We start from the raw sequence: 56129 nt of genomic DNA, 5'->3' as shown, positions 1-56129 counted from the left end.
ATCATAACAGCCCGTTAAGACTTTGGAGAATAAAACCGTTTGAATTGGTTGCGCGAACTGGGAGTTATACGCGCCCATATTGGCCACGGAGTGGACCTTATAGGCCACTAGCTTGTGATCCGCATCAAAGCCCATCTCCACATGGCTCACCAAATCACGCCCAGCATTGTCGCTGAGCATCGCTTCCGTCCGCTCCGACATCCAGCGCACAGGTTGCCCGAGTTTACGTGCAGCCATGCCACAAATTGCGTATTCGGGATACATCATCGCTTTCATGCCAAACCCGCCGCCCGTGTCCGGATTGGTGACGCGCACGTTTTCAGGATCCAGCCCCATATGTTTGGCGATTTGCCCTTTGGGGGCCCAAACCCCCTGCCCGTTGATCGCGACATGGACCCGACCGTCGTCCCATTCCGCATAGCATCCACGCGGTTCCATCGAATTAACGATGACGCGATTGTCTTCGATCTCGCAGGTGACTTTATGCGCTGCATTGGCGAAAGCCTCTGTAAATGCATCCTCATTGCCAAGGCCCCAGTCAAACGCGCGATTGTCAGGCGCTTCAGCATGAATCGGGTCGCCCCCTGTGCCAAGTTCAAGATGTACTGGCAAATCATCGATATCCAACTCAACAAGCTCAGCGGCGTCTTTGGCCTGTTGTAGAGTTTCCGCAAAGATCATCGCGATCGGCTCGCCCACAAATCGCACGCGACCCTGCGCTAACAAAGGCCGTTCAGGCGCGGCAGAGCTTTCGCCATCGCGGTTTTTGAGCAAACTGGCCGCCATCGGCAGCACATTGCCATCAGCGAGCAAATCATCCGCAGTTAGAACCAGATGAACCCCGTCTGCCTCGCGTGCATCATCGACGTTGAGCTCGGCGATATCGCCATGCGCCGCAGACGAGCGCAGCACATAGCCAAAGAGCGCATTTTCAGGTGTAATATCATCGACATAGCGCCCTTCTCCGGTGAGAAAGCGAATATCCTCAGTGCGTTTCACTGCCTGACTTTTACCGAACTTTTCCATTTTGTGCTCCCTGCGTTGCGCACCGCTGTGAACATTAACCCTAAGCCAAGTGCAACAGATGTCCAGATTGGCTTTTCCTTTGGCCGCGCTTTGTTTATCAGAGCGCAAACACCCAATTGCATGCAAGGACGCCGATCTCATGGCTATGGAAAAGAATTTCGACGCGAGCACCGCTGAAACCCGTCTTTATGACGCTTGGGAAAAGGCAGGCTGCTTTAAAGCTGGTGCCAACGCCAAGCCAGAGGCGTCAACCTTTTGCATCATGATCCCGCCCCCCAATGTCACGGGTGTCCTGCACATCGGTCACGCCTTTAACAACACGCTTCAGGACATCATGATCCGTTGGAAGCGCATGCAAGGTTTTGATACTTTATGGCAGCCGGGCACAGATCACGCGGGCATCGCCACACAAATGGTGGTGGAGCGCAAGCTAGCAGAAACTGGGCAGCCAAGCCGTGTTGAACTAGGGCGCGATGCCTTCCTAGAAAAAGTCTGGGAGTGGAAAGGCGAAAGTGGCGGCACGATTATCAACCAGCTCAAACGTCTTGGTGCGTCTTGCGATTGGCAGCGCGAAGCCTTCACCATGTCTGGCGCACCTAACGCCCCTGCTGACGTCGCGGGCGGCAATTTCCACGATGCAGTGATCAAAGTCTTTGTTGAGATGTACAACAAAGGTCTGATCTATCGCGGCAAGCGTTTGGTGAACTGGGATCCACATTTCGAGACTGCGATTTCCGACCTTGAGGTGGAGAACATCGAATTTGCGGGTCACATGTGGCACTTTAAGTACCCTCTTGCAGGCGGTGCGACATATGAGTTTATTGAGAAAAATGAAGACGGTGAAGTAACGCTTCGTGAAACGCGCGACTACATTTCCATCGCGACCACGCGTCCTGAGACGATGCTTGGCGATGGCGCGGTTGCGGTGCATCCAAGTGATGAGCGTTACGCGCCGATTGTTGGGATGTTGTGTGAAATTCCCGTTGGACCGAAAGAGCATCGCCGTTTGATCCCGATCATCACGGATGAATATCCCGATAAGGACTTCGGCTCTGGCGCGGTGAAGATCACTGGCGCGCATGATTTCAACGACTACCAAGTCGCCAAGCGCGGCGGCATTCCGATGTATAACCTGATGGATACTCGTGCGGCGATGCGTTCTGACGGCAAGCCATATGCGGAAGAAGCGGCTGTGGCCCAAGCGATTGCCAATGGCGAACAAGAGTTCGACGAGGCGATGATCGCGGCGATGAACCTTGTGCCCGATGAATATCGCGGTATGGATCGCTTTGAAGCGCGCAAAAAAGTGGTTGCGGATATTTCGGCTGAAGGTCTGGCCGTGATGGTGGATCAGACTTCTACGGATGAGGACGGCAATGAGGTTGTGACCTCCGTGCCTTTCGTTGAGGCAAAACCGATCATGCAGCCGTTTGGCGATCGTTCTAAAGTGGTGATCGAACCTATGCTGACCGATCAGTGGTTCGTTGAAACTTCCAAGATTGTTGAGCCCGCTTTGGAGGCTGTGCGTTCTGGCGCAACGAAGATCATGCCGGAGAGTGACAAGAAGGTGTATTTCCACTGGCTTGAGAACATTGAGCCGTGGTGCATCTCGCGTCAGCTTTGGTGGGGACATCAGGTTCCTGTTTGGTTTGACGGCGATGACAATCAGTATTGCGCAGCGAACGAGGCAGAGGCGCAAGCCCTCGCAGGCGACGGCGTCGAGCTACGCCGAGACCCTGATGTTCTGGACACATGGTTCTCGTCCGGCCTCTGGCCCATCGGTACGCTTGGCTGGCCCGAGCAGACGGAAGAGCTGAGCAAATACTTCCCGACCTCGACCCTGATCACAGGTCAAGACATCCTGTTCTTCTGGGTCGCGCGCATGATGATGATGCAGCTCGCGGTCGTGGATGAAGTGCCGTTTGACACAGTCTACCTCCACGGCCTCGTGCGCGATGCCAAAGGCAAGAAGATGTCCAAATCCACCGGCAACGTAGTGGACCCGCTTGAAATCATCGACGAATACGGCGCGGATGCGCTGCGCTTTACCAATGCGTCGATGGCGTCTTTGGGCGGTGTGTTGAAACTCGACACAAAACGCATCGAAGGCTATCGCAACTTCGTGACCAAACTCTGGAACGCGGCCACTTACGGTGATTTCAAAGGCACGTTCGACGTGCCCCATTCCGATGCGATCCCAGAAACAAACTTGCCGCTTAACAAGTGGATCAAAGGCGAAGTCGCCAAAACCCGCGAGACTGTTGATGATGCTTTGGCGGCCTACCGCTTCAACGATGCGGCCAATGCGCTTTATGCCTTCACGTGGAACACATTCTGCTCACAATATCTCGAGTTCACCAAACCCGTTATGGACGACGGCACGACAGAGGAAGCGGCAGAAACGAAGGCAACATATGCATGGGCGCTGGATCAAATCTTGATCATGCTCCATCCGATCATGCCTTTCGTGACCGAAGAAATCTGGGGCCAGAAAGCGCGCCCAACAATGTTGGTGCACGCACCTTGGCCGAGCTACACGGCAGCCGATCTCGTTGATCCCCAAGCAGATGCAGACCTGAGCTGGACAGTCGCGATGATCGAAGCGATCCGCTCCGCACGCGCGCAGATGAATGTCCCCGCTGGTGCATTTATTCCGTTGGTTGTCAAAGACATGGACGACGCTGCCAAGGCTGCCTGGGCGCAGAATGAGGCGTTGATTATGCGGTTTGCGCGGATTGAAAGCATCGCGCATGTTGAAGACCTGCCAAAAGGCACGGTTGCTTTGGCGATCTCTGGCGGCACATTTGGTCTGCCTTTGGAAGGCGTCATTGATGTTGCGGCTGAAAAGGCCCGCCTTGAGAAGACGCTTGGAAAACTCGCCAAGGAACTTGGCGGTTTGCGCGGACGTTTGAACAATCCAAAATTCGCAGAAAGTGCGCCTGCGGAAGTTCTCGAAGAAACCAAGCAAAACCTAAGTCTACGCGAAGCCGAAGAGGCCAAGCTAAAGGATGCTTATGCGCGTTTGGAAGAAATCGGCTAAATGAAGCAGCGTGCCCCAAGCCTTTTTGCAAAAAGGCTTGGGAAGTGCTTTCGCAAAAGCACTTACTTGTACACAGGCATGCGCTTTTGCATGTTCGACATCACCGCTTCCATTTGATGCGGTGTCCCAACCAACGATGATTGCGCGCGCGACTCTTCTAAGAGCGTGTCTTGCGCGTTATTCTCGTAAGCGTAGCTCACCAATGCTTTGCCCGCGCGCACGGCCGATGGACTTTTAAGCGCAATAAGGTTTGCCAACTCAAGTGCGCGCTGCACGGGATCCTGATTAATCTCTGTGACAAGGCCATAGCCTTGCGCATCCGCGCCTGAAAATTCTTCACCGGTGTAGGTTAATCGACGTAGCACATCTGCACGCATCAAAGCAGGCCAAAGCACCATACCGCCCATGTCTGGCACCAATCCCCATTTCATTTCCAAAATAGACATACGGGTGTCAGGCGCAGCGATCCGAATATCAGCACCAGACGCAATCTGCAAACCAGCCCCGAAACATACACCTTGAAGGGCTGCGATGACGGGCATCTCAAGCTGCTTCCAAATCAGTGAGACGTGTTGATAATCGTTCGAAGGACCATAGGTGCGCGGCATCATGATTTCAGCTGGATCACCACTGGCGAGTACACCAAAGCTTGCAACGTCCAGACCTGCGCAAAATGCATTGCCCTGCCCAGACAACACCACAGCACGCACGTCTGCGCGACCCCGCAAAGCCTCGCCAGCCTCAATAACACCTTCCAGCATCGCAGGATCAACAGCGTTCATTTTCTCTGGACGCGAAAGCTCTACGTGAGCGACATGATCTTCTATGGTTGTTGTAACGCGCGGCATGGTTGGCTCCCTAATGTCTCGGAGCACGCTAGCCGCAAGCGCACCTCAAAGAAAAGCAGAACGTGAGGGCACATGGTGAATGACGCGCCTATGGCACGACCCGCTCGACAGCGCGCATCATTCCAAGCGATTTATCATAGACCAACGTCAATATCCGGCGTCCACTGGTCTTTGCTGCAATTTGCGGTGCGCTACGCACAGCGCCTGCCGCGACCGCGCTGGCGATAAAGCCTCTGCGTGTCAGTTTCATAATGCGCCCCTCTAGTTGCGAGTGATTCTCATGTGGGGGCGCGATGCACTATTTTCAACCTTGTCACCTTTACCTTCTCGTTTTACGCAGTCTGATATGAGCTATCCCAGATACACCGCCCTAGCGCAGACTTTGCCTGCTTCTGTCCCTTTCGTTGGCCCCGAAGCGCAAGAGCGCGCACGCGGTGGCGTCTTTGATGCAAGACTTGGCGCAAACGAAAACGGCTTTGGCCCCGCCCCACTGGTTTTGGAAACGATGAAAGCAAATGCCGACCAAGCTTGGATGTATGGCGAACCCGAAAGCTATGACTTGCGCTGCGCCATTGCCGGCCATCATGGGATTGAATTAAGCAATATAGTCGTTGGCGAAGGCATTGACGGTTTGCTCGGCTATTTGGTGCGCTTGCTAGTGAGTGATGGGGATCACGTTGTGACCTCTGATGGCGCGTATCCAACGTTCAATTACCACGTGGCCGGTTTTGGCGGCACATTAAACAAAGTGCCCTACAAAGATGATCATGAAGATCCGGATGTCTTGCTCGCCAAAGCGCACGAAGTAGGCGCGAAACTGATATACCTGTCTAACCCCGACAATCCGATGGGAACGTGGCACAAGGGCGATGTGATCGAAGAGATGGTCACCAAACTTCCTGAAGGCTGTGTGTTGCTTCTTGATGAAGCCTACATCGATCTCGCCCCGGCTGAGGCCATCCCAAAACTGGATATCGAGCATCCCGGTGTCATCCGAATGCGCACCTTTTCCAAAGGCTACGGGCTTGCGGGCATGCGCGTTGGGTATGCATTGGGTGCGAGTGAGCTGATCCGCGCGTTCGAGAAGATTCGCAACCATTTTGGAATGAACCGTTTGGCACAAATTGCAGCATTGGCTGCACTCAAAGATCAAGCAGGGTTGCACACTATTCAAACACAAGTAGACGCATCAAAGCAAAGGCTTGGCCAAATTGCGGCTGACAATTCGCTGCACTGCATTCCTTCAGCAACCAATTTTGTTGCGATAGACTGTGGTTCAGATGGTGATTTTGCGCGCGCCGTATTGGCCAGCATGATCGCGCAAGGTGTCTTTGTGCGCATGCCGTTCGTCGCGCCCCAAGATCGCTGCATCAGAATAAGTTGTGGACCAGAGGCTGAAATGGGCTTGGTCGCAAAAGCGCTTCCAATCGCGCTGAACACTGCGCGTCTTTGATCGCACCGTAAAAAGTTACCTGACATTATAGATTTCTGCGGTATCGTTATTGATAAAGCGATCCGCAGAAAGGAAAATCTCGTGCGCCACTATCCGCAAGAAGTTGAGAATTACACCAACACCTGCCTGGTGATGGGATTTGTGAACTTACTTTGGATTATGATCGCCATTTGGGCTTGGAAGGGCTTCATCGCCGCACTTTTGCTAAGCGCGTCAGTCTATCAAGCAATCAAATGGCTCGATCTTCGCCTCGCACGGACACGACGCTAAGCCAGCGCCTTGGCTGCTGCATCCAGCGCACCTGCACCGTAAGGAATATCAAGCGCATCAAAGCCCGCCTGCATCGTGGCCAAACCGCCCAACACCATATGCGCGTTCACATGACCCATATGGCCTATGCGGAAAAAACCATCCCCCAATGGGTCGCCGTCTTCTGACATGCCAAGCCCGATGCCAAGCGTGAGCCCAGCTTGATGTTCAGTCCAACGGCGCAAATCTTTGCCATGTGGCGCGCCAAGACGTAACGCCGTGACAGCATGCGAGCGATGCGCACGATCCGCAACATTCAGCGTAAGCGAACCATTCTGCCCCCAAGCTTCGCATGCAGACCAAATGGCTGTGGCCAGTTTTTCGTGTCTGAGCCAAACGGCCTCCATCCCCTCATCGTGGATCAGATCAAGCGCTGCACGCAAACCATAGAGCAAATGAGTGGGTGCCGTGCCGCCAAAATATTCAAAGAACTGCGTTGGATTAGCCCGTGGCACCCAGTTCCAATAACGGCTAACACGCGGCATCGCATCGCGGACTGCCGCGGCTTTATCGTTGAAAAACACAAAGCCTAAACCCGGTGTGACCATCAGCCCCTTTTGGCTCGCCGTTACCATCACATCAACGCCCCAAGCGTCCATCTCAAAGCGATCACACCCCAAGGACGCAATGCAATCCGCCATCAAAAGTGCGGGGTGCCCTGCCGCATCAATCGCTGCGCGTACAGACGCAATGTCATTTTTGATTGATGTGGACGTGTCCACATGGACCGCGAGTACAGCTTTGATCTTGTGGTCCTTATCAGCACGCAGCCGCGCTTCGATCTGCTCCGCATCCATTGGGGTTTTCACACCAAAATCCAGCAGTTCAACATTCGCGCCAAGCCCTTCGGCCATTTCGCCCCACCCAACACAAAAGCGCCCGGTTGATGGGACAAGAACGAGATCATCGGGCGCAATCACATTGCTCAGCGCAGCCTCCCAAGCGGCATGACCATTGCCCATGTAGATCGCGACATGGTGCTGCGTACGCGCGACGCGGAGCAAATCAGGAATGATCCCGGCTGTCATCTTCACTAACTCACCCTCGTAAATATTGGGCGACGCGCGGTGCATAGCACGCAAGACAACGTCAGGCACGACGGACGGGCCAGGAATAGCAAGATAGGGACGGCCGTGCGCAAGGGACATACATTTGCTCCAAAGTAGGTTGCGCGTGACACTAGCCCCACGTCCCCTGCCGTCAACCAAGTGCTCGACGCTCAAACCTTGCAGGCACAGCGCGCTAAGGCTACATGCGCAAAGATATCAAAGGCACGAGGCGGCGTGATGCTTAAAAAACTTGCGAAAACACTGGACGAAAAAGAACGCCAGTGGCGCTATTCCTTCGGGCGCAATATCACCGACCCAATAGAGCGGCGCAAATCCGTTTGGCATTACAACATGTTTGATCACGCCTTCTTGCGCGCGGTCTGGACAAATTTCTATCATGTCTCCAAGGATGTTTGGCGCTCCAATCAACCGACACACAAACGCTTCTTGAAGTACCGCGATATGGGTATTCGCTCTGTGATCAACCTGCGCGGTGTTGATCTGCAATGTCATTACCTCTTCGAGAAAGAAAGCTGTGATATGCTTGGCATCGAGCTTTATAGCACGGTCCTCTGGGCGCGCTCTGCCGCCAATCGCGAAAATATCGTGGCAGTGATCGACCTGATGCGCACCGTGCCAAAGCCAATGATGTTTCACTGCAAATCCGGTGCTGACCGTGCCGGCTTTTGTGCTGCGATGTATCAGATGATTTTCGACGATGTTCCCGTGCAAAAAGCGCGTGAGCAGCTTTCTTTGAAGTTTATCCACCTGAAGTGGGGCAAAACTGGGGTTCAAGACTACATTCTAGATGTCTTTGAAGCGCGCCAAGCAAAAAGCGATATCGACTTTGAGACGTGGATCCGCACAGAATATGACAACGACGTGATCCAAAACGGCTTTGACAGCAAGACGCCACCCGCAGAGATTGCCTGACATGTCAGAGCCCGACACAACACCACATCAAACCAGCCGGACACTTCTGAGCTGGCTATGGCGCAGCTATTTGAGCCGCCATTGGGTCATGTTGCTTGTCGCAACCTTCTTCATGGCTCTTGAAGGCTCGATGCTTGGCTTTTTAAGCTGGATGATGAAGCCCATGTTCGACTTGGTCTTCCTTGCAGGAGATCAATCAGCGCTTTGGTGGGTTGGTCTTGTTATTCTTGGCATCTTCTTGGTGCGCGCCGGAGCATCGGTTATACAGAAAGTCATCCTCACACGCATTTCGCAGCAATCCGAAGCAGACATGCGCGGCGATCTTCTCAGCCATTTGATGCGCCTTGATGTTAGCTTTCACCAAGTAAATGCCCCCGGCACGTTGATGCAACGTGTGATCGGCGATGTTTCCGCTGTTAGCCATGTTTGGAACGCGATTATCACAGGGGCTGGTCGTGATCTTGTCGCTGTTGTTGTGCTCTTTGGCGTTGCAATGAGCGTTGATTGGCGCTGGACAGCCGTGGCGCTGGTCGGTGTGCCTTTGCTCGTGCTTCCATCTCTCGTCGCACAGCGCTTTGTGCGTCGCAACAGCCGCACCGCCCATCAGGTCGCCGCGCGCCAGTCAGGGCGTCTTGATGAGGTTTTCCACGGCATTGTTCCCGTAAAGCTCAACCGCCTTGAAGAGTATCAAACCCGCCATTACGGTCAGCTCAATCGCGAGCGTGTTGAAATTGAAGTAAAAACCTCACTCGGAACAGCCTCTATCCCCGGCTTGATTGATGCAATGTCAGGCGTCGGCTTTCTCGGCGTCCTTATTTATGGTGGTGGTGAGATCATTTCGGGTGAAAAGACCGTTGGCGAATTCATGGCCTTCTTTACGGCCCTCGGCTTTGCTTTCGAACCATTACGCCGCCTCGGTACGATTACAGGTGTGTGGGAGGCCGCCGCTGCTGGTATTGAGCGTGTGATGGAACTGCTCGCGTTAGAGCCGGTTCACAAAACGCCGCCCAATCCTGTTGCGCCGCCCACTGGCACACCTGAGATCACCTTAGATGATGTTCATCTAAGTTACGGCGACACACCGGTTTTGCGGGGCACAAGCTTTCACGTCCCGGCAGGTAAAACCACTGCGCTCGTTGGCTCTTCTGGCGCGGGGAAATCCACAATATTCAATGTGCTAACGCGTTTGACAGACCCCCAGAATGGGAGCGCTAAAATTGGGCACATCCCAGTCACGCATATGGCACTCAACGACTTGCGTGATCTCTTTTCCGTGGTGTCCCAAGACGCGCTATTGTTTGATGAAACCCTGCGCGAAAACATCTTGCTTGGGCGAACAGACGTGTCTGATGCGCAGCTTGATGACGTGCTTGAGGCTGCCCATGTCTCAGACTTCCTCGCTCAGCTTCCAAACGGCCTCGACACGGCTGTTGGCCCACGCGGGTCTGCTCTGTCAGGTGGCCAACGCCAACGCGTTGCGATTGCGCGAGCTCTCTTGCGCGATACGCCGATTTTGCTGCTTGATGAAGCCACGTCCGCGCTTGACGCCCAATCAGAGGCGGTTGTGCAAGCCGCTCTTGAGCGCCTATCGATAGGGCGCACCACGCTTGTTATCGCGCACCGCCTATCCACCATTCGAGGCGCAGATCAGATCATTGTGATGGATGCAGGCAAAGTTGTTGAAAGCGGCACGCATGATGAATTGGTGGCTCTGAACAAGGTCTATGCGTCTTTGCACCGGCTCCAATCAGAGCACTAAGGCCTATGCTTCATTTTTCCAAATAAACTCATCCGAACGCGCAACCCGCGCTAAGGCTTGCGGTAAGTGCGCACCAACCCGTCAACGGGCACGCCCGCAAAATACTGTATCAAAGTCCACAGATTACGCGTGCCACGACCTACCCAACCTGAACGCTCATATTTTTCTGCACTGGTCACTGCAACACCATCAAGCGCTGTTAAGCGCCCTTTGAGTGCACGCGCCATTGCAACATCTTCCATCAATGCGATATTCGCAAAGCCGCCGACGTTGTCATAAAGCTCGCGTGAAATGAACAAGCCTTGATCACCATAGGGCAAGCCAAACACCCTCGAACGCAGATTTGCCCATTCTGCAACAACACGCGCGGCCAAACCACGGCTTGCAAATTTTAGACGAAAATACCCAGCCTCTTGGCGCTGTAAATGCGCGCGAACCGCATCGCTCCACCCCGCCTCTAACTGGGTATCGGCGTGCAGAACCAAAAGCCAGACGCCACGTGCTTCGGCGCAGCCGCGGCGCAATTGCCCCCCGCGTGAGGCTTCACCAGACACCCATTCCGCCCCGATGCCTAGCGCAATTTCTTTTGTATCGTCGCTTGAGCCACCATCGCTGATGATCAGCTCGCGAATGAGCCCGGCCTCCACGCCCTCCACCAAGGCAGCGGCGCAGCCTGCCAAATGCGCTTGCGCATTCAATGTTGGAATCACGACCGAAATTGGCGCGCGCATGGTTCTGCCTCTTCTCACTTCGGCCAGATCCGCCTATATCACCCTAAACCCAAGGGAGGCCGAAATGTCCAACACTCACAAACGCCGTTTGCTGCGCCTGTCCGGCGCTGATGCGAGTGATTTTCTACAAGGCCTGATCACAAATGACATTCAGAAAGTCAATCAAGGGCTTGTCTATACTGCGATCCTTTCGCCACAGGGGAAATACCTTGCGGACTTTTTCGTGTTCAAAGAGGGCGCTGATCTGATCCTAGATACACATGAAGATCAGACCGAAATGCTCGCCAAACGTCTCTCTATGTATAAGCTACGTGCGGATGTCGTGATCGAAAATGACCCGCGCACTGTGTCACGTGGCCTTGGTACCCTCGAGGATGGGGCTTTCCTCGATCCGCGCAGCGACGCCCTTGGTTGGCGCGCTTATGATGGACGTGCGGGCGATGCCACGGTTGATTGGGCTGCGTTGAATGTTGAACATATGATCCCACAGACAGGGATCGAACTTAGCTCTGACAGCTACATCTTAGAAATGGGATTTGAGCAGCTAAACGGCGTCGACTTCAAGAAAGGCTGTTATGTTGGGCAAGAAGTGACTGCGCGCATGAAGCACAAGACAGAGCTTAAAAAAGGGCTTGCGCGGGTCCAGATCGAAGGCTCTGCGCCTATCGGCACGGACATCACGACAGCGGATGGCAAAACAGCGGGTACTTTGTTTACTCAAAGTTCAACACAAGCACTTGCCTATCTGCGTTTTGATCGCGCAACAGGCCCTTTAAATGCAAAAGACGCGCAGATTACCTACGCGCCTTAAGTGTCATATCAAACTCACGGGTGAGCTTTGACGCTCTGCCCTAAAAACGCAAACTTATGCGCGTTCGGAGTATTCCATCGTATCCGTGTTCACGACGATGCTTTCGTCCTGACCGACAAACGGTGGAACCATGACTTTGACGCCATTTTCCAAGATCGCAGGCTTGAAACTATTCGCGGCTGTTTGGCCTTTGACAACAGGCTCTGTCTCAACAATCTTGCAGGTCACCTTTTGCGGGATCGTTGCGTGCAACGCCTCAGCTTCATGGAATTCCACTACGATTGTCATACCATCTTGCAAGAACGGACGACGGTCTCCTAGCAACTCTGCGGGCAATTCAATTTGCTCGTAGGTTTCGGTATCCATGAACACAAGCATACCATCACTTTCATACAAAAACTGCTGGTCTTTCTGTTCTAGGCGCACGCGCTCGACCTTGTCGGCGCTGCGAAAGCGTTCGTTCAATTTAGAGCCATTGCGCAGATTTCGCATTTCGACCTGTGCAAATGCGCCACCTTTTCCGGGTTTCACATGATCCACCTTCACCGCAGCCCAAAGGCCCGCGTTGTGTTCAAGGACGTTTCCAGGGCGAATCTCGTTTCCGTTAATCTTGGGCATATGTGTCAAAACCATGTCAAAAGGTTGATGAAGTCTTCGGGCTTCCTATATCTAGCCTAAGGCACCGGTGCAAGAACGCTATATGTCGTGCTGCAACTGCAGCAAGCCATGTGATTTTTGCATAAGTGCTATGCAATATGAGGGTATCCGAATCGGAGAGGATGAGTCATAAGAGCCTCTACGCCGGAAACACAAGAGCAAGAATAAGGATCGAAATATGCGAGATTTCGTAGACGGTACTGCATACAATTCCGAGCAAGGCAATCGCGCCCGCAAGCTGTTTGCAGCGGTCGTTCTAGCAGCTCTCGATGATGCAATCGCCGACGATAAGAAATACGGAAATGGTCCTGAGCAAATCGCTCGCTGGGCGCGCTCACGCGATGGTCGTGAAGTGCTGTCGTGCGCAGGGATTGACCCAAATGAGCGTGTTGTTACAGGCTTGATGGATTTCGTTTCCAAGGGTGTCCGTACATCCGTTGCTTTGTCGCGCGAAGAGTCAGAGCGCCGCAATGCTGCACAGCAGGCAGAAGCCGCTTAGCAGATTTTATAAAGCTAAATTGTTAACGCCTCCGATCTGCTCTCGGGGGCGTTTTTTTGTTCTAGAAGAACAAAAGCCAGCTTCGGATCACCAGAAATTCCATGGCGAACAAGACCAACGCCGCAAGACGCATAGGCCAATGCCTGAATTTGCGAAACAAGACGACCACGCAACAAAGCACCAACAGCCCTTCCAGCGGTGCGACCCATGCCGCATGATGCGCGCTGTCCCAATAACTGAGCGGGCTTTCAAAAATCCAATCGCTCGCAGGCCAGAAATGCGGACGCCCATCATCATGATGCAGGGGGAAATCTAGCGCAATGTGCAGCAGCCCCGCCCCTGCCACCACAATGCGAAGGCCAACACCAATCCCCAAAGCAAAAACGAATTATCAATTGCGAAAACCGTTTGCCATGCCTCTGAGAAATACATCTGTCCAAACACGATGTCGGGTGGAATTTGCAAGATTGTCAGCGAAACACCGGCCATAACGTAAAGCGACAGGTCTGGCAAAAGAGCACCCGCCGCAGCCGCGGCCGTCACTTTACGCTGTTTGGCGTTGGAAAACGCCGCCAAACCCAAAATCAGATGTGCTGGAGTGTTCATCGCTCTTTCTCTCATGCAAGCCGCGCACTATGTCTGACGTGACACAAGAGGGCTGTCCATGACCAAAGCGATAATGATTCAAGGTGCGGGCTCTAACGTGGGCAAATCCATGCTTGTTGCAGGAATTGCACGCGCATTTAGCAATCGCGGCCTATCGGTTGCGCCGTTCAAGCCGCAAAACATGTCCAACAATGCTGCCGTCACCGTGGATGGTGGCGAGATTGGACGCGCTCAAGCGTTACAAGCTTTGGCGTCTCGCAAGGACAGTCACACTGACATGAACCCCGTTTTACTAAAGCCTGAGAGCGAAACAGGCGCACAAATTGTGGTACAAGGTCAGCGCTGGGACACACTCCGCGCGCGCGACTACGGCAAGATCAAGCACAAGCTGATGCCACGTGTTCTTGAAAGTTTTCAAAGGCTTGCACGTGATGTTGATTTGGTTGTTGTAGAAGGCGCCGGTAGCCCGGCAGAAGTTAACCTTCGCGCGGGTGATATTGCCAACATGGGCTTTGCAGAAGCTGCGGGTGTGCCTGTGATTTTGACTGGCGACATCGATCGCGGCGGCGTTATCGCACAAGTTGTTGGCACCAAGACGATCCTGCCGAAAGATGATGCCGATCTCATTCGCGGCTTTTGTATCAACAAGTTTCGCGGTGATGTGCGCCTTTTTGATGAAGGACTAACCGCAATCATAGACCATACTGACTGGCCTTCGCTTGGTGTCATCCCTTGGTTCACAGACGCGTGGCGCTTGCCTGCTGAGGATGTCATGGATATCCGCTCGCACAGCGGAGGCGCGTATAAAGTCGCGGTGCCCCGTTTAAGTCGGATCATGAATTTTGACGATCTCGATCCACTCTCTGCCGAGCCGAACGTGAGTGTCGAAATCATTGAACAAGGGCGTCCCCTGCCCGGTGATGCAGATCTGATTTTGATCCCCGGTTCGAAAGCAACGATTGCAGATCTGGCTTATTTCCGGGCGCAAGGTTGGGACATTGATCTACAAGCGCATGTGCGGCGCGGCGGTAAGGTGCTGGGAATTTGCGGTGGTTATCAGATGCTTGGCAAAAGCATCAGCGATCCTGAGGGGATCGAAGGGGCACCACAAACAGTCGAAGGGCTTGGGTTTTTGGATGTTGAGACCGTTATGATCCCAAAGAAGACCCTTGCACGGACCAAAGCGCGCTACTTAGAAACTGGTGCAGAACTAGAAGGGTATGAAATCCACTTAGGTGTGACCACAGGCGCTGATTGCGAACGTCCATGGCTTGAGGTCGGTGGCCGCAACGAAGGTGCCTCTAGCGCCGATAAACGCGTGCGCGGAACCTATTTGCACGGTTTGTTCACGTCAGACGCGTTCCGAGCAGATTTTCTTGAGGGCGGCGCAGTCAGCGAAATGAACTACGGTGCAACGGTAGAGCAAACTCTAGACGCACTCGCTGCGCACCTAGAAGAGCATATGGACCTTGATCTTTTGTGGGAACTTGCCGAGCCCGTCTAGTCCCTAGTCGAGCTCATTCGCGGCCAAAGCACGATAGATTTCGCGGCGCACCAGTTTGCGCACATTCCGCGTTATACGTTCACCCAGCGGGCCTTGTAGCTCTTGGCGCACAATCTCGGCGACCATGTCGCGAAGCATGTCTTCATCAAGCTCACTCGCTATGTTCCCCGAAGCAAGAAGCGTTTCAGAGGCATCCTCAGCAATCTCCGTCTCTGCAGCACTTACAGCTTCAGCGTGCGCGCGTTCAAACGCTGCGGCACCGTCATGAAAAGCAGCAGTTTGCGAAGGGCTGCTTGGATCTGACAAAGTACCAGTTTGCAAACCGCCACCGCGTTGCTCTTGGCTATCTTCCCATGGAAGCGCGTTGCCGGGACGCCCTGCATTCGCGCCATCACCAGTGCCATCAGGTTCAAAATCCGTATCAGACCGTGAAATTAAAGCTTCAAGAGCAGCGATTTTGTCTTCAATCGTCACAGGCTCTTCAAGGGGTTCTTCGACGGGCGCACTTATTTCGTCTAGATGCGCTTCACCAGCTACCACCTCTTCTGACGCTTGCTCTGATGCCTGCTCATTTTCGACCGCCTCGTCGTTCTGATGATCCTGAGGAAGGTCAGGATCCGTCTCTGGATCTGACGGTCGCGCGTCGTGTTCTTCTATGTTCTCGACAAGCTCGGGTGCGACCGATGATTCTTCAATCACATCATGATCCGAAGAATTGTCTTCAAAATCCACTGCTTGATCGTCTGGGCTAAGAATCAAGGTAGGCGATTCACTTTGCTCATCGGGCGTTTGATCTACTGCCACTTCGTCGTTTGAAGGAGTGTTTTCATCCTCATCAGGCTCAATCCGCAACGCAGGTGTAAGGACCAAAGCAGGTGGCGCAACTTTAGGGGCTGGTGCAAGGCTCTTTGCATCAGACTCTTCACTTTCTGCTTCTAATTCAACAGCTTGCGGAGGAACATCAGAAGAAAAACCATCCTCACGTTCAGACTTCTCACTCGCGCGTGCTTCGTCAGAAACAAGTCGACGAATTGAGGACAATACATCCTCGATTTCGATATTAGTTACCGGGTCTGACATAATTATTCCATTCTCGCCTCACGCGCAGGTTAACGCTCTGCGCGGATTCTCACAACAGATAGAAGCAATTAGCAGGAGTTTTACATCCAGCTATGGCAAATAAACGCTGAAGCGTTCGGGGCCTTACTTTTTACCAAGCGAACGCATCACACGGTCCAGCTTGTCACCTTGCTTGCTGCGTGCAGGTGCGTCTTTGACCAAATTATAATACGCAGTTGGATCATATTGCTGAACAGGCAGGTTCAGATGTTTGGCGGTCAACAAACCCATCGACGCGAGCGCTGAATAGGCAGAGATAAATTGGTCCGTCTGTACCCCAATCAAAGCAGAGCGCGCGTTGAGCAGTTCTTGCTCCGCATTCAGCACATCAAGCGTTGTACGCGAACCAACATTCGCTTCTTCGCGCACACCTCTAAAGGCCACTGTTGCTGCTCTGATCTGGCGTTCGCTTGCCTCAATCGATGCCGCAGCAACACGCAATTGCGCAAAGGCATTTCCGACGCCCTGCTCAAGTTGATGCTTTGTTATATGCAACCCAGAACGGGCAGCGTCACGGCGCGCCATTGCTTGACGGATCAACGCCGGCAACCTGCCCCCTTGGTAAATAGGGACCGTCGCTTCAAGCGAGACAGAGCCGCTGTTGGTCTTGGTCTTGGCCGACAAACTGCGTGAGGTATTCACGCCACCGCGCAGTCTCAGATTGCCACGCGAAGCCGCTTCTGCGCGCATCACATTCAGATCTGCCGCTGAAACATCATGTTTGACGGCCTGCATGTCTGGATGGTTGCGAACAGCAATTGCTTTCGCTTCTTCGACGGAATTGGCCGTTTTGGGCAAGTTGCGTGGCGCACGCAGATTTCCTGGCTTGCGCCCAACTGCTACGCGATACTCTTCCTGCGCTGAAATCAGACCGCCTTCAGCCGCTGCCAGCGCTGAACGCGCAGCGGCCAAACGGGCCTCTGCGAGTGCAACATCCGTGCGTGTAATTTCACCCACTTCAAAGCGATCGCGCGCAGCGCGCAGTTCTTGCGTGATCAAACGCACGTTACTCTGGCGCAAAACCACCGTTTCTGTCGTGCGGCGCACGTTCATATAGGCTTGAATTGCGCGTAAGAGCACGTTTTGCTCAAGCGATAGCAAGCGAGCGCGCGTCGCAAGAACATTTTCTTTTGCAGCTTCGATAGCGATCTTGGATTGACCACCATCGTAGATCAGCAGCTCCATCGCGATCCCAATGGTTGCAGATGTATTGCCTGTATCGCTGAGCGTCCCCAACGAAGAGCTTGTGGTGCGCGAGAAATTGCGCCCAAGCGAGCCTGTGAAATTCACAATCGGGCGCAGTGACGCCATAGCAATGGCGACGTCTTCATCTGCCGCACGTAAAAGTGCGCGGTTTTGTTCAAGAAGGCCAGAGTGATTAAACGCGCCCACCAAAGCATCCGATAGCGTTTCCGCTTGCGCCGCTTGAGCCAACATTAGGGTCATCCCCAAAGCCGCGCCCCAACGTTTAGTCTTTGCTTTCAGGTCGAACATCGTGCCCCCAGAAACTCTCTCGCACCATTTTCTTTGATACGTCTGTCTTAATACGCACGACAGAGCAGCTTCCGTCGCACGTTTGTCGATTGCGCCTAAAGCGCGAATTCAGTTGCCTTTTCAAAGCCGGGCAGAACAGGTGCGCTTGCATTAAAGGCAAGTCGCCAGTTGAGCTGGCCATCAAGCTTGCGGCCAATACGCACTTCACCCAAAGCACCGGTCATGAAAAGTGCAGCCATGCGACCGCCTTCTTTGAGCTGGTCTGTGATACTGGCTGGCACGCTTTCTACGCCACCTTGCAACACAATAACATCATATGGGCCGTGCTCTGGCGCGCCATCTTGCAAGGCCCCCGCTTGCACAACCACATTGTCAGCCCCTGCATCACTAAGCGCTGTCTGCGCGTCATTTGCCATGTCTTCATCGTTTTCAACAGCAACAACAGCTTGTGCAATATGCGCCATTACAGCAGCAGAATAGCCATACCCAGAGGCAATCTCGAGTACGAGTTCATCGTTTTGAAGATCTAATGCATCGAGCATTTTAGCCAAAGTGCGCGGCTCTAGCACAACTCGATTTGCGCCAAGCACGATGTTGCCATCCACATAGGCTGCTTCGCGACGCTCGCGTGGCACGAAATTCTCGCGCGGCACATTGAGCATCGCATCGATGATTGGAAATTTGGTGACATCAGAGGGTCGGACCTGTGTATCCACCATCATAATACGCCGGGCTGCAAAATCAGACATTGGCTAAACTCGCTCGTTCAGAATCCTTTAGACTTTAGTGCCACATAACGTCCCTGCCCACAACGGCCAGATGCGTTTTGAAGCAATGAGAAATACAGCAAATTCCCATCTCTTGGCCCTTGCAGCACTTTGTTAGATCAGCTATTTGCCCGATATCACTGGCTGGCGAGTTGGTAGAGTGGTTATGCAGCGGATTGCAAATCCGCGTACACCGGTTCGATTCCGGTACTCGCCTCCAGTGATCCTCATTGCTTTTATTACCAAGTATTATTAGGTTTCGACCAACTAAAGGGACCTATGCAGGGACCTACGGCGGAACCTACATTATGCAAAGAGACTACCACAAACCAACACTGCGACAAGTTTCAGGCAAGAAAAGCTACTATGTTTTCGTCACGAAACCAGAAGCATTAAGACGAAACCCAAAAGACAAACAGATCCGTAAGTCTACAAGAACAAGTGACCTGCGTATCGCAGAGAAGCTCGTACACAGCATAGCCGAAGAGATTTACCGTGAGTTCGATGCGCAGCTAAATGCTAATCCGTTCATTGCCTTTGTTCGCAAGCACTGGACTGCAAACGACCCATTTGAGGAAGCCCTATCTGGTCCAAACCCTAATGCTACAGATCGGCAGCCAAATGCAGCAGATAGGCGCAAGATTGCAGTATGTGAAAGCCTCTGCTTCCAGGAAGGGACATTCAATGAAACCTTGCAATGCAGTGCTTCCAGTTCCTAAACGAAAAAGAAGCACAAGCTTGGAAGTACTGGATAGAACTAGGAGATAACCCGTTTCCTATGAAGGCTCAGCAAGGGCAGATTGACGCTGATTTAGCTAGAAAAGCCCTTGAACAACAGAAGCAATGGGACAAGGCCTCCCACATAAAATAGCATACGCATCGATAAATCCGGCAATGCTTAAAGCCGATAGCGCGCGACAGCGACACCAAGCGCAATGTAAAAAATCAAGATGATCGCAAACGCATGCGCTTGGGTCATTTTCTGCGCTTGGCCAGTGAAGGCGGGAATAATAATCGCTACGATATATCCCCCAGCGCAAATGATGACTGAAATGCCAAGCCATGTCATAACCACACGCACAACCGGATCGCGCCAGCACTTGATGGTTTGAACAATGACCAATGCGACAAATGCCAAGGTGATCAGCGTTACAGTCACCTGTCGCGACACAGCCAACCCCTCAAGATTGGCAAGGCTCATCAATGCGATCGGCAAGATAACCAATGGCGCAATCCATAGCTGCCAAGGCCGAGCAATTCGGCTAGGGCAAACCAAAAAAAGGTTCACAAGTCCAATGCCCCCGACAAAGCTGCCAATATAGTTGAGCATGGATGCCGTTCTAAATTCACTGACATTCAGGGCTAATTCGCGCGTGCTGTAAAGCGCGGCCGCATGTGTACAAAGCCAAAGGCCTGTGCAGGCCAGCGCGAAAGCGATGCGACCTGCAGGGTCCGCACTGGTTTGCGACACAACCCAAGCAGCCAGCAACAAAGAGATCACACCCACCATGATCTGCACCCAAAACGGCAGTGGTAAATCTGTGAGCGGACGCTTGGGCAAAGGTTGGACCGCAAGCGTTTGCACGTCGTTTCGTTGCGATTGAAAAGTGAGAGAAACTGTTGTTCCGCTAAGGATATCAAAGAGCACTTGTTGACGTTCGTAAAACTGCGCTCGTGCTTCAGGCGTGCTCAGCGTATCCGGTTCTTCAGTCAAATCCAGCGGGTTGAGCGTCATGCGCGCCCGTCCGTCTTGGCCTATGATTTGAACAAGTCGGCCACCTTCGTGCATGGCCGCGCTTGGCCCAGTCGCATCGGTTTGAACCGAAACCCTCATACCATCCTCAGCGGCGCTTAGGTTAAGACCAAGCCAAGGTTGTGAAACTGCAAGAAACGTGACGAAGGCAGCGGACAAAAGCCCGAGCAAAAGCGCAGCGCTGATTTGATAAAATGCCGGGAAGCGAATGCTCATCGTAAAAATCTGTCTTTCTTTCAAAAGGACCGTCAAGCGACATGCGCATGCTCAAAGCAGAACGGTCGCAGCAACAATTGCTTTGCAAAGACTGTGGGGAGGATGCCTCCACTCACGAAAACCAAGATCGTTAAAACACGAGAGCGCCGAAATTTCGCTCTTTTTTATTGCGCAATAACCCGTTCCCCACAGCCTTATCTTTTGAAACTCCTCATTTTTTTGTCACGCGTATTGATGGATCGTAACAACCGAAAGACCAAATTCGCGCGGCTTCGTCTCCCCCCCGTTTAAGGGGGCGCTGTTTTAACGCTTACCGCGGTGCCATACGGATAGCGCCATCAAGACGGATGACTTCGCCATTAAGCATTGGATTATCGAGAATATGACCAACCAGTTTAGCAAACTCATCAGGGGCACCAAGCCTGGACGGGAAAGGCACTTGTGCGCCCAGTGAGTCCTGAACATCTTGTGGCAGGCTTTCCAAAAGCGGCGTCAAAAACAAACCCGGTGCAACAGAGCAAACACGAATACCTTTGTCCGCCAAATCGCGTGCCATAGGCAATGTCATGCCAACAATCCCGCCTTTGGATGCTGAATAAGCAACCTGCCCGACTTGTCCATCATATGCAGCGACAGAAGCCGTGTTGATAATCACGCCACGCGCGCCATCGGGCTCCATTGGATCTTGTGCCGCAATCAAGGCAGCCGCTTGACTGGCGCAATTGAAAGATCCGATCAAATTGATGCGGATGGTTTTATCAAACAGATCGAAGTCATGTGGCGCACCGCGGCTTACGGTTTTCCCAGCGAGCCCAATGCCCGCACAATTCACCATAACGCGCGGCGCACCAAGCTTTGCAACCACATCTGACATGCCCGCCTCTACGCTTTTCGGATCAGACACATCGACCTTGCAAAAGATGCCACCAAGCGCAGCTGCGTGCGCATTGCCTTTGTCTTCGTTGAGGTCAAACAGAGCAACTTTTAAACCTGAAGCCGCCAACTGGCTGGCCGTTGCTGCGCCTAACCCTGATGCACCACCTGTAACGATGGCCACTTGGCCTACCCACTGTGTCATGTGAAAGATCCCTTTTGTGATTTTGTGTAATCTTCTTAGGCGAAACGGTAAGAATGCAATCACAAATGTAAATGACGCTGCGCACGATCGTACGGATTACGGTTACGCTGACCTGCTAAGGCAAGAAATCTACACCCGCAGCTTTGCCGTTATTGGTGAATACATTGTGTACATTTTTCGCGCACAAACCGTGTATTTCCGCACATTGCGCAAGATTATGCGACGCACTACCTGCTTTGACAGGAACGTAACAATCTTAGGGACCCAAGCTATGAAATATCTATCTCTCGGACTACGCGCACTTCTCACACTTGCATTCGTTGGCGCAGGTGGCGCGAAAGTTGCTGGCGTTGAAATGATGGTTGCAACTTATGACGCCATCGGCGTTGGCCAATGGTTTCGCTATCTGACCGGTATCATTGAAGTTGGTGCTGCCGCGTTGCTTTGGCTACCAGGCCGTCAGGCGTTTGCCTCTGCACTGCTGGGTGCGACGATGGTCGGCGCTGTTCTTGCACATGTCTTGATCCTTGGACCTTCAGCAGTTCCAGCGGTCGTTCTTGGCCTTATCTGTGCTGCGGTTTTGTATCTGCACCGCGATCAGATCAACGCAACTTTGGGGCGCGCCGCTTAAACGGCCAACATCCCATTAGAAAGGATCAACAATGGAAATCGGCGTCGACAGTTTTGCAGCCTTCTTGCCAGAAACAGAAAATCAGGCCTTTGTGCCTGCATCCCAGCGGATGGCGGACCTTCTGGCAGAGGTAGAAACAGCGGATCGCGTAGGGCTTGATGCCTTCGGGATCGGTGAACACCACCGCGCCGAATTCCTTGACTCTGCGCCTGCGATTATTCTTGCCGCCGCAGCAGCGCGTACCAAAAACATTCGTTTGAATTCTGCTGTCACAGTTTTGAGCGCAGCTGATCCTGTGCGTGTCTTTCAGGATTTTGCGACGATTGATCTCATCTCAAACGGGCGCGCTGAAATTGTCGCGGGCCGTGGTTCATTCATCGAAGCGTACCCGTTATTCGGGTTCGCGCGCGAAGATTATGACGCTTTGTTTGCTGAAAAACTTGGACTACTCTTGCAGTTGCGTAATGAAACACACGTAACATGGCGCGGCAAATTTCGACCTGCGCTAACAGCGCAAGGTGTCTATCCACGTCCGGTTCAATCCAAGCTGCCTGTTTGGCTTGGCGTCGGTGGCACACCAGAGTCCTTCGTGCACGCGGGTACTTTGGGACTGCCGCTAATGATTGCGATTATTGGTGGAAGCTTTGCACGCTTTCGTCCTTTGGTAGACCTCTATTACGACGCAGGTGCGCGCGCGGGTCACAAGCGCGAAGACCTGAAAATTGCCATTCACGCGATGGGCTTTGTCGGCGAAACCGATTATGAAGCCCGTGATGCGTTTTATCCAGGCTGGGCGCGTGTGATGGATCAGATTGGCGCGGAACGTGGCTTTCCACCAGCCAGCCGCGCACAGTTCAATGCGCTTTGCGGACCAGACGGTGCGTTTCTTGTCGGCAGCCCGCAAACCGTGCGCGACAAGATGATTGCTGCAAATACTGTGATGGGCGGCATTTCTAGAATCACATTCCAAATGAGCACCGCAATGCTAGAGACGGAACGTATGCAAAAATCTATCACTCTGCTTGGAACCGAAGTGGCACCTGCCGTGCGCAGCGCACTTTAAAGGGGCGGCTCAAAACGTGATCTGGCGACAAAGACTTCGCCGATCACTCAGGCTTGCGCGCTACAAAATCTATGAGTGCTGACATTCCAACATGCGCAGAGCCCGAGCGCTGTTCAGCCTCATACTCTTCGCACACAAGAACCTCGCAGCCTGCGAACACTGTATCGAAGCTGGCACTCGTGTACATATTTTCCACATTGGGCGGCCCGCCTGTACCAAGCTCGATCTGTTTGGGCGTATACCCGTGGATCACGATTAAACCACCTGGGCGCGTTGCTCCCAGCATTTTGCTCCAAAGGATGTCGCGCTCCACAGGGCCAACAAATTGGAAGAACAATCCAAGCGTGATATCAAACGCATCTTGCGGCCAATCCCAGGTAAACAGATCAGCGTGGATGAATGTCGGTTCAACGTCGTTCAGCGCTGCTAGTTTTTCAGCCTTCGCAACAGCAGAGGGCGCGAATTCCACACCTGTGACATCCAGCCCTTTCTTGGCCAGATGTACCCCGTTTCGCCCTTCCCCTTCAGCAATCGACAAAACACTCTGACCTGCTTCAAAGATGGCATCATGTTTCAAAAGAAACGGGACAGGTTCCGTTCCGAATAAATACCCGTCTTGGGCAAAACGGTCTTCCCACATGATTTGATCCTTTTTCTGATGAGGGCACTTTGGCAGGCAAAGAGGTTTTGCACGAGACCGTAGCTCCGAAAAAACGGCTTTTCCACTGAGATTAAATCTCAAACGGATCTTAGAAACCACTTTCGCGGGAAAGCTGCGCTAAATAACCAGCGCCTCCGGATCAACGCCCCCTTGAGAAGACATTGCAGCAAACGCGGTTTGCGCAGCGTAGATGTCTCCCCAGTTAAGACCGTTTTGCACGCGGATCCAAAACAGCGGGGGAATAGAAGATGTCTTATTACATGCTTTAGAACGCCTCGCACTCGCTCCAGATACTATGGCCATCGTTCAGTTGCAGCAGCCAAGAAATTGGAACGCCCTTCTCTGTGCCAATTCCATGCACACGCCCCATAATGGCACCGATCAGGATGGCGCGCCCAGCGTTATCGCCACCCGCACGGATGTTTTGCTCCACTGCCTCGCGATAAGAGTCGCTGTGCTTCAATATATAGAACATAACGGGCCCAGCCGTCGGAAGATGACATGCGCGACCAATCTCGCCCGCAAAATCTACCGCGTTGGTTCCGGTGCTCTTCAACGCCAATTTAAGGTCAGCTTTGATCAGCTCATCCGCCGTCTCTGCCGCAGCGTCGAGCGCTGTGTCCAAAGGTTCGTCGCGCATAACGCGCATCAAAACGTCGGCAAAGGCGCTGCTATACGCGGCAGCGACGTCGTTAACATTGGTCACTTGCATCGCGTTGGTGAGAATTTCGCTCAGATTCTCATCATCATGGTACCGAGCCACAATCGCAGGCAAACGCGTGATCGCTGGGTTTTGATCATCGTCAATTCCTGACGGCGATTGCTCTTTAGCAATATTTTCCAAAGCGCCCCGTGTGACGCGATCAATGTATCCTTGGTAAGCGCCACCGGGGCCAAAGAACGCCGCAAACGCCCCCTGATAGGCGGCAACGTCAAAAGCGCCATCATTTGCGTTCATCGATTGGATCGCAAGACGCAGAGTTTCCCCGTATTGGGTCAACATACCAAGGGTGCGCCCGGCATGTGCAAAATACCCCTTAACCCCTTCGTAATTCTTAGGATCAACTGTTGTGAACGCCGAGTTGTTGCTTTGCCGTTTCGCAATTTTTTCAATCTGCTCAGGGTCATAGATCCAATGCATACCCAAGCAGGCAGCATCAGCCACCAAAGCGCCGAGCAATATATCTGTACTTTTCGAATGCAACATATTTTACCTCTGGTAGATCACGGTGTAGGCGTTGATCTTTGCCGCTGACCTATAGAATTACAAGATGGTTTCGCTGAACCCTAAGGGGTCTAGGCCTGTACCAACAGCAGAACGCCCCACCAAGCGCAACAAGAGGCACGCAAAAACAACGCACAAATCGTTGATCCAAAGCCAAGAGCTTTAGTTCTTCATACTAACGAGAGGGATGTAATACTTGCTGGTGCGGTCGGGGGGACTCGAACCCCCACGAGTGTTACCTCACAGCGACCTCAACGCTGCGCGTCTACCAATTCCGCCACGACCGCAAAACCAGCAAGTTCGACGGCGTATAGTGGAGCCTTTTTGCCATGCCAAGAGCAAATCGTTGGGAAATTTACAAAACTCACATGAAAGCGCGCTTGGCATCTAAGCACAGCCTCAAATCGCATGCCGGAATTTGATGCGCCAGAGCACGTATCCAAGACCACCCAGAACCAGCAAAGCGATAAATCCGATCACTTCAACGTTTGGGAACAAGACTTGTGACATCAAACGACCAGGCAATGCCGTAAAGATGAAAGCCCCGACTAATCCGCCCATCGCGCCAAGGATGTGACGTTTATGCGCTTCGATCTTTCCTGCACGCGCTTGGATCACAGCCCCTGTAAGCGAATAAAGCGTGAGCAAAGAAAGCCCGTGAATTGGGCTAAAGGGCCCAATCAGGCGAATGTCCATGATCCCAAAAGAACTGATTGCGGTTAAGCCCATCGCAACAACCCAAATTCGACCAATGACCTTATGAAGCTGATCGCCTTTGCGCCGAAACAACATCACTGGCACCAACCCAAGCGCGATGACCGCACATATAACGTGACACTGAATAATGAAGGGCGCATCTAAAAGAAGAGCAAAATCCATAGTATAAGTCCTTTTCCAACTGAGCAAAATCGCGGTATGAAACCGCCATGGACGCATCGCCTGTACGCGTCATCACCCATTGCGCTCAACTGCGGAGGACATTCGTGAGCAACAGCCCGACGCAACACGCGCTTCGTGAAACGCGACAGATATTTGCCAAGCCAATCGCTCAGATCATCCTTATTGCGGTGATCGTTTTACTTGGCGTGTCAGGGCCGTTTGGCACACTAGAGGCCATTTCATTCGGCCCGCGCCTTGCCTATTGGGCTGTCATCGTGCCTGTGACATTTGCTGTTGGCATGTGCACATCCGCCTTTATCGTTGAGACCTTTCGCGCGCATCACTCGCCATGGCCAACGCGTATCGGCGTCCCAGTAGCGACAGCATTCACGGTCGCAACCTGCGTGACAATCATAAATATGCTCGCCTTTGGAACAACTTTGCTGGTCGCGCAATTGGGCTCTGTTGCGGTGACTGCTGGCGTGATTGCTTTGGTCATCCAAATGGTAAGCGATCAGTCGCAACCAGAAAGCGCTGACGCACCAGCGCCTGCAACTTTGCTACAGCGATTAGACTTGGAAAAACGCGGTGCGCTGATCTCTATGTCAGTCCAAGACCACTATGTAGAGGTTACGTCCAGCGCTGGGACATCACTTCTTCTGATGCGATTGAGTGATGCGATACGAGAGACGGGCGATATCGCTGGCTTACAAGTGCATCGTTCTCATTGGGTCGCGACGGCCCATGTTGTCAAAGCAAAGCGCGATGGGGATAAAGCAATCTTGACGCTCTCTGATGGGCGCACCTTGCCCGCAAGCCGCAGCCGCATAAAAGACTTAAAAGCTGCAGGCATCCTTCCAGTTTAACTCTGGTGTGCTTGGATCGGCCATAGTATTCGGCGCATATGGTAGAGTGGAAAATTTCAAGCGGCTTGACCGCCTATGAAGATGCAGTCGCGTTTATGGAAGCGCGTGCCGCAGATATCGCAAATGGCACTGCAGATGAGTTGATTTGGTTGCTTGAGCATCCCCCCCTTTATACTGCGGGTACATCTGCCAACCCACAAGATTTGACAGACCCTGATCGCTTTGTGGTCCACGCTTCAAAGCGCGGGGGGCAATATACCTATCACGGCCCGGGTCAGAGGGTTGCGTATGTGATGCTTGATGTTGCCAAACGCGGCAGAGATGTACGCGCATTTGTACAAGACCTAGAAGCATGGGTGATCGCGACATTGGCAGAGTTTAATGTCGTTGGTGAAATTCGCGATGGGCGCGTGGGCGTTTGGGTCCAAAGGCCAAACAAGCCACTGCAAGCAAATGGCGAAACCGCTGAGGATAAGATTGCTGCCATTGGCATCAGATTGCGAAAATGGGTCAGCTTTCACGGCATCTCCATCAATGTTGAACCCGACTTGGAACACTTCGACGGGATCGTGCCCTGCGGCATCACCGAGCACGGTGTGACCAGCTTGGTTGATTTGGGTCTGCCCGTCACCATGGATGATCTAGATGTCGCACTCAAACGCAACTTCGAAGAGACCTTCGAAGCTTGAATTTGGAGAGATTCGCGAAAAAAAATGTTTAAGCCGCGATTCTTAACCGAAAATTTGTTATTTGCATGTTTTTGAATGTGTATTGGTCTGAAGTGGTGTGTTTAGGGCTCATTCGCATAAATACGTGCGACAATAATGTTCATCCAAGACGCACTCAGACATTGAATGCGAGACTGAAGCGAACTAAAAACAGATCAGAACTAAAAGCGCTTGAAGGGACATTTACGCGCTTATTTTATACATCAGCAGGAGGCACGCATGGCAGACGCAGCCATTCAAGGCCATGAACACGAAGATCAGCGCGGTTTCTTCACCCGCTGGTTCATGTCTACGAACCACAAAGATATCGGTATTCTATACCTCATAACGTCAGCAATCGTTGGCTTTATTTCCGTAGCTTTCACCGTCTACATGCGCCTTGAGCTCATGGAGCCTGGCGTTCAGTACATGTGCCTCGAGGGTGCACGTATGTTTGCAGATGCTGCAAGCGAGTGTACGCCAAACGGTCACCTTTGGAACGTTTTGATCACTGGTCATGGCATCTTGATGATGTTCTTCGTGGTGATTCCCGCGCTCTTCGGTGGTTTTGGTAACTACTTCATGCCATTGCAAATTGGCGCGCCTGACATGGCGTTCCCGCGCATGAACAACCTTTCTTATTGGATGTACGTTGCTGGTACGACGCTTGCGGTTTGCTCCGTGCTTGCGCCGGGCGGTAACGATCAACTGGGTTCGGGTGTTGGCTGGGTTCTTTATCCACCGCTTTCCGTGAACGAAGGCGGCATGTCGATGGATCTCGCGATCTTCGCGGTCCACGTCTCCGGTGCCAGCTCAATCTTGGGCGCGATTAACATGATTACAACGTTCCTGAACATGCGTGCCCCTGGCATGACATTGTTCAAGGTTCCTTTGTTCTCATGGTCCATCTTCGTGACAAGCTGGTTGATCTTGCTGTCTTTGCCAGTTCTGGCGGGCGCGATCACGATGCTTTTGACAGATCGTAACTTCGGCACGACATTCTTTGACCCAGCCGGTGGCGGTGATCCAATCCTGTATCAGCACATCCTGTGGTTCTTTGGTCACCCAGAAGTTTACATCATCATTCTCCCAGGTTTCGGCATCATCAGCCACGTGATTGCGACATTCTCTCGCAAGCCCGTGTTTGGATATTTGCCAATGGTTTGGGCGATCATCGCGATTGGTGCTTTGGGCTTCGTCGTTTGGGCGCACCACATGTACACAGTCGGTATGTCCTTGACGCAGCAGTCCTATTTCATGCTGGCAACAATGGTCATCGCGGTGCCAACAGGCGTTAAAGTCTTCTCTTGGATCGCAACGATGTGGGGCGGCTCTATCGAGTTCAAGACACCTATGCTTTGGGCGTTTGGCTTCTTGTTCCTCTTCACCGTTGGTGGCGTAACAGGCATCGTTCTGTCTCAAGCCGCAGTGGACCGTGCATATCACGACACGTACTATGTGGTTGCACACTTCCACTATGTGATGAGCCTTGGTGCGGTCTTTGCGATCTTTGCGGGTATCTACTTCTACTTCCCAAAGATGACTGGTCGCATGTACCCTGAGTGGGCTGGTAAGCTCCACTTCTGGGCAATGTTTATCGGTGCAAACCTGACGTTCTTCCCACAGCACTTCTTGGGCCGTCAGGGCATGCCACGTCGCTACATCGACTACCCCGAGGCATTTGCATACTGGAACTACGTTTCCTCATGGGGCGCATTCTTATCTTTTGCATCGTTCCTCTTCTTCTTTGGCGTTATGTTCTACGCAATCCGCTGGGGTGCGCGCGTCACACAGAACAACCCATGGAACGAGTATGCAGACACGCTTGAGTGGACACTTCCATGCCCACCGCCAGAGCACACGTTCGAGCAGCTTCCAAAGCAGGAAGACTGGGACAAAAGCCCTGCGCACTAAAGCAAGTGTCTAAATGAAAATAGATAAGCTCCGGTGCGTCGCACCGGGGCTTTCTTTTTTGAACTGTTATACTACCTCATTCAAAACCTTGATCTTGCTGGATGAATTCATGCCCTACCGGTGGTCCGAACACGAAAACGTCACCCAACAAACGCTAGAGCTATGGCCCCATCAATCCTTGCCTCCTCGCGGCATGGCAGCCTTCGTTCTCGCGACCTTCACCTTAATTACCATCCCCCTGTTCGGCCTTTTGGGGACAAAGCTATTGTGGGCACTTTTGCCGTTCTTAATGTTGGCGGTCGGGGGGATCTGGTTTGCACTGAACCGGTCGTTTCAAGACCGCTCAACCCTTGAAACGCTCACCATCTCCAAAGAGCAAACAACGTTGCACCGCACAAATCCACGCACCAAAGACCAACATTGGGAAAGCAATACGTACTGGGTTACAGTGGAAGCCTATGAAAAAGACGGCCCAGTACCGCACTACGTTACGCTGAAAGGAAATGGACGCGAAGTTGAAATCGGCGCGTTTTTGAGCGAAGACGAACGCCAAGAGCTATTCGAAGAGCTCACGATTGCATTTTCCTCTGCCCGTGCGGCTACGTAGAGACGTCATTAGAATTAAATGAAAACTGAACTAATCATAACGACGTACAACAACCCTAAGGCGTTGAACCTCGTCTTTTGTGCCTTACAAGATCAATCGCGAATGCCTGATCGAATTGCGATAGCCGACGATGGGTCAGGCCCAGAAACCAAAGCCGTTCTGGAAAAATATCAATCGTATTTGCCCCTACGCCACGTTTGGCATCCAGATACAGGTTTTGGCAAAAACGAAATCCTCAACAAAACGATTGCCAGTTCAGACGCGGACTTGCTGATTTTTATTGATGGGGATTGCTTGGCCAGTGCCGGTTTTATCGAGCGTCATATCGAACTCGCAAAACCCAATGCGTTTAGTACCGGCTCAGTGGTTCGTATGAACGCGCAAACATCACAAAACCTCACAGAAGAAGACATCACTTCAAAGCGCGTGTTCGATGCACAGTGGCTCCGCCAAAATGGAAATATAAAGGGGTTAAGCGATAGCTTGAAAGCAGGCAAAGCTTCTCAATCTGTATCTAGGATACTTGATCGCCTCTCGCCTGTTAAGATTACATGGTCTGGTGGAAATGCCTCGACGTCGCGCTCGCAACTGATTGCGGTGAATGGCTTTGATGAAACCATGCGCTACGGTGGTGAAGACAAGGAGCTTGGTTCACGACTTCTGAACGCGGGAGTCAAAGGGCAGTTTTTGCGCTATTCAGCACCGTTACTGCATATAGATCATCCACGCGGTTATGTTGATCCAGAGATCGTGAAAACCAACCGCGCGAAGATTGAAGAAACCCGCAAAATGCGCCGCAGATGGGCCGATCATGGTCTAGATCGGCACATCAGCGCTTAATTTTAGCAGAGCTTGTCTTTAACCACAGGGCCCACAGAACCGAAATCCATCTGTCCTGTGTATTTTTCTTTGAGAATCCCCATGACCTTGCCCATGTCGCGAATTGATTCTGCACCGCTGGTTTCAATCGCGTCACTTACCGCATTGGCGACTTCTTCTTCGCTGAGCTGACGGGGTAAGAACTCTTCGATCACGCCAATCTCTTCACGCTCACGCTCAGCAAGGTCAAGACGCCCGCCCTCTTCATAAGCGCGTGCGCTTTCCATGCGTTGTTTCGACATTTTGCCAAGGATCGCAAGCACTTCAGCGTCGCTCGCGCCCTCGTCTCCACCGCCTGCACGTGCCGCAATATCGCGATCTTTGATAGCTGCATTCACAAGTCGCAACGTAGAGAGCCGAATGGCTGCTTTATCACGCATGGCCTGCTTTAGTGCCGCATTGATTTTTTCTCGCATATCGCGCTCCAAACCCATCCCCTGGCTCAATCGAGCCTTGGACACTAACCAAAGCATACCTTCAGTGCAATAGAATGTTTTTTAACTAAGTGACTGTTTTTTAACCATTTTGTTTTTCCTCTTTCCCTTGACCTTACGCACCCCTGCTCATAGTTTCGCGAAGATTTATCTGCTGCCGTCCATTCGGAATTCGCGCACATTCAGACTTCGGGGAATTGCCACATGCCCACGCCTGCTCTCACATCAAAAACGCCAACAGCTTGTATCGCTCTTGCCGACGGGACCATTTTTTATGGTCGCGGCTTCGGGGCAAAGGGTACCACCGTGGCTGAACTTTGTTTCAATACTGCGATGACGGGTTACCAAGAGATTATGACAGACCCGTCTTATGCAGGTCAGATCGTGACATTCACATTTCCGCATATCGGAAACACTGGCACCAATCCTGAGGATGATGAGACGGGCGACCCAGTCGCTGCCGGAATGGTTGTCAAATGGGACCCTACGGAAGCGTCAAGCTGGCGTAACACTCAAGAGCTGGGTCCTTGGCTGGCCGCGCGCGGCCGGATCGCGATTGGCGGTATCGACACCCGTCGCTTGACCCGTGCGATCCGCCAGCAAGGCGCGCCACATGCCGCACTCTGCCATGACCCTGACGGCACCTTTGATACAGATGATTTGATTGCAAAGGCGCGCGCGTTTGCGGGCCTTGAAGGGCTGGATTTGGCCAAAGACGTCACATGCAGTCAAAGCTATCACTGGAATGAAATGCGTTGGGCGTGGCCAGTTGGGTATGAAACGCAAACTGCGCCCAAGCATAAGGTTGTTGCTGTCGATTTCGGTGCAAAACGCAATATTCTTCGCTGCCTTGCCTCAGCGGGCTGTGACGTTGTGGTCCTTCCCGCAACCGCCACCGCTGAAGAGGTTCTTGCCCATGAACCTGACGGTGTTTTCCTTTCCAATGGTCCGGGCGATCCTGCTGCAACCGGCAAATATGCCGTTCCGATGATCCAAAGCATTCTAGACCAAGCTGACCTTCCTGTCTTTGGGATTTGCCTTGGTCACCAGATGCTTGCGCTCGCGGTGGGTGCTAAAACGATAAAAATGAGCCACGGCCATCATGGGGCGAACCACCCTGTCAAAGACCATGACACTGGCAAGGTTGAAATCACCTCCATGAACCATGGTTTTGCTGTAGATAGCCAAACGTTGCCCGATGGCGTGATTGAAAGCCATGTCTCGCTTTTTGACGGATCAAACTGTGGGATCCGCTTGGATGGGCGCCCAGTTTATTCTGTGCAGCATCACCCAGAGGCGAGTCCGGGTCCACAAGACAGCTATTATCTGTTTGAGCGTTTCGCGCGGTATATGGACGAACGCAAAGCAAGCTAATTGTTAACAAATCCCTGATCTTAACGACATATTAACTAGGATCAGGCGATAACCCCCGAAGTTGCTTTTCGGGAGTTCACAATGAGCACTGCACGTCTTCACTTGCTCGCTTCTGAGACAGCTCAGGTCAGACATCAGGCAAATAGGCCCTTGGGCAAAATGCTGGTGGATCGTGGCTTGATCAAAACCTCTGATGTTCTGACAACTCTTGGCCACCAAAATGTTAATGACGCACAACTGGGTCATTTACTCATGGCGCAAGACCTCATTTGTGAGCGCGATCTGTTTGAAACGCTCGCCGCTCAGCAAAATCTGCCTTTTTTAGAAACACGCACGTCTATTGCCGATCAAAGCTTGCAAGACGGACTTGCGCCACATCAATGCCTCCAACTTCAATGCGTGCCATGGCACCGCGACGCATATGGAACGACGCTGGCAAGTAGTACGCCTGAGCGTTTTGACGAAGCGATCAAACTTATGCCCGCGCATTTGCATCCGATTCATAGAGCCATCGCCAGGCCAAGTGATATTAACGAATTGATCCAAAGCAAGGGTGAAGCCTTATTAGTTGCGCGCGCAGAGACCTTGGTGCCCGAAGCGTTGAGTTGCCGCCAGCTTCCTGCGCAACTAAAAACGTTACTCGTTGCCCTATGCCTCTTCGCCATCATTGCTTTTTCTTTACGATGGGTAAGTCTTGCAGGCTTATATCGTGCAGTTTTTGGCTTTGCGGTCGCGATGGTATTCACAGGTATGTTGACCAAAACAGCTGCAGTCTTGGTCCAGGTTTTTTCAGTAAAACCTGAACGACAAAAGCGCCCTCCACTTCCCCAAAAATTACCCAAACTGACCATTCTGATACCTTTGCATGATGAAAGCGAAATTTTGGACACTTTGCTACAACGCATCGGGCTTCTCAATTATCCTAGAGCTTTGTTGGACGTGATCCTTGTGATCGAAGCCAGCGATCAAGCGACGCGAGCACATTTGAATGATGCGATCCTTCCAAACTGGATGCGCACGCTGATCGTACCACCGGGTAACATTACCACAAAGCCGCGCGCCATGAATTATGCGCTGCCGTTTTGCAAAGGCGACATCGTCGGCATCTATGATGCAGAAGATGCGCCGCACCCCGAACAGCTCAATGAGGTTGTCGCGCGTTTCGCCGCGGAGCCTAACAAGACCGCTTGTTTGCAAGGGGTCCTCGATTTTTATAATGCGCGATCCAACGCGCTTGCGCGCTTTTTTGCAATTGAATACGCCACTTGGTTTCGTCTGATCCTACCCGGTATTTCAAAGCTCGGCTTTGCGATTCCGCTTGGCGGAACCAGCGTATTCTTTCGCCGTGACATTCTTGAAAAACTAAATGGCTGGGATGCCCACAATGTGACCGAAGATGCTGACCTTGGCATTCGCTTGGCTCGCGCCGGATACTGTACGAAATTGATTTCCTCTGTAACGCTGGAAGAAGCCAACAATAAAACATGGCCCTGGATCAAACAGCGCTCTCGTTGGTTAAAAGGGTATTTGATCACCTATTTTACGCATATGCGCCGTCCTTTCAGGCTTTTAGTTGAGCTCGGACCATGGAAATTTTTTGGTTTTCAGGCGTTTTTCCTGTCTTCGATTAGCCAATATATGCTCGCACCGCTGATTTGGTCCCACATGATACTTTACTTCACCGCCCGCGACTGGCTCGACGCAGCCATACCCGCGCAACTGCTTAGCGTGATTATCATCGCTTTTATTTTCATGTGGCTTACTAGCCTATTAACCTACATGATTGCAGTCACACGTGATCAACACAGGCATTTGATGCCGTGGACGTTGCTCATGACGCTTTATATGGGGCTCGGCACACTTGCGATCTACAAAGGCACGTGGGAGCTTGTAACCCGACCGTTTTATTGGGAAAAAACTTCCCACGGGCACAGTGAAAACGCTCCTGCTCACACGCCTTCAGATGCAAGGGAATCAAGCTTGAGTCGCGTTACAAAGGCGACTGAAATATGATCACGCAAAGCGCGTTGGGCCGCGTCCTGGTTGCCCGCGGCAATCGCTTCGACGATTGCGTTGTGCTCTTCCATCGCCACTTCACCGCGCCCTTCAGCCGCCAAAGATGTCGTCGCCATCAACGCCATTGAGCGGTGCACAAGATCAAGCTGGCGCACGAGGAATCGGTTGTGAGACGCAAGATGGATTTGTTTGTGAAATCGCCGGTTCGCGCGCGATAGAGCTGATGGATCATCGGTGAGTTTGCGATCATCTTGCACCATTTCGCGCAACACCAGCACCTCTTCCGCGCTTGCATGTTGTGCCGCCAAACGTGCAGCAAGCCCTTCAAGTTCAGAACGCACCGTATAAAGTTCAGCCATTTCATTATGGCTCAAGGACGCTACGATTAAGCTACGGCCATCGCGCGTCAGCAAGTTTTGCGTCTCAAGTCGTTGCAAGGCTTCGCGAATAGGCGTGCGCGACACACCAAAACGATCCGCGAGATCACTTTCTACCAAACGATCACCGGGCTTGAACACACCGACATCAATCGCCTCGAGGATCAACGCATAAGCGTCCGTCTGCCCTGCCCGTATCTGGCTCATCTTTACTTCCTTGCTCCCGTTTCCACAAAGCCTATGCGCAGCAGCATTTTTGATCAACCTGTTGTGACACTTGACTATTCCCGTTAGCGTCGCGCGCATGATGAAAGCGCATTTCTCTCACGTGGACACTTGGGTGTTCGACCTCGATCATACGCTGTATCCGCCTCATATGACGCTTTTCGATCAAATCGAAGTGCGCATGACGGCTTATGTGATGAACGCATTGGGCGTTGATCGCGACCGCGCGGACTACCTGCGCGGGCATTACTGGCGCATCCATGGCACGACCCTCGCAGGCTTGATGCGTGAACATGATGTTGATCCTGCACCCTACCTCACAGATGTGCATGACATTGATTTCACCGTGCTTTCGCCAGATCCCGGCCTACGGCACGCGATTACAGCCTTGCCGGGACGGAAAATCGTTTACACAAACGGATGCGAACCCTACGCGCGCAATGTTCTGGAAGCGCGTGGTCTTTCTGGGGTGTTTGACGCTGTTTATGGCGTGGAGCATGCGGATTTTCATCCAAAGCCAGACGCTGCGGCCTTTGACAAAGTCTTCGCTCTGGATGGGGTGACCCCAAAAACAGCAGCGATGTTTGAAGATGATCCGCGCAATTTGTCCGTGCCCCACGCTCTTGGCATGCGCACAGTGCATGTCGCGCCCCACCCATTGCCGCAGCCCCATATCGAGCACCACACAGATGATCTTACCACCTTTTTGCAACGCATTCGCGCATGACTTGCGGCGTTTTGCCCGTGGCACATTTACTTTGATCCCCTATCTGTATTTGTAACAAAAGAGGATGAATATGGATCACGACATACTCGTTTCTGGTGGCGGTATCGCTGGGTTGACCGCGACAGCGGCCTTTGCGCACGCGGGATTTGATGTGCTTTGCGTCGACCCTGCAAAACCTATTACAGCGCGCAACGCCCAAGGCGCAGATTTGCGCAGCACAGCTTTCTTACAGCCCGCACGCTCGTTGCTCGAAGAAGTCGGGCTTTGGGCGCGGCTTGCACCTCATGCACAGCCTTTGCAAATTATGCGAATTATCGATGCGGGCGGGCCCGAGTCCGAGGCGCGTATGTCAAAGGAATTCGATGCATCGGATATTTCTGATCAGCCCTTTGGGTGGAACCTTCCAAACTGGATGCTGCGCCGCGAAATGTCTGCCCACCTAGAAACTTTGCCGAACGTGACTTACAAAACAGGCGTTGGCGCACAGAGTTTGTTCACACGTACGGCCGAAGCGCGCGTCGGGCTAAGCGATGGCACGCGTGTTTCCACACGGCTCGTTATTGCAGCGGATGGTCGCGGCTCAGCGATGCGCGACGCTGCGGGGATCGATGTGAGCACGACGCGGTTTGGCCAAAAGGCACTCGCCTTTGCTGTGACCCATGACATCGCGCATGAAAACGTTTCGACAGAAATTCATCGCACAGGGGGGCCCTTCACACTGGTGCCTTTACCCGATTTTGATGGCCGGCCAAGTTCCGCGATTGTGTGGATGGAAGAAGGGCCAAAAGCGCAAGCACTGCATCAGATGGAAGTGGCCCAGTTTGAAGAAGCGATGAACCTGCGCTCTTGCGGTGTTCTGGGCCATTTGAAACTCGCGTCTGAGCGTACGATTTGGCCGATTATCAGCCAACATGCATCGCGCTTGAATGGGGAACGTGTCGCACTCATCGCAGAAGCCGCTCATGTGCTGCCCCCTATCGGTGCTCAAGGGTTGAATATGTCGCTCAGCGATATTCGTGTCTTACGTGATCTGGCGCGCGCGCGCCCTGACGGATTGGGCGATACGGCTATGTTGGATGCTTACCACGATGTACGTTTCAAAGATGTGCGTTTGCGTGAAGCGGGTATCAAAATGTTAAACCGAACATCAATGTTGAATGCGCCCATGTTGCGCGATGCGCGTGCCGCTGGCTTGAATGCGCTCTACTCCTTTGCGCCGCTTCGTAAATCCATCATGCAGATGGGTCTGGGTGCGAAAGGATAAGTCGGGCGCGTGAAACCACGCACCCGACCAATCAGCTTAAATAACTTGGTCTAGAACTTTTGTGAGACGTGTCATTGTACCGTCCACATCATAAAGCTTGTCGAGACCGAACAGTCCCAAACGGAACGTGCGGAAGTCTTCCGGCTCATCACATTGCAGCGGAACACCCGCAGCGATCTGCATACCAAGCGCAGAAAACTTGCTGCCGTTTTGGATTGCCGGATCATCCGTGTAGCTGACCACAACACCCGGAGCGCCATAGCCATCTGCTGCAACAGACGTAATGCCTTTGCTCTTCAAATAGGCACGCACTTCATTGCCAAGCTGCCATTGCGCCGCTTGCAACTTATCAAACCCGTATTCTTTCGTCTCGATCATTGTATCGCGAAACGCGCGCAATGCATCAGTCGGCATGGTCGCGTGATACGCATGACCGCCGTTCTCATAGGCCTGCATGATCTGATACCATTTCTTCAAATCAATCGCGAAGCTATCCGACGTTGTCTCATCCAAACGCGCAATTGCGCGCTCTGACATCATAACAAGCCCTGCCGAAGGTGACGCTGACCAACCCTTTTGCGGCGCGGAGATCAAGACATCAACGCCCGTCGATTTCATGTCGATCCATGCACAGCCCGACGCAATGCAATCGAGCACCATCAAAGCGCCAACTTCATGAGCGGCACTCGCCAATGCAGTCACGTAATCATCTGGTAAAATCACACCCGCAGATGTTTCGACGTGCGGTGCAAATACGATCTGAGGTTTCTCAGAACGGATTGTTGCGACGACCTCATCAATCGGCGCAGGCGCAAAGGGTGCGCGCGTGTCATTGCCGGTTTGGCGTGCCTTCAAGACGGTGCAAGACTCTGTGAAACTACCAGTTTCAAAAATTTGCGACCAGCGGTAGGAAAACCAACCATTGCGCACAACCAGCGCATTTGTCCCGCGCGCAAATTGGCGCGCGACCGCTTCCATACCGTAGGAACCGCCACCCGGGATCAGCGCAACTCCATCCGCGCCATACACCTCCTTCAGCATGCTTGAGATGTCGTTCATCACGCCTTGAAACGCACCGCTCATAGAATTGAGCGAGCGGTCGGTGAACACGACGGAAAATTCTTCTAGGCCATTGGGGTCGATGGTGTCGAGCAATGCGGGCATATCTATCTCCTGAGTTGTTGAGATACTGCTAACGTCATTGGCGCGACTTGGCAAAGTCTACATTCGCATACTGGCTTAGCCAAGCGGGCCAGGTCTGCGCTCTTCGCTCAAGAGCACGTTGGCCTCCACATCGCCCGCACCGGGGAGCGTCATGACACGGCGGCGCAAAACCCGTTCAAAATCAGGGATATCACGCGCGACAACGCGCAAACGATAGTCATACATGCCCAACACATGTTCAATCGTTTGTACCTCGGGAATGGCGCTGACCGCGCGCTCAAAATCCTCAAGGCTGACGCGACCTTTCGTCGCCAGCTTCACACCCAGAAAAACAGTCACACCAAACCCGAGCTTTTCAGCATCCAGGACCAAACGTCGCCCGCGAAAAACGCCAGCGTCCTGCAAGCGTTTCACCCGGCGCCACATCGCGGGTTGAGACATTTCGAAACGACGCCCCAAGGCCCCAGCCCCAAGGGTGGCATCATCTGCCATCGCACGCATTATCTTGCGATCAACATCATCCAACTCAATCACAGCGGCAAACCTTCGCTTTGCTTGATACGAGCGACATGCATCAAAGCTTCGATGTCTGCGATATGCGGCAAACTCAGAATTTGTTCGCGGTAAATCTGTTGGTAATGCCCCATATCACGCGCGATCACGGACAGACGCACATCAACACGACCAAGGAAAGTTTGGATTTCGATAACATGACGCACTGCGCGGGCCGCTTCGATAAAATCATCAAATGCGCGGCTTTGCGTTTTATCGAGAGTAATCCGCAGACTAACCTCGACCGCAAAACCAAGCGCTTGCCAATCAATCACGGCTTGCTGGCCGTTTAGAACACCGTTTGCCTGCATTTTTTCTATCCGGCGATAGCAAGTCGCGCTTGTCAGATCACAGCGCGCAGCGAGCTCTGCGTTTGACAGCTCAGGCGCGGCCTGCATTTGCCGCAATATGCGCCGATCCACATCATCAAGCATGAAATTTTACACATTTCCAAAATTCGAGAATGATTACTTATAAAAATTTCAAATAAGTGCAAAAATCGGAAAGTTCAACATCGCTTTCCTTGTAGTGTCTGCCCAAGATTTGATTCCAACCAAAAAGGACTAAACCCATGCGCGTTTATTATGATCGTGACTGCGACGTTAACCTCATCAAAGAAGCAAAAGTAGCGATTCTTGGCTATGGCTCACAGGGTCACGCACATGCGTTGAACCTGCGCGATTCTGGCGCAAAGAACGTTGTTGTGGCTCTGCGCGACGGCTCGCCATCAAAGGCGAAAGCGGAGGGCGAAGGCCTGAAAGTTATGGAAATTTCCGAGGCAGCAGCATGGGCAGACGTGATCATGTTCACAATGCCCGACGAGCTTCAGGCAGAGACATACAAGAAATACGTCCACGATAACATCCGTGAAGGTGCCGCAATCGCATTCGCGCACGGCCTCAACGTACACTTCGGCCTGATCGAGCCGAAAGAAGGCGTTGACGTGATCATGATGGCACCTAAAGGCCCAGGCCACACAGTGCGCGGCGAATACACCAAAGGCGGCGGCGTTCCATGCCTGGTTGCGGTGAACAACAACGCATCCGGCAAGGCGCTTGAAATCGGCCTGTCCTATTGCTCCGCAATTGGTGGCGGCCGCTCCGGCATCATCGAAACGGACTTCCGTGAAGAGTGCGAAACAGACCTCTTTGGTGAGCAGGCCGTTCTGTGCGGCGGTATCGTTGAGCTGATCCGCATGGGTTTCGAGACGCTTGTAGAGGCGGGTTATGAGCCTGAAATGGCGTATTTTGAGTGCTTGCACGAAACAAAGCTGATCGTGGACCTGATCTATGAGGGCGGCATCGCGAACATGGATTACTCCATCTCCAACACAGCTGAGTACGGTCAGTACGTTTCTGGCCCACGCATCTTGCCATACGACGAGACAAAGGCCCGCATGAAAGCGGTTCTGAGTGACATCCAATCTGGCAAATTCGTGCGTGATTTCATGCTTGAGAATGCAGTTGGTCAGCCAACAATCAAATCCTCGCGCCGTGCAAACGATGAGCACCAGATCGAAGTTGTAGGCGGCAAACTGCGCGACATGATGCCTTGGATCTCCGCAGGCAAGATGGTCGACAAAGCGAAGAACTAAGCGCTTCAAATCGATACAATGTAGCGATTGACCCCGGCTTCGGCTGGGGTCATTTCTTTTGCGTATGAGCAACGCCCCCACGCCCGACAATCCCGGTCTTTTAAACTGGTTCCTGATTTTCTTTCTTGGAATAATTTGGGGCTCTGCTTTTATGGCGATGAGCCTATCACTTGACGGGTTTGGCCCTCAAACGGTCGCAGGTGCCCGCCTCGCGCTTGGCGCGCTTATTCTAAACGCGCTTGGCATTTTCATGGGTCAGCCCATAACAGCTATCCACAAATCACGCGGCTGGCCATTTGTCATTGCGATTGGTGCTATAGCTTTCGCGATGCCAATGTTAATGCTCACATGGGGTCAGCAGCATGTGCCCAGTGCGTTTGCTGGTGTTGCGATGACAACAGTACCACTGATTGTACTCCCTTTGGTTTACATTTTTTCACCCGAAGAAGGCATCGGTCCGCGCCGCGTGATCGGAATGATTATAGGCTTTATCGGAATATCTCTGCTCGTTGGGCCAGGTGCGTTTGAAAGCACGGACAGCGATTTGGTGTTTTGGGGCAGACTGGCCTGCATCGGCAGCGCCTGTGGCTACGCAATCGGGTCAATCCTGACACGTCGCGCGCCCAAAATGCCCCCGATCGCGCTGGCCTCTGGCACATTGACCGTGGCTGCGATCTTGGTTGTTCCGTTGGCTTTGATAACAGAGGGATTGCCCGAAGGGTTTCCGATGGTTGCCAGTCTTGCAGTTCTTTATGCAGCGCTGTTTCCCACGGCTATTGGTGCTTTGATCCGCGTTCGCGTGATCACGACCGCAGGATCACTTTTCATGAATATCACCAGCTATATGGTGCCCGTGTGGTCCGTCATTTTCGGGGTCATTCTACTCAAAGAAGACTTGCCAGCACAGCTCTACACTGCGCTGGCGCTTATTCTTGTCGGTATCTTCATCACCCAAAGCCGTGCCATATTGGCCGCGGTGCGCAAGACTTAAGCAGCTGTCGCGCGCGCCACTTCATCGACGATGCGGTCCACCACATCTGTCAACAGATCAGGATCCTCGCACTCCGCCATCACACGGATCAACGGTTCTGTCCCTGATTTGCGGATTAGCAATCGGCCTTTGCCAATCAACTCTTGCTCTGCGCCACCGATGACAGACAACACTTTGCCATCTTCTAGCGGCACTTGCCCATTCGCATAGCGCACGTTCTTAAGCATTTGCGGAACCGGCTCAAAAACAGCCGTCAATTCAGACGCCTTGCGACCTGTCCGCGCCAATTCGCCCAAGAATTGAAGCCCGGCCATAAGGCCATCACCCGTGGTCGCGTAATCTGTCATGACAATGTGACCGGATTGTTCACCACCGAGATTATACCCGTTTTTGCGCATTTCTTCAACGACATAGCGATCACCGACGCCAGACCGCACAAGGTGAAGACCTTTGCTTTCCAGATGACGCTCAAGCCCGAGATTAGACATGACGGTCGCGACCAAAGTGCCTTTGTTCAAGCGCCCCTCTTCCGCCCAACGACCAGCGATAAGCCCCATGAACTGATCACCATCAGCGACTTTTCCAGTTTCATCCAAGATCAAGCAACGATCGGCATCGCCATCAAGACAAATGCCAACATCCGCACCATGAGCAATCACAGCTTCAGACGCGGTCATTGGTTTAGTCGAGCCACAGTTATCGTTGATATTGTACCCGTTCGGCGACACGCCAACCGGAATAACCTCTGCACCTAACTCCCACAGCACCTCTGGCGCGGCGCGATATGCGGCCCCGTTGGCACAATCGATAACCACTTTCATACCATCCAGTGAAAGCTCATTCGGGAACGCGGCCTTGACGCGCTCATTGTAGCGCGAGCGACCATCATAAATATGACGCGTGCGGCCAATCTTCATCGGCTCAACAAGATCGACACCTGACTCTACAAGCGCTTCAATCTCCATCTCCGCCTCATCCGAGAGCTTAAAGCCATCAGGGCCAAAGAATTTGATACCGTTATCTTCGTGTGGGTTATGGCTGGCTGAGATCATAATCCCCACATCCGCGCGCATGGAAGGGGTCAACATACCAACCGCAGGTGTCGGAATTGGGCCCATCAAAAACACGGTCATGCCCGTCGATGTTAAACCCGCAGTCAGCGCACTTTCTAACATATAACCAGAGCGACGCGTGTCCTTGCCAATCACCACGCGGTGTACATTCGCTTGATTACGGCGGAAATAAATGCCCGCCGCGGCACCAATGCGCAGCGCCATTTCTGCAGTCATCGGATAAGAATTGGCTGTGCCGCGCACGCCGTCGGTTCCAAATAATTTTCGTGTCATATATCAACTCCTATTGTCGCCGCCTGAAATAAGGAAAGCGCCTGTCTAGTCTGCGAAACATCGTGAACTCGTAAAACCTGAACGCCCTGAACCACGGCAGCTAATGCAATTGCAATGGATCCCGGGGCGCGCTCCTCAGCACTAGGTGCCTTGCCTATATCACGAATGAACCCTTTTCGCGAAGCCCCTAATAGAATCGGACATGCTAGCCCATGAAACAATGAGAGGCCTTTGATCAGAGCAAGGTTATGCGCCTGCGTTTTGCCAAAACCAAGGCCAGGATCGACAATAATCTGATCGCGCCGGATACCGTAGCTCACGGCGAGCTCAACCTGCTCAGACAAGAAATCATAAACATCGAGCAAAACATCATCGTATTCGGGCGCATCTTGCATGGTCTCGGGAAGGCCTTGGGCATGCATAATGCACACAGGTGCGGAGAGTGTCGCACAGAGCGGCGCAAGGTCAGAGTCGAACTTAAACCCGGAAACATCATTCACAATATTCGCGCCAGCGTCCAAAGCGGCGTGGGCGACACGCGCTTTGCGCGTATCGATAGAAATGGGAGTGTTTGTTGAAGTGCGGATTGCTTCAATAACCGGCACCGTACGTGCGATTTCTGCTTCAAACGGGACCTCAACAGCACCCGGTCTCGTGCTTTCGCCCCCAATATCGAGCAAATGCGCGCCATCTTTGACCATCTGCTGCGCCATGCCGAGGGCTTGCTTTGGTGAATTATGCCGCCCGCCGTCAGAAAAACTGTCCGGCGTGACGTTCAAAATACCCATAATAACAGGCTTGGACATGTTAAGCCCCGCGATGGAGGCGCGCGGCGCGCTAACACGCGCCCGCCAGTCTGATGGCGTATCGCTCACGTGAATAATCTCAGACGCTTGTCCGCGGACCAAATGCTCTACATGCGTGAACCAGCTTTGCGTCCCGGCGAGCGTGACCGCCTCTGTCGGGCGCACGGCAGACAACTGCGCGAGGGGTCTGAAATAGTCAGTCATTTTATTGGCTTATCACTCGGAGCTTTTCGAAAGCAGCTTATATCGCTTCGCTCTCAAGCGCGACGGCGCGGCAGACGCTTAAGGGCGACGTCGGCAACTCTTCGCCCACAACAACAAGCTCTACGGCCCCAATTTGCGCCGCAAACCAATCTGTTAACGCAACAGGATCAGCAACCAAATGCATTGGGCTTTCGACAGCATCCATCACAAATTTCTGTGGTGCCCAAACACTGATTTGTTTGTTTTTACAGGCCCAGTCCAGCTCTGTTCGGGTTTCGACCACGGCGCAACGCTGCTCTGTGGCCGCGAACATCCATGCGTTTTGCTCCATCGCAAGAAGCGTGACATGCGCGTTTGCAAGCGTCGTTGGTGCGCTCAAATCAGTGCGCGCAGGTGGAACGACAATTACCAAAGGATCCGTCGTTTTCGTTAGCTGATCTATCCAATTAGAAACATTTCGTGAAGACATCGCCGCCTCACTCAGAAAAACGACACGCGCATTCAAAGGTGCATCACTCGCGAACCTTTCGGATGGGACATCAGACATCGCCCGTACGATCTCTACGCCAAGCGCACCGCCCCCGCGATCCAACTTCTCGATACGTATAAAAACGCGTTCCGCTTGTGGCTCTTTCAAAATGCGCTCAGCGACACGTTCTGCCAAGGTTTCAAGCAGGTTCAAACGTTCTGCGGCCAATTCTATGTCAATCGCTTCAGTCACACGATCATAAGACAGGATTAGATCAACATCATCGCCCAAGTCCTTAGCCACATGACGGACCTCAACAACGATGTTGAAACTGATGCGTTGGGTCATATCGCGTTCAGCTTGGAACGCTCCAATCTCCACAGACACAATGTGATCTCGCAGAGAAATTCGATCCAGCACAGGATCTACAGAGGACGCGAGCGAACGTTCGAGCGGATGCTCGAAGGCATGTTTAATCTCATCTGACATGAGGTACTTTCTGCGAAGATCGCGTTCTAGTTACGGCTCACACGCGTTGGTTCGCGGTAAAAGAGATGTACGCCAATTTTCGCAGTCCGCGGGAACACTCGGCTCCATTTCGGACTGACGGCCGTTGTGTGGTAATGCGTTGCCCCTTTGGTCAATTTCTTGGGCAAATCAGACATCGAGAGCTTCGCAATCTTACGCAGACGCGCATAATTGGATTTTTCGGTGATAATCTCAGCACGCCCATCACACGTGTACGTAAACTGACACGCAAACTTACGCCCAGTTCCCTGATTGATGACACCGCATACACTATCAGGATAGCGACCACTCTCGACGCGGTTCATAATCACTTCGGCCACAGCAAATTGACCTTTGATCGTTTCGCCGCGCGCCTCAAAATACAGCGCTTCAGAGAGGCAATCCAGGTGTTTACCCCCCTGCGCTGCAGGCAAGGCGTCAAGAAAACTACGCGTATATTCGATTGAGCCGATGCTTCCTGTGCTTACACGTCGAAACAGTGAATCCACGCGCGCTTTGGACAAGCGCTTCAAAGCGGTCTCATCGCGCTGGATCATGGAAGATAGGTCGCGCACCACCGTCTCCGCCGAAGCAGGCATTGCCAACACAGACATTAGAAAAGCCAAAAAAATGCGTCGCATCGAGCTCACAAGCGTTATTTCAATCAGGACGCTAGATAGCAGGTAATTGGTTAAAATCCACCCTAGGCCAAAACCCTACGGTTTCGGCACAGGACCTGAATTGAAAATCAAGTCAGCTATTTCAATATATTGTGGCGTATTTTGATCGTACTACTCTAACTTGTCGAGGATCGCCAATTGTGCAGCTGCTAATCTTGCAACAGGCACACGGAACGGCGAGCATGAAACATAGTCAAAACCCGCAGCGCGACAAAAGGCGATTGATTCGGGGTTGCCGCCGTGCTCACCGCACATGGAAAGCGTCAAATCCGGCCGCGCTTTACGGCCTCTCTTGGCACCCAAAATAAGTAACTCGCCGACCCCATCTACATCAAGCGTGTGAAACGGATCCTCGGCAAAGACGCCTTGCGCTACGTAGTGCGACATGAAACGCCCGGCATCATCGCGCGACAATCCATACGTCATCTGGGTCAAATCGTTGGTTCCAAAACTCAAGAACGATGTACTTTCGGCGATGTCTTCCGCGCGTAAAGCGGCCCGCGGTGTTTCAACCATAACACCCAGCTTGTAATCAAAATCGACACCAGTTTCTGCACGCACAGCAGCAGCAACGGTATCCACCCGGGTCTTGACCAGCTCGACTTCGCGCTTGGCAGACACCAGCGGTATCATAATTTCTGGGACGATTGGCATCTCGGCGGTCGTTACATTGATTGCGGCCTCAAAAATCGCGCGCACTTGCATGTCATAAATTTCGGGCACGGTTATCCCCAAACGCACGCCGCGCATTCCCAACATTGGATTATATTCGCTCAACGCTTCGACACGTCGCGTCACATCAGCGAGCGGAATATCAAGCGCCTCAGCCAACGCGCGATGTCCTGCATGATCAGAGGGCAGAAATTCGTGCAAGGGCGGATCAAGAAGCCGCAAACAAACGGGCAAACCCGCCATCGTTCTAAAAAGTTCAGTAAAATCAGCACGCTGTACAGGCAACAAACGTTCAAGCGCGGCGCTGCGATCTTCACTGCTTTCCGCAAAAATCATTTCGCGCATCACCGTAAGGCGATCATCTTCGAAAAACATATGCTCTGTACGGCAAAGCCCAATGCCTTGAGCCAGAAACATCTTCGCAGTTTGCGCATCAGCAGGCGTATCCGCATTTGCGCGGATCCCGATATCACGCTCGTCATCGGCCCAACTCAGCAAGGTTTGAAAGGCATCATCAAGCGTTGCTTCGAGCATTGCCACAGATCCTGCAAGCACTTCACCATGCGTGCCATCAACCGTGATAAGATCACCCTCTTTGAACGTTCTGCCATCGGGCATGGTCAACATCTTTTTACGCAGCTGAAAACGCATTTCTGTTGCACCCACAACGCAAGGCAGACCAATGCCGCGCCCGATCACAGCCGCATGCGAGGTCATGCCACCACGTTCAGTGAGCACCGCTTTGGCCGCATGCATACCGCGGATATCTTCGGGCGATGTTTCTCGACGCACAAGAACACACGACTCACCACGCGCAGCTGCCGCCTGAGCATCCGCTGCTGAAAACACTATTTTTCCAGTTGCAGCCCCCGGGCTCGCGGCAACGCCGCGCCCTATAACATCGCGCACAACCGTACGGTCTACTTGTCTGTGCAACAATTCATTCAATGCTGAGGGCGGCACGCGAATGAGAGCCTCCTGACGCGTGATAATCTTATCTTCTGCCAAACGTACAACACTGCGCACCGCAGCGCGGCTTGTCCGCGACACACGCACGCCATCCAGAATATGCACGCGGCCATTCTCGATAACGAACTCTACCTGCATCTCTTCGCGCAGCTTTACGCGCATTAACTGGGCAATTTCGACTAAACTGCGAAATGCATCAGGCGCAAGCTCTTCAAGGGACGGCCCTCTGGCATCGCGCTCCAAAAACAGCGCCTTGGTGCCACCGGCAAGCGCATCCCGCCCTTGGCTCTGGCTCAAATAACGCCCCGTGAGCTGCTCCAGACCTGTCTCACGATCAATCAACTGCAGGACGCCCGATCCGCACTCGCCCTCACCGAATCCAAGTGCCATCGACTGTACGACCAGTCCTAGCCCCGCATCCGCAGGCGCGCCTTTACCTTGACGCAACAAACGTGCGGACGTGCCATCCCAAGCCCGCGCCATAGAGCGTAAAACTTCGGCCAATTGTACGGCGGGATCTTGCGGAAACGGCTCATCCGTTTCCTCTTCATATGCGCGCAAGGCAGCATTCAGAGCGACCTCGCCTTCAACGCCGATCTCATCAAAGACATCGGGATCCAACCGCGCAACGCTCAGGGAATAGGAATGCACAAATCGTGCATAAAGCGACGCAGCAATATCTTTGCCTAAACGCTGCGTAAAATCAGCGAGCCGCGCATCGTTCATTCCAATGTTCAAAATTGCCCCTGGGCCACCCCAATCAGGATCGCCAGACGAGGGCCGAACACAAAGCAATTCGCCTTCCTCAAAAGGCGACAAAAGCAACGCCATATCGGGCATTTCACCGCGTGCAATCTTGTGCACTGCATCAAACGACAAACCCACCGTGCGCGGCACAGGTAAGTCCAAGCGCACCAAACGCTGCAAACACTTCGTGCGCCCCCCGTGGGTTTGTGGTGACACTGGAGCTGTGGCGGTGATCAAGGTTGTGTGTGGGTTATTCTGCACTGCGGCATCCTCAAATGTTGCAGGCAGCATAACCTCGATTCTACATCGTGCAAGCGCAGCATATTCATACTGCTTCCTCTTTCCACAAATATCCCCGCCGGAGGCACAGGGCACACCCCAAAGGGTGTGCTTAAAAAGCGCGCGCGCCCCGCGCGCTCAATGTCTTAGCCCTCAACGCGCGTAAGATCCGCAACAGAACCGACAAGCTTGCGAATATTACTCAACAGGTTCAGTCGATTACGCCGCACCGTCGCGTTGTCAGAGTTGACCTGAACCGCTTCAAAGAACGCATCAATCGGCGCGCGTAGCGCCGCCATACCCGTCATAGCCGCAGCAAAATCTTCGGCTTTCAGCGCCGCTTCAATCACCGGAGCCTCAGCTGTCAAGACCTCGAACAATGTGCGTTCTTCATCAGTCTCGGCAAACTTCACATCTGCCCCGTATGAATACTCGACACCGTCCTTCTCTTCTTCTTTAGACAGAATGTTGTTCGCACGTTTGAAGCCTTGCAAAAGGTTCGTGCCATCTTCTGTCTTCATGAAGGCTTCCAAAGCAACCGCACGCTTGACCAAAAGGCCAAGATCATCATTGCCGTCCATTGCGATACAAGCGTCGATCACATCGTGTCGGACGCCCTGTTCGCGGAGATAGACTTTCAGGCGGTCGTGGAAGAACGACAGCAAATTCGCACTGTCGGCTTTATCATTTGCTAAGGCAAAAACACTGTCCAGAGCCAAAGATTTATCGTTTTCGATGACCAAACGAACAACGCCCAAAGCTGCACGACGCAGCGCAAACGGATCCTTGGAGCCTGTAGGCTTCTCATCAATCGCCCAGAAACCTGTCAGCGTATCAATCTTATCGGCCAAAGACACCGCAACAGACACAGGCGCTGTGGGCACATCATCAGATGGCCCCAATGGCGCGTAATGTTCTTGAGCCGCAGCCGCGACAGCCGCAGTCTCTCCCGCAGCCTCGGCATAGTAGCGACCCATCAAGCCTTGCAGCTCTGGAAATTCATAAACCATTTCGGACGACAAATCCGCTTTCGCCAAACGTGCTGCACGTTCAGCATCATCCGCCTCGGCGCCAACTACAGGGGCCAATTCGCGCGCCAAAGCCGCAATCCGATCTATCCGCTCTGCTTGCGTGCCAAGCTTGTTGTGGAACGTTACATTGGACAAAGCCTCTGTCCAAGACGACATATCTGCCAACGCGACGCGCAAATCATTTTCCCAAAAGAATTTCGCATCGGACAAGCGTGCAAACAGAACTTTCTGATTGCCCGCCAAAATCGTCGCGCCATTGTCTGTCGTTTCACGGTTCGCCACGGTAATAAACCGCTCGATCCGGCCCGTTTTCGGGTTTTTCACAGAGAAAAACTTCTGATGCTCTTTCATCGAGGTCTGCAAAACCTCTGGCGGCAACTCAAGGAAGTCCTCGGCGATCTCACCCATCAAAACAACAGGCCATTCCACAAGCCCTGCGACTTCGCGCAAAAGTCCTGCGTCCTCAACGACTTCAAGGCCGTTGGCGAAAGCTTGGTTCTTGGCGTCTTCCCAAATCGCATCGGCGCGCTCACCCGCATTCAATACAACAAAGGCACGCTTGAGCTGCGCCTCGTAGTCCTCAAATCCGTTTACCGTGATCTGTTTGGGATCCATGAAACGATGGCCGAAAGTTGTTTTGCCAGAGACAATGCCATCCACATCAAGGGGCACGACTTCACTGCCAGCCTCATCGCTCAATACGCAAATGATAGAGTGCAAAGGACGTACCCAACGCAAAGATCCACTGCCCCAGCGCATAGACTTTGGCCATGGGAAATTGCGGATCGTGTTTTCCAGAACCTCTGCAATAATCTCTGCCGCAGGACGACCCTGCTTTTCGATGCTCGCGAAATAGACGGCACCTTTGGGCGTGTCACGCTCTTCCAGCTGATCACGGGTCAGACCAGCGCCGCGCAAGAAGCCCTCAATCGCTTTATCAGGTGCGCCGACTTTGGGGCCCTTACGCTCTTCACGTACCGTTGGGCTTTCGCTCAAAACGCCCTCAACCGTCAAAGCCAAGCGGCGCGGCGTGCTAAATGCCGCGGCAGAGGCATAGGTCAAACCCGCCTCAACCATACCGTCCGTCATCAGCTTTTTCAGATCATCCGCCGCTTTGCCCTGCATACGTGCTGGGATTTCTTCGGAGAACAGTTCGATCAGCAGATCAGGCATCAGTTATTTCCTTCCAGCATTTCACCGGTAAATTCATCGCGGGGGGGACACGCCTCCCCTGTGGGCGAACCATCATAGGCTTTTGCGCCGCAATCGTTCAGCTCGTGCCAGATGTATCCGCGCCCGTCTTCGGTAATCGCCACAACGCGGTCCACACCATAAGCGATGTTCTTTTGCGCCAAGAATGTGAGGGCCGTACCCGCCTCCAACTCAGCCCCAATTGCTTCGGCATCAAAACAATCGAACCAGCCTGGTGCATTGCGCGGCTCGGCGTTTTCAAACGCGACATAAGTTTCGCTAAGCAAAGAGTGGCTCATCTGCGTGGTAAAACACGCGCGGTAACGAATGGGGGACGTATAGGCGTCAATCGCTTCGAACTGATCAAACAGGATCGGTTCCGGTTCTCCCGAGACAAGGCTGACAAGTTGTACATCGTTTTCGCCGCTCGCAGACACTTCTTCGTAGAACGCGTAAACCTGCAAATAATACATCGCACCGCCGGCTATGATTGCTGCAAACACGGTAAACCCCGCTAAAAATTGACCCATCCTCATTGGACGTATCCGCCCGCGCTCGTCTGGACAAAGGCATCAGCGCAGGCTTTAGCCAAGGTGCGCACGCGCCCGATGTAGGCTTGGCGTTCCGTCACAGAAATCACGCCCCGCGCGTCGAGAAGATTAAAGATATGGCTTGCCTTGATGCATTGATCATATGCGGGATGCGCCATGATGATGCGCTTGCCAGTCTTTGGATCTTCATGCTCTTGCGCCAGAATGTTGGCGCATTCGGCTTCTGCTTCCTCAAAATGACGCAGCAAAACTTCAGTATTGGCCACATCAAAGTTCCAACGCGCGTATTCTTCTTCGGTCTGCTTAAACACATCCCCGTAGCTGAGCGGAATAGGCGATTGTGGATCATTATAGGGCATGTCCATCACATGATCGCAGTCCAGAATATACATCGCCAAACGCTCTAAACCATACGTCAGCTCACCCGCGACAGGAGCGCAGTCATGGCCGCCGACCTGTTGAAAATAGGTAAACTGGCTGACTTCCATACCATCACACCAGACTTCCCAGCCAAGCCCCCACGCGCCAAGCGTCGGGCTTTCCCAGTCATCCTCTACGAAACGGATGTCGTGCATCTCCATGTCCACACCAATCGCCTCCAATGACCCTAGGTAGAGCGCCTGAAGATCCGGCGGGCTTGGTTTGATAACGACTTGATATTGATAATAATGCTGAAGGCGATTGGGATTCTCGCCGTAACGTCCGTCTGTCGGGCGGCGTGAAGGTTGCACATAGGCGGCTGCCCACGGTTTGGAACCAAGCGAGCGCAAAGTTGTCGCAGGGTGGAACGTCCCAGCACCGACTTCCATATCATAGGGCTGCATCACGGCGCAGCCTTGCGCTGCCCAATAGGCTTGCAGTCGCAAGATAATCTCTTGAAATGACTTAGGTTTTTCCAACTTCATGACGTTCGCCACCTGATAATTCGCACGCCTAAAGCGCTGTCGCGTCTGATTAGCTGTTGCATCCGCGAGGGTCAATCAAACAAGCCGTGCCACCGTTGCTCAGCACTCAATTGCCCAATTCACAATTTTGTTGCCAAATCCGGTGGACTATTGCCCAAAAATTGCCGAAAACCTCTCTCAATCTGCTCTTAATGCAGAGCCATACCACCAGATAATGTCCAAACACATCCAGCAGTTCGATGGCGAGGTCTCTTTCATGAAGCGCATTTTCCTGACATTTATTATGCTCTTGTTCGCGGCCATGCGCCCAGCATACGCGCAAGATGCCGCTTGGGTTCAGATTGAAGCGCAACCCAGCTTGAACGCAGCCGAAACGCGTGCGCGCGTTTATGCGGGTACGTTGCCTGATGTGAACGGCTTTTCACTCGGGGGTGGTTGGTACGCTATCGCGCTTGGCCCCTACTCCGCAGACGATGCAGAGACTGTTCTGCGGGAGTACCGACGCGCAGGACGGATTCCACGCGACAGTTTCATTGCATTTTCGGCATCGTTTCGTCAGCAATTCTGGCCCGTTGGTGCGAACCTTCTGAATGTGACACCGCTTGCACCGGCACTGACTTCCGAGCAAGAGGATACGACCGTCGCACAAGCGCCAGCCGCATCGGCACCGGCTCCTGAGCCCGAACCACTGGAAGCGGATGAAACGCTGCGCGAAGCCCGCGCGAGCGAAAATGCATTGAGCCGTGATGAGAAAAAGAACCTCCAGATCGCTCTGCAATGGGCGGGGTTTTACAATGCCGCGATTGATGGCTCTTTTGGTCGCGGAACGCGCGGCTCTATGTCAGCTTGGCAGGATGCCAATGGGTTCGAAGCAACTGGTATCCTAACGACCCTTCAACGTGCCGAGCTCTTCAAACAGTACAACGCAGTTCTTGACGGCCTTGATCTGCGCCTCGTTGAAGACCGGAGCGCAGGAATCGAGATTGCATTGCCTGTCGGTGCGGTTGGTTTTGACCGCTACGAGTCACCGTTTTCGCATTATGAGGGCACAGGCTTTGTGCCCGGTGCAAAAGTTATTTTGATCAGCCAAGCAGGCGATGAAAATACACTCTTCGGGCTTTACGACATTTTGCAAACCCTGGAAATCGTGCCACTCGATGGTCCGCGCGAACGCAGCAAACGCAGCTTCACACTTGTGGGTGAGAACGAGACGTTCGTTTCTCATACTGAAGCAAGCTTGAAAGATGGTCACGTCAAAGGCTTCATGCTGATTTGGCCAACGAAAGATGAAGAACGCCGCACGCGTCTGCTTGCGGAGATGCAGGTCAATTTCAACCGTTTGGACGGCGTCCTCGACCCGACAGCGGGGATGGATGAATTGCAGGCAATAGACCTCGTCTCCGGTCTGAAAATTCGAACACCAAAGTTGTCGCGCAGTGGTTTTTACGTTGCCTCTAACGGCTCTGCTATGACCAGCCTTGACGCAGTACAATCCTGTAGCCGCATCACGATCGACGGTGATTATGATGCAAAGGTGATCGCAACCGATGAGGCCAGCGGCCTTGCTTTGCTACGCCCAGATGAGGCACTCGCGCCCCAAGGTGTGGCCGCATTGCGCAGCGGCGCGCCACGCTTGAAAACAGATGTTGCCGTTGCAGGTTATCCGTTCGAGGGCGCTTTGAACGCACCGACGCTGACGTATGGCACACTCGCCGATCTCAAAGGGCTCAGCGGTGAAACAACGCTGAATCGTCTTGAAATGGATGCGATGTCAGGCGATGTCGGTGGCCCAGTTCTGGACAGCGCAGGTGGCATTATCGGCATGCTCGCCCCAAAGGAAATGAAAGGGCGCACATTGCCCGCCGGTGTTGGCTTCTCGATCCCGACGGAGGTAATCGCTGAAATGCTTTCCGGAGCTGGCATCACAGCCAACACCGCGACACAAAACGCAGCGCTGGATAATGAAGACCTCGCAAAACTCGCCGCGGACATGACGGTACTCGTCAGCTGCTGGGAATAGGTTAGTCCGCCAAGATATCAGGTGTAAGATGAATAAGCGTTGGCCCTTGATGGGCCAGCGCTTTTTTCATGTCTTGGGCTAGCGCGTCCAATGAGTGCGGCCGCGAACTCGCAGCACCATAGGCTTCTGCCAATTTGCAAAAATCAGGGTTACGCGCGACAACAGCATTCGGCGCAATTTGGCTGCGCACCATGGAATCTTCAATCTCTTTCAGCTTGCCATTATCCCATAAAATGATCGGCAGACTGAGGTTCAATTCCACTGCGACCCCCAATTCCTGCAACGTATATTGAAAGCCATAGTCGCCCGCGATTGCGACGACAGGCTGGTCTGTCGCGCCAATTTTACCGCCGATTGCAGCTGGCAGCGCATAGCCGAGCGTGCCAAATCCATAGGGGTGATGCCACAGCGACGGGGCGTCCATGTCCCAAACCTCTTTCGCCACATAAGCGAATTGCGTCATGTCAGAATAGATCAAGGCATCACTTGGCAGCATAGCTTTCAACGCATCACAAATTGGCACAATCCCCGGTCGTTCCGCATCTGTTTCAGCGCGCCAACGCGCACGGTATTGCGCAACATAAGCTGCGTCCCAACAAGGATCGCGATCATCAATGCGCGCAGGTATGGCAATCGCCATAGCGCGCATAAACGCCTCAGCATCGCCGTGTAACAACAAATCCTCAGCACGTCCCTGTGCAAGCACCGAAGGATCAAGATCAACGCGGATCATTGGGCAATCCTGCCCAAGTGTATCGCGCCAAAGATCCACTTCAGAAAGCTCACTGCCAATCACGATTACCAAATCCGCTTGTGCGAAAACGTCTGCGCTATCAGATCGCGCAAGCGTGCTGCCAAAGTACAAAGGCGTTTCAGGTGGAACAATTCCTCGCCCCGCATAGGTCGTAATACTCGCAGCCCCTGTCATACGTAAAAGATCCGCAACAACATCTGCGCCCGCAGCAGCACCGCCCCCAAAGACGAATATCGGTTTTGCAGCCTTTAGGATCATCGCCACGGCATCATAAAGTTGCGTATGCGAGACTTGCGGCTTTGCAGGCTTTGGCAACGCGGGGGGCGCACCATCTGCCATTGCTCCTGCCAAGGCAATCGGAACTTGAATATGTTTCGGGCGCGGCCGCGCAGTGGTAAATTCTGTAAATGCTCGATCTATCAACTGATACGTCGCACTTGGTGATCGCGCCTCATACGACCACTCACAGACTGTCGCAGCAGCCGCTTCTTGGTCAAGCATTTGATGAAGTTGGCCGCGTTTTGCCGATGTTTCATCCAGACAAGACGAAATTGCTAAAACTGGCACGCTATCGGAATAGGCCTGCCCTAGAGGTGTCATGGTATTGCACAGTCCAGGTCCTGTGATAACATACGCAACTCCGGGTTTGCCCGTTGCCCGCGCATAACCATCCGCCATAAAACCTGCGCCTTGTTCATGGCGTGCGAGCACGTGGGTGATGCCGGCTTCTTCGATGCCACGATACATTTCAACGTTGTGCACACCAGGGATCCCAAAGATCGTATCCACACCGCGCGCTTTCAGCATATGCGAAATCTGTGCTCCAAGTGGTCGCTGTGTCATGTCATCCTCTCCAAAATCCGACAGTCAGGATGGCATAAACCGCCAACAACTCCAGCCGCCCAATCAACATGCCAATGGCAAGCAACCATTTCGCCGTGTCATTCAAACCGCCAAAGTTGCCCGCTGGACCGATCTCAGGACCAAGGCCCGGACCAATATTCGCTAAGGCCGCAGCAGCACCAGAAAGTGCCGTGATCATATCGAGCCCTGTCAAACTGAGCGACACCGCAAGCACACCCAAAGTCACCATGAAGAAAACGAAGAAGGACATCACCGAACTTAGAACATCTTCGCCCACTGAACGGCCTTCATAGCGCGGCGAAAAAATGCCGTTTGGCGAATGAATGCGTTTG

The 56129-nt window shown here is 53.0% G+C and carries 54 protein-coding genes and 2 tRNA genes (2 of these 56 cut by a window edge); 24 read left to right on the top strand and 32 right to left on the bottom strand.

Annotated elements, in window-relative coordinates:
- Window positions 1-1026: the 5' end (the start) of a xanthine dehydrogenase family protein molybdopterin-binding subunit gene (locus tag ACTG3Z_RS00575; RefSeq protein ID WP_439140720.1), read on the bottom strand. Its footprint begins 1275 nt before the window's first position; the window shows 1026 of its 2301 coding nt (coding positions 1-1026); the start codon lies at window positions 1024-1026; the stop codon falls past the left edge of the window.
- A gap of 139 nt (window positions 1027-1165) precedes the next feature.
- Here ACTG3Z_RS00575 and ACTG3Z_RS00570 point away from each other — a divergent pair, with 139 nt between their 5' ends.
- Window positions 1166-4066, top strand: coding sequence for a valine--tRNA ligase (locus tag ACTG3Z_RS00570; protein WP_439140719.1), 2901 nt, complete (start codon window positions 1166-1168; stop codon window positions 4064-4066).
- A 62-nt stretch (window positions 4067-4128) separates the two neighbouring features.
- Here ACTG3Z_RS00570 and ACTG3Z_RS00565 read toward each other — a convergent pair whose 3' ends face one another.
- Window positions 4129-4914: a crotonase/enoyl-CoA hydratase family protein gene (locus ACTG3Z_RS00565; protein WP_439140718.1), complete on the bottom strand. Its 786-nt coding sequence runs from the start codon at window positions 4912-4914 to the stop codon at window positions 4129-4131.
- A gap of 88 nt (window positions 4915-5002) precedes the next feature.
- Window positions 5003-5164 (bottom strand): Tat pathway signal protein, encoded by a 162-nt coding sequence (locus ACTG3Z_RS00560; protein ID WP_439140717.1) that lies wholly within the window; start codon window positions 5162-5164, stop codon window positions 5003-5005.
- Window positions 5165-5260: 96 nt separating this feature from the next.
- On the opposite strand from ACTG3Z_RS00560, the gene ACTG3Z_RS00555 reads away from it, so the two are divergent.
- Window positions 5261-6367 carry a pyridoxal phosphate-dependent aminotransferase gene (locus ACTG3Z_RS00555; protein WP_439140716.1) on the top strand — a complete coding sequence of 369 codons (1107 nt, stop codon included), beginning with the start codon at window positions 5261-5263 and terminating at the stop codon, window positions 6365-6367.
- 81 nt (window positions 6368-6448) lie between these two features.
- Entirely contained in the window at window positions 6449-6637 is a 189-nt protein-coding gene (locus ACTG3Z_RS00550) for a hypothetical protein (protein WP_439140715.1), read from the top strand.
- On the opposite strand, the gene ACTG3Z_RS00545 is transcribed toward ACTG3Z_RS00550, so the two are convergent.
- Window positions 6634-7824 (bottom strand): pyridoxal-phosphate-dependent aminotransferase family protein, encoded by a 1191-nt coding sequence (locus ACTG3Z_RS00545; protein WP_439140714.1) that lies wholly within the window; start codon window positions 7822-7824, stop codon window positions 6634-6636. The genes ACTG3Z_RS00550 and ACTG3Z_RS00545 overlap by 4 nt on opposite strands.
- A gap of 138 nt (window positions 7825-7962) precedes the next feature.
- Between ACTG3Z_RS00545 and ACTG3Z_RS00540 the strand changes: the two genes are divergently transcribed.
- Together ACTG3Z_RS00540 and ACTG3Z_RS00535 are read left to right on the top strand one after the other, a co-directional pair.
- Window positions 7963-8658, top strand: a complete 696-nt coding sequence (locus ACTG3Z_RS00540) for a tyrosine-protein phosphatase (RefSeq protein WP_439140713.1) — start codon at window positions 7963-7965, stop codon at window positions 8656-8658.
- Window position 8659: 1 nt separating this feature from the next.
- Window positions 8660-10417: an ABC transporter ATP-binding protein gene (locus ACTG3Z_RS00535; protein ID WP_439140712.1), complete on the top strand. Its 1758-nt coding sequence runs from the start codon at window positions 8660-8662 to the stop codon at window positions 10415-10417.
- A gap of 50 nt (window positions 10418-10467) precedes the next feature.
- On the opposite strand, the gene ACTG3Z_RS00530 is transcribed toward ACTG3Z_RS00535, so the two are convergent.
- On the bottom strand, window positions 10468-11148 hold the full coding sequence (locus ACTG3Z_RS00530; RefSeq protein WP_439140711.1) for a TIGR04283 family arsenosugar biosynthesis glycosyltransferase: 681 nt from the start codon (window positions 11146-11148) through the stop codon (window positions 10468-10470).
- 64 nt (window positions 11149-11212) lie between these two features.
- Here ACTG3Z_RS00530 and ygfZ point away from each other — a divergent pair, with 64 nt between their 5' ends.
- A complete protein-coding gene (gene ygfZ / locus ACTG3Z_RS00525; protein ID WP_439140710.1) occupies window positions 11213-11959 on the top strand; it encodes a CAF17-like 4Fe-4S cluster assembly/insertion protein YgfZ in 747 nt (248 codons plus the stop codon).
- A gap of 54 nt (window positions 11960-12013) precedes the next feature.
- Here the strand turns inward: ygfZ and efp are convergent, their stop codons facing one another.
- Window positions 12014-12577, bottom strand: a complete 564-nt coding sequence (gene efp / locus ACTG3Z_RS00520; protein WP_439140709.1) for an elongation factor P — start codon at window positions 12575-12577, stop codon at window positions 12014-12016.
- Between the two features lie 217 nt (window positions 12578-12794).
- Here efp and ACTG3Z_RS00515 point away from each other — a divergent pair, with 217 nt between their 5' ends.
- On the top strand, window positions 12795-13115 hold the full coding sequence (locus ACTG3Z_RS00515) for a DUF6280 family protein (protein ID WP_085308147.1): 321 nt from the start codon (window positions 12795-12797) through the stop codon (window positions 13113-13115).
- Window positions 13116-13176: 61 nt separating this feature from the next.
- Here ACTG3Z_RS00515 and ACTG3Z_RS00510 read toward each other — a convergent pair whose 3' ends face one another.
- Both ACTG3Z_RS00510 and ACTG3Z_RS00505 read right to left on the bottom strand, forming a co-directional pair.
- Entirely contained in the window at window positions 13177-13464 is a 288-nt protein-coding gene (locus tag ACTG3Z_RS00510; protein WP_439140708.1) for a hypothetical protein, read from the bottom strand.
- Complete coding sequence (locus ACTG3Z_RS00505; protein WP_439140707.1) at window positions 13428-13721, bottom strand: hypothetical protein; 294 nt, start codon at window positions 13719-13721, stop codon at window positions 13428-13430. The genes ACTG3Z_RS00510 and ACTG3Z_RS00505 overlap by 37 nt, the downstream gene beginning before the upstream one ends.
- A 58-nt stretch (window positions 13722-13779) precedes the next feature.
- On the opposite strand from ACTG3Z_RS00505, the gene ACTG3Z_RS00500 reads away from it, so the two are divergent.
- Window positions 13780-15225: a cobyric acid synthase gene (locus ACTG3Z_RS00500; protein WP_439140706.1), complete on the top strand. Its 1446-nt coding sequence runs from the start codon at window positions 13780-13782 to the stop codon at window positions 15223-15225.
- Between the two features lie 3 nt (window positions 15226-15228).
- On the opposite strand, the gene ACTG3Z_RS00495 is transcribed toward ACTG3Z_RS00500, so the two are convergent.
- From ACTG3Z_RS00495 to ACTG3Z_RS00485, 3 genes are all read right to left on the bottom strand, one after another.
- Entirely contained in the window at window positions 15229-16305 is a 1077-nt protein-coding gene (locus ACTG3Z_RS00495) for a hypothetical protein (protein ID WP_439140705.1), read from the bottom strand.
- Between the two features lie 123 nt (window positions 16306-16428).
- Window positions 16429-17838, bottom strand: coding sequence for a TolC family outer membrane protein (locus ACTG3Z_RS00490; RefSeq protein WP_439140704.1), 1410 nt, complete (start codon window positions 17836-17838; stop codon window positions 16429-16431).
- 95 nt (window positions 17839-17933) lie between these two features.
- Window positions 17934-18587 carry a protein-L-isoaspartate O-methyltransferase family protein gene (locus ACTG3Z_RS00485; protein WP_439140703.1) on the bottom strand — a complete coding sequence of 218 codons (654 nt, stop codon included), beginning with the start codon at window positions 18585-18587 and terminating at the stop codon, window positions 17934-17936.
- Between the two features lie 164 nt (window positions 18588-18751).
- On the opposite strand from ACTG3Z_RS00485, the gene ACTG3Z_RS00480 reads away from it, so the two are divergent.
- Together ACTG3Z_RS00480 and ACTG3Z_RS00475 are read left to right on the top strand one after the other, a co-directional pair.
- Window positions 18752-18825, top strand: a tRNA-Cys gene (locus ACTG3Z_RS00480).
- Between the two features lie 88 nt (window positions 18826-18913).
- Window positions 18914-19324, top strand: a complete 411-nt coding sequence (locus tag ACTG3Z_RS00475) for a DUF6538 domain-containing protein (protein ID WP_439140702.1) — start codon at window positions 18914-18916, stop codon at window positions 19322-19324.
- A gap of 179 nt (window positions 19325-19503) precedes the next feature.
- Here the strand turns inward: ACTG3Z_RS00475 and ACTG3Z_RS00470 are convergent, their stop codons facing one another.
- Both ACTG3Z_RS00470 and ACTG3Z_RS00465 read right to left on the bottom strand, forming a co-directional pair.
- Window positions 19504-20574, bottom strand: coding sequence for a hypothetical protein (locus tag ACTG3Z_RS00470; protein WP_439140701.1), 1071 nt, complete (start codon window positions 20572-20574; stop codon window positions 19504-19506).
- A 310-nt stretch (window positions 20575-20884) separates the two neighbouring features.
- Window positions 20885-21652, bottom strand: coding sequence for an SDR family NAD(P)-dependent oxidoreductase (locus ACTG3Z_RS00465; protein ID WP_439140700.1), 768 nt, complete (start codon window positions 21650-21652; stop codon window positions 20885-20887).
- A gap of 271 nt (window positions 21653-21923) precedes the next feature.
- Between ACTG3Z_RS00465 and ACTG3Z_RS00460 the strand changes: the two genes are divergently transcribed.
- Window positions 21924-22283, top strand: a complete 360-nt coding sequence (locus ACTG3Z_RS00460) for a DoxX family protein (protein ID WP_439140699.1) — start codon at window positions 21924-21926, stop codon at window positions 22281-22283.
- A 31-nt stretch (window positions 22284-22314) separates the two neighbouring features.
- A complete protein-coding gene (locus ACTG3Z_RS00455) occupies window positions 22315-23346 on the top strand; it encodes an Atu2307/SP_0267 family LLM class monooxygenase (protein WP_439140698.1) in 1032 nt (343 codons plus the stop codon).
- A gap of 43 nt (window positions 23347-23389) precedes the next feature.
- Here ACTG3Z_RS00455 and ACTG3Z_RS00450 read toward each other — a convergent pair whose 3' ends face one another.
- The 4 genes from ACTG3Z_RS00450 to ACTG3Z_RS00435 all read right to left on the bottom strand — a co-directional run bounded on the left by ACTG3Z_RS00450 (window position 23390) and on the right by ACTG3Z_RS00435 (window position 26111).
- Entirely contained in the window at window positions 23390-23986 is a 597-nt protein-coding gene (locus ACTG3Z_RS00450; protein ID WP_439140697.1) for a class I SAM-dependent methyltransferase, read from the bottom strand.
- Window positions 23987-24272: 286 nt separating this feature from the next.
- A complete protein-coding gene (locus ACTG3Z_RS00445; RefSeq protein WP_439140696.1) occupies window positions 24273-25214 on the bottom strand; it encodes an ADP-ribosylglycohydrolase family protein in 942 nt (313 codons plus the stop codon).
- Between the two features lie 218 nt (window positions 25215-25432).
- A tRNA-Leu gene (locus ACTG3Z_RS00440) sits at window positions 25433-25519 on the bottom strand.
- 112 nt (window positions 25520-25631) lie between these two features.
- The gene (locus ACTG3Z_RS00435) at window positions 25632-26111 is read right to left on the bottom strand and encodes a DUF2306 domain-containing protein (protein WP_439140695.1); all 480 of its coding nucleotides are present in this window, start codon (window positions 26109-26111) and stop codon (window positions 25632-25634) included.
- Window positions 26112-26215: 104 nt separating this feature from the next.
- Between ACTG3Z_RS00435 and ACTG3Z_RS00430 the strand changes: the two genes are divergently transcribed.
- The 5 genes from ACTG3Z_RS00430 (at window position 26216) to ACTG3Z_RS00410 (ending at window position 31045) form a co-directional block, all read left to right on the top strand.
- Complete coding sequence (locus ACTG3Z_RS00430) at window positions 26216-26977, top strand: LytTR family DNA-binding domain-containing protein (RefSeq protein ID WP_439140694.1); 762 nt, start codon at window positions 26216-26218, stop codon at window positions 26975-26977.
- A gap of 38 nt (window positions 26978-27015) precedes the next feature.
- The gene (gene lipB / locus ACTG3Z_RS00425; protein ID WP_439140693.1) at window positions 27016-27666 is read left to right on the top strand and encodes a lipoyl(octanoyl) transferase LipB; all 651 of its coding nucleotides are present in this window, start codon (window positions 27016-27018) and stop codon (window positions 27664-27666) included.
- A gap of 258 nt (window positions 27667-27924) precedes the next feature.
- Complete coding sequence (ctaD, locus tag ACTG3Z_RS00420) at window positions 27925-29598, top strand: cytochrome c oxidase subunit I (protein ID WP_439140692.1); 1674 nt, start codon at window positions 27925-27927, stop codon at window positions 29596-29598.
- A 109-nt stretch (window positions 29599-29707) separates the two neighbouring features.
- Window positions 29708-30205: a DUF2244 domain-containing protein gene (locus ACTG3Z_RS00415; RefSeq protein WP_439140691.1), complete on the top strand. Its 498-nt coding sequence runs from the start codon at window positions 29708-29710 to the stop codon at window positions 30203-30205.
- An 18-nt stretch (window positions 30206-30223) separates the two neighbouring features.
- On the top strand, window positions 30224-31045 hold the full coding sequence (locus tag ACTG3Z_RS00410) for a glycosyltransferase (RefSeq protein WP_439140690.1): 822 nt from the start codon (window positions 30224-30226) through the stop codon (window positions 31043-31045).
- 2 nt (window positions 31046-31047) lie between these two features.
- Here ACTG3Z_RS00410 and ACTG3Z_RS00405 read toward each other — a convergent pair whose 3' ends face one another.
- A complete protein-coding gene (locus tag ACTG3Z_RS00405; protein WP_439140689.1) occupies window positions 31048-31500 on the bottom strand; it encodes a GatB/YqeY domain-containing protein in 453 nt (150 codons plus the stop codon).
- A gap of 222 nt (window positions 31501-31722) precedes the next feature.
- Here ACTG3Z_RS00405 and carA point away from each other — a divergent pair, with 222 nt between their 5' ends.
- Together carA and ACTG3Z_RS00395 are read left to right on the top strand one after the other, a co-directional pair.
- Window positions 31723-32892, top strand: a complete 1170-nt coding sequence (carA, locus tag ACTG3Z_RS00400) for a glutamine-hydrolyzing carbamoyl-phosphate synthase small subunit (protein WP_439140688.1) — start codon at window positions 31723-31725, stop codon at window positions 32890-32892.
- Window positions 32893-32973: 81 nt separating this feature from the next.
- Window positions 32974-34905, top strand: a complete 1932-nt coding sequence (locus ACTG3Z_RS00395) for a glycosyltransferase (RefSeq protein ID WP_439140687.1) — start codon at window positions 32974-32976, stop codon at window positions 34903-34905.
- On the opposite strand, the gene ACTG3Z_RS00390 is transcribed toward ACTG3Z_RS00395, so the two are convergent.
- Window positions 34842-35492 (bottom strand): GntR family transcriptional regulator, encoded by a 651-nt coding sequence (locus ACTG3Z_RS00390; RefSeq protein WP_439140686.1) that lies wholly within the window; start codon window positions 35490-35492, stop codon window positions 34842-34844. The genes ACTG3Z_RS00395 and ACTG3Z_RS00390 overlap by 64 nt on opposite strands.
- A gap of 97 nt (window positions 35493-35589) precedes the next feature.
- On the opposite strand from ACTG3Z_RS00390, the gene ACTG3Z_RS00385 reads away from it, so the two are divergent.
- On the top strand, window positions 35590-36237 hold the full coding sequence (locus ACTG3Z_RS00385; RefSeq protein WP_439140685.1) for a pyrimidine 5'-nucleotidase: 648 nt from the start codon (window positions 35590-35592) through the stop codon (window positions 36235-36237).
- A gap of 70 nt (window positions 36238-36307) precedes the next feature.
- Window positions 36308-37501, top strand: a complete 1194-nt coding sequence (locus tag ACTG3Z_RS00380; protein WP_439140684.1) for a UbiH/UbiF family hydroxylase — start codon at window positions 36308-36310, stop codon at window positions 37499-37501.
- Between the two features lie 36 nt (window positions 37502-37537).
- Here ACTG3Z_RS00380 and ACTG3Z_RS00375 read toward each other — a convergent pair whose 3' ends face one another.
- The 3 genes from ACTG3Z_RS00375 to ACTG3Z_RS00365 form a co-directional block, all read right to left on the bottom strand.
- Window positions 37538-38665, bottom strand: coding sequence for an aminotransferase class V-fold PLP-dependent enzyme (locus ACTG3Z_RS00375; protein WP_439140683.1), 1128 nt, complete (start codon window positions 38663-38665; stop codon window positions 37538-37540).
- A 75-nt stretch (window positions 38666-38740) separates the two neighbouring features.
- Window positions 38741-39199 carry an Lrp/AsnC family transcriptional regulator gene (locus ACTG3Z_RS00370; protein ID WP_439140682.1) on the bottom strand — a complete coding sequence of 153 codons (459 nt, stop codon included), beginning with the start codon at window positions 39197-39199 and terminating at the stop codon, window positions 38741-38743.
- Complete coding sequence (locus ACTG3Z_RS00365) at window positions 39196-39651, bottom strand: Lrp/AsnC family transcriptional regulator (protein ID WP_375265526.1); 456 nt, start codon at window positions 39649-39651, stop codon at window positions 39196-39198. Before ACTG3Z_RS00365 ends, ACTG3Z_RS00370 begins: the two co-directional genes overlap by 4 nt.
- Window positions 39652-39788: 137 nt before the next feature.
- Here ACTG3Z_RS00365 and ilvC point away from each other — a divergent pair, with 137 nt between their 5' ends.
- Both ilvC and ACTG3Z_RS00355 read left to right on the top strand, forming a co-directional pair.
- Window positions 39789-40811, top strand: coding sequence for a ketol-acid reductoisomerase (gene ilvC / locus ACTG3Z_RS00360; RefSeq protein WP_439140681.1), 1023 nt, complete (start codon window positions 39789-39791; stop codon window positions 40809-40811).
- A 64-nt stretch (window positions 40812-40875) separates the two neighbouring features.
- Entirely contained in the window at window positions 40876-41802 is a 927-nt protein-coding gene (locus ACTG3Z_RS00355) for a DMT family transporter (RefSeq protein ID WP_439140680.1), read from the top strand.
- Here the strand turns inward: ACTG3Z_RS00355 and glmM are convergent.
- The 8 genes from glmM to ACTG3Z_RS00315 all read right to left on the bottom strand — a co-directional run bounded on the left by glmM (window position 41799) and on the right by ACTG3Z_RS00315 (window position 52159).
- Window positions 41799-43148 carry a phosphoglucosamine mutase gene (glmM, locus tag ACTG3Z_RS00350; protein WP_439140679.1) on the bottom strand — a complete coding sequence of 450 codons (1350 nt, stop codon included), beginning with the start codon at window positions 43146-43148 and terminating at the stop codon, window positions 41799-41801. The two genes, ACTG3Z_RS00355 and glmM, sit on opposite strands and share 4 nt — an antisense overlap.
- Complete coding sequence (folP, locus tag ACTG3Z_RS00345; RefSeq protein WP_439140678.1) at window positions 43145-44158, bottom strand: dihydropteroate synthase; 1014 nt, start codon at window positions 44156-44158, stop codon at window positions 43145-43147. Before folP ends, glmM begins: the two co-directional genes overlap by 4 nt.
- 37 nt (window positions 44159-44195) lie before the next feature.
- The gene (locus ACTG3Z_RS00340) at window positions 44196-45116 is read right to left on the bottom strand and encodes a dihydroneopterin aldolase (RefSeq protein ID WP_439140677.1); all 921 of its coding nucleotides are present in this window, start codon (window positions 45114-45116) and stop codon (window positions 44196-44198) included.
- Window positions 45117-45142: 26 nt separating this feature from the next.
- The gene (locus ACTG3Z_RS00335) at window positions 45143-45748 is read right to left on the bottom strand and encodes a cell wall hydrolase (RefSeq protein ID WP_439140676.1); all 606 of its coding nucleotides are present in this window, start codon (window positions 45746-45748) and stop codon (window positions 45143-45145) included.
- A 177-nt stretch (window positions 45749-45925) separates the two neighbouring features.
- On the bottom strand, window positions 45926-48493 hold the full coding sequence (locus tag ACTG3Z_RS00330) for a putative PEP-binding protein (protein WP_439140675.1): 2568 nt from the start codon (window positions 48491-48493) through the stop codon (window positions 45926-45928).
- 134 nt (window positions 48494-48627) lie between these two features.
- On the bottom strand, window positions 48628-50685 hold the full coding sequence (gene glyS, locus ACTG3Z_RS00325; RefSeq protein ID WP_439140674.1) for a glycine--tRNA ligase subunit beta: 2058 nt from the start codon (window positions 50683-50685) through the stop codon (window positions 48628-48630).
- Window positions 50685-51233: a DUF6446 family protein gene (locus ACTG3Z_RS00320; RefSeq protein ID WP_375265517.1), complete on the bottom strand. Its 549-nt coding sequence runs from the start codon at window positions 51231-51233 to the stop codon at window positions 50685-50687. The genes glyS and ACTG3Z_RS00320 overlap by 1 nt, the downstream gene beginning before the upstream one ends.
- Before the next feature lie 2 nt (window positions 51234-51235).
- Window positions 51236-52159, bottom strand: a complete 924-nt coding sequence (locus ACTG3Z_RS00315; RefSeq protein ID WP_439140673.1) for a glycine--tRNA ligase subunit alpha — start codon at window positions 52157-52159, stop codon at window positions 51236-51238.
- Between the two features lie 256 nt (window positions 52160-52415).
- Here ACTG3Z_RS00315 and ACTG3Z_RS00310 point away from each other — a divergent pair, with 256 nt between their 5' ends.
- Complete coding sequence (locus ACTG3Z_RS00310) at window positions 52416-54179, top strand: trypsin-like peptidase domain-containing protein (RefSeq protein WP_439140672.1); 1764 nt, start codon at window positions 52416-52418, stop codon at window positions 54177-54179.
- A 1-nt stretch (window position 54180) separates the two neighbouring features.
- Here ACTG3Z_RS00310 and ACTG3Z_RS00305 read toward each other — a convergent pair whose 3' ends face one another.
- Both ACTG3Z_RS00305 and ACTG3Z_RS00300 read right to left on the bottom strand, forming a co-directional pair.
- Window positions 54181-55776 (bottom strand): 5-guanidino-2-oxopentanoate decarboxylase, encoded by a 1596-nt coding sequence (locus ACTG3Z_RS00305; protein ID WP_439140671.1) that lies wholly within the window; start codon window positions 55774-55776, stop codon window positions 54181-54183.
- 1 nt (window position 55777) lies between these two features.
- Window positions 55778-56129: the 3' end of a TrkH family potassium uptake protein gene (locus ACTG3Z_RS00300; protein ID WP_439140670.1), read on the bottom strand. The gene runs 1097 nt beyond the window's last position; 352 of the gene's 1449 nt are visible here — the last part of the coding sequence; its start codon lies beyond the right edge, outside the window; the stop codon is at window positions 55778-55780.

Origin of the sequence: Planktotalea sp. (assembly GCF_965659345.1) — a bacterium.
Lineage (GTDB): Bacteria > Pseudomonadota > Alphaproteobacteria > Rhodobacterales > Rhodobacteraceae > Planktotalea.
This window is presented reverse-complemented; position numbering and strand designations above follow the sequence as displayed.

What these genes read in the sequence shown, in the direction of transcription:
- ACTG3Z_RS00570 (WP_439140719.1), top strand. Translation starts at nt 1,166, where the DNA reads ATGGCTATGGAAAAGAATTTCGACGCGAGCACCGCTGAAACCCGTCTT.
- ACTG3Z_RS00565 (WP_439140718.1), bottom strand. Translation starts at nt 4,914, where the DNA reads ATGCCGCGCGTTACAACAACCATAGAAGATCATGTCGCTCACGTAGAG.
- ACTG3Z_RS00560 (WP_439140717.1), bottom strand. Translation starts at nt 5,164, where the DNA reads ATGAAACTGACACGCAGAGGCTTTATCGCCAGCGCGGTCGCGGCAGGC.
- ACTG3Z_RS00555 (WP_439140716.1), top strand. Translation starts at nt 5,261, where the DNA reads ATGAGCTATCCCAGATACACCGCCCTAGCGCAGACTTTGCCTGCTTCT.
- ACTG3Z_RS00545 (WP_439140714.1), bottom strand. Translation starts at nt 7,824, where the DNA reads ATGTCCCTTGCGCACGGCCGTCCCTATCTTGCTATTCCTGGCCCGTCC.
- ACTG3Z_RS00540 (WP_439140713.1), top strand. Translation starts at nt 7,963, where the DNA reads ATGCTTAAAAAACTTGCGAAAACACTGGACGAAAAAGAACGCCAGTGG.
- ACTG3Z_RS00535 (WP_439140712.1), top strand. Translation starts at nt 8,660, where the DNA reads ATGTCAGAGCCCGACACAACACCACATCAAACCAGCCGGACACTTCTG.
- ACTG3Z_RS00530 (WP_439140711.1), bottom strand. Translation starts at nt 11,148, where the DNA reads ATGCGCGCGCCAATTTCGGTCGTGATTCCAACATTGAATGCGCAAGCG.
- ygfZ (WP_439140710.1), top strand. Translation starts at nt 11,213, where the DNA reads ATGTCCAACACTCACAAACGCCGTTTGCTGCGCCTGTCCGGCGCTGAT.
- efp (WP_439140709.1), bottom strand. Translation starts at nt 12,577, where the DNA reads ATGCCCAAGATTAACGGAAACGAGATTCGCCCTGGAAACGTCCTTGAA.
- ACTG3Z_RS00515 (WP_085308147.1), top strand. Translation starts at nt 12,795, where the DNA reads ATGCGAGATTTCGTAGACGGTACTGCATACAATTCCGAGCAAGGCAAT.
- ACTG3Z_RS00505 (WP_439140707.1), bottom strand. Translation starts at nt 13,721, where the DNA reads ATGAACACTCCAGCACATCTGATTTTGGGTTTGGCGGCGTTTTCCAAC.
- ACTG3Z_RS00500 (WP_439140706.1), top strand. Translation starts at nt 13,780, where the DNA reads ATGACCAAAGCGATAATGATTCAAGGTGCGGGCTCTAACGTGGGCAAA.
- ACTG3Z_RS00495 (WP_439140705.1), bottom strand. Translation starts at nt 16,305, where the DNA reads ATGTCAGACCCGGTAACTAATATCGAAATCGAGGATGTATTGTCCTCA.
- ACTG3Z_RS00490 (WP_439140704.1), bottom strand. Translation starts at nt 17,838, where the DNA reads ATGTTCGACCTGAAAGCAAAGACTAAACGTTGGGGCGCGGCTTTGGGG.
- ACTG3Z_RS00485 (WP_439140703.1), bottom strand. Translation starts at nt 18,587, where the DNA reads ATGTCTGATTTTGCAGCCCGGCGTATTATGATGGTGGATACACAGGTC.
- ACTG3Z_RS00475 (WP_439140702.1), top strand. Translation starts at nt 18,914, where the DNA reads ATGCAAAGAGACTACCACAAACCAACACTGCGACAAGTTTCAGGCAAG.
- ACTG3Z_RS00470 (WP_439140701.1), bottom strand. Translation starts at nt 20,574, where the DNA reads ATGAGCATTCGCTTCCCGGCATTTTATCAAATCAGCGCTGCGCTTTTG.
- ACTG3Z_RS00465 (WP_439140700.1), bottom strand. Translation starts at nt 21,652, where the DNA reads ATGACACAGTGGGTAGGCCAAGTGGCCATCGTTACAGGTGGTGCATCA.
- ACTG3Z_RS00460 (WP_439140699.1), top strand. Translation starts at nt 21,924, where the DNA reads ATGAAATATCTATCTCTCGGACTACGCGCACTTCTCACACTTGCATTC.
- ACTG3Z_RS00455 (WP_439140698.1), top strand. Translation starts at nt 22,315, where the DNA reads ATGGAAATCGGCGTCGACAGTTTTGCAGCCTTCTTGCCAGAAACAGAA.
- ACTG3Z_RS00450 (WP_439140697.1), bottom strand. Translation starts at nt 23,986, where the DNA reads ATGTGGGAAGACCGTTTTGCCCAAGACGGGTATTTATTCGGAACGGAA.
- ACTG3Z_RS00445 (WP_439140696.1), bottom strand. Translation starts at nt 25,214, where the DNA reads ATGTTGCATTCGAAAAGTACAGATATATTGCTCGGCGCTTTGGTGGCT.
- ACTG3Z_RS00435 (WP_439140695.1), bottom strand. Translation starts at nt 26,111, where the DNA reads ATGGATTTTGCTCTTCTTTTAGATGCGCCCTTCATTATTCAGTGTCAC.
- lipB (WP_439140693.1), top strand. Translation starts at nt 27,016, where the DNA reads ATGGTAGAGTGGAAAATTTCAAGCGGCTTGACCGCCTATGAAGATGCA.
- ctaD (WP_439140692.1), top strand. Translation starts at nt 27,925, where the DNA reads ATGGCAGACGCAGCCATTCAAGGCCATGAACACGAAGATCAGCGCGGT.
- ACTG3Z_RS00415 (WP_439140691.1), top strand. Translation starts at nt 29,708, where the DNA reads ATGCCCTACCGGTGGTCCGAACACGAAAACGTCACCCAACAAACGCTA.
- ACTG3Z_RS00410 (WP_439140690.1), top strand. Translation starts at nt 30,224, where the DNA reads ATGAAAACTGAACTAATCATAACGACGTACAACAACCCTAAGGCGTTG.
- ACTG3Z_RS00405 (WP_439140689.1), bottom strand. Translation starts at nt 31,500, where the DNA reads ATGCGAGAAAAAATCAATGCGGCACTAAAGCAGGCCATGCGTGATAAA.
- carA (WP_439140688.1), top strand. Translation starts at nt 31,723, where the DNA reads ATGCCCACGCCTGCTCTCACATCAAAAACGCCAACAGCTTGTATCGCT.
- ACTG3Z_RS00395 (WP_439140687.1), top strand. Translation starts at nt 32,974, where the DNA reads ATGAGCACTGCACGTCTTCACTTGCTCGCTTCTGAGACAGCTCAGGTC.
- ACTG3Z_RS00390 (WP_439140686.1), bottom strand. Translation starts at nt 35,492, where the DNA reads ATGAGCCAGATACGGGCAGGGCAGACGGACGCTTATGCGTTGATCCTC.
- ACTG3Z_RS00385 (WP_439140685.1), top strand. Translation starts at nt 35,590, where the DNA reads ATGATGAAAGCGCATTTCTCTCACGTGGACACTTGGGTGTTCGACCTC.
- ACTG3Z_RS00380 (WP_439140684.1), top strand. Translation starts at nt 36,308, where the DNA reads ATGGATCACGACATACTCGTTTCTGGTGGCGGTATCGCTGGGTTGACC.
- ACTG3Z_RS00375 (WP_439140683.1), bottom strand. Translation starts at nt 38,665, where the DNA reads ATGCCCGCATTGCTCGACACCATCGACCCCAATGGCCTAGAAGAATTT.
- ACTG3Z_RS00365 (WP_375265526.1), bottom strand. Translation starts at nt 39,651, where the DNA reads ATGCTTGATGATGTGGATCGGCGCATATTGCGGCAAATGCAGGCCGCG.
- ilvC (WP_439140681.1), top strand. Translation starts at nt 39,789, where the DNA reads ATGCGCGTTTATTATGATCGTGACTGCGACGTTAACCTCATCAAAGAA.
- ACTG3Z_RS00355 (WP_439140680.1), top strand. Translation starts at nt 40,876, where the DNA reads ATGAGCAACGCCCCCACGCCCGACAATCCCGGTCTTTTAAACTGGTTC.
- glmM (WP_439140679.1), bottom strand. Translation starts at nt 43,148, where the DNA reads ATGACACGAAAATTATTTGGAACCGACGGCGTGCGCGGCACAGCCAAT.
- folP (WP_439140678.1), bottom strand. Translation starts at nt 44,158, where the DNA reads ATGACTGACTATTTCAGACCCCTCGCGCAGTTGTCTGCCGTGCGCCCG.
- ACTG3Z_RS00340 (WP_439140677.1), bottom strand. Translation starts at nt 45,116, where the DNA reads ATGTCAGATGAGATTAAACATGCCTTCGAGCATCCGCTCGAACGTTCG.
- ACTG3Z_RS00335 (WP_439140676.1), bottom strand. Translation starts at nt 45,748, where the DNA reads ATGTCTGTGTTGGCAATGCCTGCTTCGGCGGAGACGGTGGTGCGCGAC.
- ACTG3Z_RS00330 (WP_439140675.1), bottom strand. Translation starts at nt 48,493, where the DNA reads ATGCTGCCTGCAACATTTGAGGATGCCGCAGTGCAGAATAACCCACAC.
- glyS (WP_439140674.1), bottom strand. Translation starts at nt 50,685, where the DNA reads ATGCCTGATCTGCTGATCGAACTGTTCTCCGAAGAAATCCCAGCACGT.
- ACTG3Z_RS00320 (WP_375265517.1), bottom strand. Translation starts at nt 51,233, where the DNA reads ATGGGTCAATTTTTAGCGGGGTTTACCGTGTTTGCAGCAATCATAGCC.
- ACTG3Z_RS00315 (WP_439140673.1), bottom strand. Translation starts at nt 52,159, where the DNA reads ATGAAGTTGGAAAAACCTAAGTCATTTCAAGAGATTATCTTGCGACTG.
- ACTG3Z_RS00310 (WP_439140672.1), top strand. Translation starts at nt 52,416, where the DNA reads ATGAAGCGCATTTTCCTGACATTTATTATGCTCTTGTTCGCGGCCATG.
- ACTG3Z_RS00305 (WP_439140671.1), bottom strand. Translation starts at nt 55,776, where the DNA reads ATGACACAGCGACCACTTGGAGCACAGATTTCGCATATGCTGAAAGCG.